General features: G+C 57.3%; 51 protein-coding genes and 2 tRNA genes (1 of these 53 running past the window's edge). 34 read left to right on the top strand and 19 right to left on the bottom strand.

What is annotated here, in order from left to right; genetic code table 11:
• The 5 genes in view from ACR0MP_RS00265 to ACR0MP_RS00245 are tightly spaced (at most 15 nt apart) and all read left to right on the top strand, a layout consistent with a single transcriptional unit that may run on beyond the window.
• Nucleotides 1–684 carry the 3' portion of an ABC transporter ATP-binding protein gene (locus tag ACR0MP_RS00265; protein ID WP_170404616.1) on the top strand. 1,089 nt of this gene lie to the left of the window's left edge, so the window shows 684 of its 1,773 coding nt (coding positions 1,090–1,773); its start codon lies off the left edge, out of view; its stop codon occupies nt 682–684.
• Nucleotides 677–2,590 carry an ABC transporter substrate-binding protein gene (locus ACR0MP_RS00260; protein WP_170404619.1) on the top strand — a complete coding sequence of 638 codons (1,914 nt, stop codon included), beginning with the start codon at nt 677–679 and terminating at the stop codon, nt 2,588–2,590. Before ACR0MP_RS00265 ends, ACR0MP_RS00260 begins: the two co-directional genes overlap by 8 nt.
• Nucleotides 2,591–2,605: 15 nt before the next feature.
• Nucleotides 2,606–3,634, top strand: a complete 1,029-nt coding sequence (locus tag ACR0MP_RS00255) for an ABC transporter permease (RefSeq protein ID WP_170397654.1) — start codon at nt 2,606–2,608, stop codon at nt 3,632–3,634.
• Nucleotides 3,631–4,785: an ABC transporter permease gene (locus ACR0MP_RS00250; RefSeq protein ID WP_170397657.1), complete on the top strand. Its 1,155-nt coding sequence runs from the start codon at nt 3,631–3,633 to the stop codon at nt 4,783–4,785. Before ACR0MP_RS00255 ends, ACR0MP_RS00250 begins: the two co-directional genes overlap by 4 nt.
• Nucleotides 4,782–6,137: a CoA transferase gene (locus ACR0MP_RS00245; RefSeq protein ID WP_480885481.1), complete on the top strand. Its 1,356-nt coding sequence runs from the start codon at nt 4,782–4,784 to the stop codon at nt 6,135–6,137. Before ACR0MP_RS00250 ends, ACR0MP_RS00245 begins: the two co-directional genes overlap by 4 nt.
• Nucleotides 6,138–6,224: 87 nt before the next feature.
• Here ACR0MP_RS00245 and ACR0MP_RS00240 read toward each other — a convergent pair whose 3' ends face one another.
• Nucleotides 6,225–8,621 (bottom strand): mechanosensitive ion channel family protein, encoded by a 2,397-nt coding sequence (locus ACR0MP_RS00240; protein WP_170404625.1) that lies wholly within the window; start codon nt 8,619–8,621, stop codon nt 6,225–6,227.
• A gap of 382 nt (nt 8,622–9,003) precedes the next feature.
• Here ACR0MP_RS00240 and ACR0MP_RS00235 point away from each other — a divergent pair, with 382 nt between their 5' ends.
• From ACR0MP_RS00235 to rpe, 8 genes are all read left to right on the top strand, one after another.
• Nucleotides 9,004–10,218, top strand: a complete 1,215-nt coding sequence (locus ACR0MP_RS00235; RefSeq protein WP_170424455.1) for a hypothetical protein — start codon at nt 9,004–9,006, stop codon at nt 10,216–10,218.
• Complete coding sequence (locus ACR0MP_RS00230; protein WP_480885478.1) at nt 10,215–11,462, top strand: glycosyltransferase; 1,248 nt, start codon at nt 10,215–10,217, stop codon at nt 11,460–11,462. Before ACR0MP_RS00235 ends, ACR0MP_RS00230 begins: the two co-directional genes overlap by 4 nt.
• Nucleotides 11,462–12,535 (top strand): glycosyltransferase, encoded by a 1,074-nt coding sequence (locus tag ACR0MP_RS00225; RefSeq protein WP_170736592.1) that lies wholly within the window; start codon nt 11,462–11,464, stop codon nt 12,533–12,535. The genes ACR0MP_RS00230 and ACR0MP_RS00225 overlap by 1 nt, the downstream gene beginning before the upstream one ends.
• Complete coding sequence (locus ACR0MP_RS00220) at nt 12,535–13,113, top strand: histidine phosphatase family protein (RefSeq protein WP_170736594.1); 579 nt, start codon at nt 12,535–12,537, stop codon at nt 13,111–13,113. Before ACR0MP_RS00225 ends, ACR0MP_RS00220 begins: the two co-directional genes overlap by 1 nt.
• A 2-nt stretch (nt 13,114–13,115) precedes the next feature.
• The gene (locus tag ACR0MP_RS00215) at nt 13,116–14,258 is read left to right on the top strand and encodes a glycosyltransferase family protein (RefSeq protein ID WP_480885476.1); all 1,143 of its coding nucleotides are present in this window, start codon (nt 13,116–13,118) and stop codon (nt 14,256–14,258) included.
• Complete coding sequence (locus ACR0MP_RS00210) at nt 14,255–15,007, top strand: polysaccharide deacetylase family protein (RefSeq protein ID WP_480885474.1); 753 nt, start codon at nt 14,255–14,257, stop codon at nt 15,005–15,007. Before ACR0MP_RS00215 ends, ACR0MP_RS00210 begins: the two co-directional genes overlap by 4 nt.
• Nucleotides 15,008–15,026: 19 nt before the next feature.
• Nucleotides 15,027–15,503: a class I SAM-dependent methyltransferase gene (locus tag ACR0MP_RS00205; protein WP_480705691.1), complete on the top strand. Its 477-nt coding sequence runs from the start codon at nt 15,027–15,029 to the stop codon at nt 15,501–15,503.
• A gap of 125 nt (nt 15,504–15,628) precedes the next feature.
• A complete protein-coding gene (gene rpe, locus ACR0MP_RS00200) occupies nt 15,629–16,318 on the top strand; it encodes a ribulose-phosphate 3-epimerase (protein WP_170404649.1) in 690 nt (229 codons plus the stop codon).
• Nucleotides 16,319–16,471: 153 nt separating this feature from the next.
• On the opposite strand, the gene ACR0MP_RS00195 is transcribed toward rpe, so the two are convergent.
• On the bottom strand, nt 16,472–18,565 hold the full coding sequence (locus ACR0MP_RS00195) for a 3-hydroxyacyl-CoA dehydrogenase NAD-binding domain-containing protein (protein ID WP_170404653.1): 2,094 nt from the start codon (nt 18,563–18,565) through the stop codon (nt 16,472–16,474).
• Nucleotides 18,566–19,095: 530 nt separating this feature from the next.
• On the bottom strand, nt 19,096–19,749 hold the full coding sequence (locus ACR0MP_RS00190) for a GntR family transcriptional regulator (RefSeq protein ID WP_170353340.1): 654 nt from the start codon (nt 19,747–19,749) through the stop codon (nt 19,096–19,098).
• On the opposite strand from ACR0MP_RS00190, the gene ACR0MP_RS00185 reads away from it, so the two are divergent.
• The 12 genes from ACR0MP_RS00185 to ACR0MP_RS00130 all read left to right on the top strand — a co-directional run bounded on the left by ACR0MP_RS00185 (nt 19,748) and on the right by ACR0MP_RS00130 (nt 34,026).
• Complete coding sequence (locus tag ACR0MP_RS00185; protein WP_480602901.1) at nt 19,748–21,049, top strand: Gfo/Idh/MocA family protein; 1,302 nt, start codon at nt 19,748–19,750, stop codon at nt 21,047–21,049. The genes ACR0MP_RS00190 and ACR0MP_RS00185 overlap by 2 nt on opposite strands.
• 88 nt (nt 21,050–21,137) lie before the next feature.
• Entirely contained in the window at nt 21,138–22,148 is a 1,011-nt protein-coding gene (dctP, locus tag ACR0MP_RS00180; protein WP_170353339.1) for a TRAP transporter substrate-binding protein DctP, read from the top strand.
• Between the two features lie 30 nt (nt 22,149–22,178).
• Complete coding sequence (locus tag ACR0MP_RS00175; protein WP_170353338.1) at nt 22,179–22,754, top strand: TRAP transporter small permease subunit; 576 nt, start codon at nt 22,179–22,181, stop codon at nt 22,752–22,754.
• Entirely contained in the window at nt 22,751–24,046 is a 1,296-nt protein-coding gene (locus ACR0MP_RS00170) for a TRAP transporter large permease (protein WP_170328647.1), read from the top strand. Before ACR0MP_RS00175 ends, ACR0MP_RS00170 begins: the two co-directional genes overlap by 4 nt.
• A complete protein-coding gene (locus tag ACR0MP_RS00165) occupies nt 24,046–25,938 on the top strand; it encodes a sugar phosphate isomerase/epimerase and 4-hydroxyphenylpyruvate domain-containing protein (RefSeq protein WP_170353337.1) in 1,893 nt (630 codons plus the stop codon). Before ACR0MP_RS00170 ends, ACR0MP_RS00165 begins: the two co-directional genes overlap by 1 nt.
• The gene (locus ACR0MP_RS00160) at nt 25,935–26,762 is read left to right on the top strand and encodes a citryl-CoA lyase (protein ID WP_170353336.1); all 828 of its coding nucleotides are present in this window, start codon (nt 25,935–25,937) and stop codon (nt 26,760–26,762) included. Before ACR0MP_RS00165 ends, ACR0MP_RS00160 begins: the two co-directional genes overlap by 4 nt.
• On the top strand, nt 26,749–27,939 hold the full coding sequence (locus ACR0MP_RS00155; RefSeq protein ID WP_170353335.1) for a Gfo/Idh/MocA family protein: 1,191 nt from the start codon (nt 26,749–26,751) through the stop codon (nt 27,937–27,939). The genes ACR0MP_RS00160 and ACR0MP_RS00155 overlap by 14 nt, the downstream gene beginning before the upstream one ends.
• Entirely contained in the window at nt 27,929–28,603 is a 675-nt protein-coding gene (locus ACR0MP_RS00150) for a hypothetical protein (protein ID WP_170353334.1), read from the top strand. Before ACR0MP_RS00155 ends, ACR0MP_RS00150 begins: the two co-directional genes overlap by 11 nt.
• Complete coding sequence (locus ACR0MP_RS00145; RefSeq protein WP_170353333.1) at nt 28,596–29,786, top strand: Gfo/Idh/MocA family protein; 1,191 nt, start codon at nt 28,596–28,598, stop codon at nt 29,784–29,786. The genes ACR0MP_RS00150 and ACR0MP_RS00145 overlap by 8 nt, the downstream gene beginning before the upstream one ends.
• Before the next feature lie 154 nt (nt 29,787–29,940).
• On the top strand, nt 29,941–30,855 hold the full coding sequence (locus ACR0MP_RS00140) for a sugar phosphate isomerase/epimerase family protein (RefSeq protein WP_480893657.1): 915 nt from the start codon (nt 29,941–29,943) through the stop codon (nt 30,853–30,855).
• Complete coding sequence (locus tag ACR0MP_RS00135; RefSeq protein ID WP_170353332.1) at nt 30,836–32,245, top strand: aldehyde dehydrogenase family protein; 1,410 nt, start codon at nt 30,836–30,838, stop codon at nt 32,243–32,245. Before ACR0MP_RS00140 ends, ACR0MP_RS00135 begins: the two co-directional genes overlap by 20 nt.
• Nucleotides 32,245–34,026: a thiamine pyrophosphate-binding protein gene (locus tag ACR0MP_RS00130; RefSeq protein ID WP_170353331.1), complete on the top strand. Its 1,782-nt coding sequence runs from the start codon at nt 32,245–32,247 to the stop codon at nt 34,024–34,026. The genes ACR0MP_RS00135 and ACR0MP_RS00130 overlap by 1 nt, the downstream gene beginning before the upstream one ends.
• 103 nt (nt 34,027–34,129) lie before the next feature.
• On the opposite strand, the gene ACR0MP_RS00125 is transcribed toward ACR0MP_RS00130, so the two are convergent.
• A complete protein-coding gene (locus ACR0MP_RS00125) occupies nt 34,130–34,357 on the bottom strand; it encodes a hypothetical protein (protein WP_170353330.1) in 228 nt (75 codons plus the stop codon).
• A 200-nt stretch (nt 34,358–34,557) separates the two neighbouring features.
• On the opposite strand from ACR0MP_RS00125, the gene ACR0MP_RS00120 reads away from it, so the two are divergent.
• From ACR0MP_RS00120 to ACR0MP_RS00105, 4 genes are all read left to right on the top strand, one after another.
• Nucleotides 34,558–35,799 carry a MobA/MobL family protein gene (locus ACR0MP_RS00120; RefSeq protein WP_480602909.1) on the top strand — a complete coding sequence of 414 codons (1,242 nt, stop codon included), beginning with the start codon at nt 34,558–34,560 and terminating at the stop codon, nt 35,797–35,799.
• A 157-nt stretch (nt 35,800–35,956) separates the two neighbouring features.
• Nucleotides 35,957–38,110 (top strand): hypothetical protein, encoded by a 2,154-nt coding sequence (locus ACR0MP_RS00115; RefSeq protein WP_480602911.1) that lies wholly within the window; start codon nt 35,957–35,959, stop codon nt 38,108–38,110.
• Entirely contained in the window at nt 38,103–38,537 is a 435-nt protein-coding gene (locus tag ACR0MP_RS00110) for a hypothetical protein (RefSeq protein ID WP_170353328.1), read from the top strand. The genes ACR0MP_RS00115 and ACR0MP_RS00110 overlap by 8 nt, the downstream gene beginning before the upstream one ends.
• Before the next feature lie 274 nt (nt 38,538–38,811).
• Nucleotides 38,812–40,425 (top strand): recombinase family protein, encoded by a 1,614-nt coding sequence (locus ACR0MP_RS00105; protein ID WP_170527244.1) that lies wholly within the window; start codon nt 38,812–38,814, stop codon nt 40,423–40,425.
• On the opposite strand, the gene ACR0MP_RS00100 is transcribed toward ACR0MP_RS00105, so the two are convergent.
• The 7 genes from ACR0MP_RS00100 to ACR0MP_RS00070 all read right to left on the bottom strand — a co-directional run bounded on the left by ACR0MP_RS00100 (nt 40,382) and on the right by ACR0MP_RS00070 (nt 47,552).
• A tRNA-Met gene (locus ACR0MP_RS00100) sits at nt 40,382–40,458 on the bottom strand. The genes ACR0MP_RS00105 and ACR0MP_RS00100 overlap by 44 nt on opposite strands.
• 82 nt (nt 40,459–40,540) lie before the next feature.
• The gene (locus ACR0MP_RS00095) at nt 40,541–41,512 is read right to left on the bottom strand and encodes an alpha/beta fold hydrolase (RefSeq protein WP_480885465.1); all 972 of its coding nucleotides are present in this window, start codon (nt 41,510–41,512) and stop codon (nt 40,541–40,543) included.
• Between the two features lie 202 nt (nt 41,513–41,714).
• Nucleotides 41,715–42,518 carry a PaaX family transcriptional regulator C-terminal domain-containing protein gene (locus tag ACR0MP_RS00090; protein WP_170736606.1) on the bottom strand — a complete coding sequence of 268 codons (804 nt, stop codon included), beginning with the start codon at nt 42,516–42,518 and terminating at the stop codon, nt 41,715–41,717.
• 52 nt (nt 42,519–42,570) lie between these two features.
• Nucleotides 42,571–44,595: a phenylacetic acid degradation bifunctional protein PaaZ gene (gene paaZ, locus ACR0MP_RS00085; protein ID WP_480885463.1), complete on the bottom strand. Its 2,025-nt coding sequence runs from the start codon at nt 44,593–44,595 to the stop codon at nt 42,571–42,573.
• Nucleotides 44,596–44,622: 27 nt separating this feature from the next.
• Nucleotides 44,623–45,975 carry a TRAP transporter large permease gene (locus ACR0MP_RS00080; RefSeq protein WP_170404665.1) on the bottom strand — a complete coding sequence of 451 codons (1,353 nt, stop codon included), beginning with the start codon at nt 45,973–45,975 and terminating at the stop codon, nt 44,623–44,625.
• Nucleotides 45,975–46,478: a TRAP transporter small permease gene (locus ACR0MP_RS00075; protein WP_170397701.1), complete on the bottom strand. Its 504-nt coding sequence runs from the start codon at nt 46,476–46,478 to the stop codon at nt 45,975–45,977. Before ACR0MP_RS00075 ends, ACR0MP_RS00080 begins: the two co-directional genes overlap by 1 nt.
• 54 nt (nt 46,479–46,532) lie before the next feature.
• Complete coding sequence (locus ACR0MP_RS00070; protein WP_170397704.1) at nt 46,533–47,552, bottom strand: TRAP transporter substrate-binding protein; 1,020 nt, start codon at nt 47,550–47,552, stop codon at nt 46,533–46,535.
• A gap of 200 nt (nt 47,553–47,752) precedes the next feature.
• On the opposite strand from ACR0MP_RS00070, the gene paaG reads away from it, so the two are divergent.
• The 5 genes from paaG to ACR0MP_RS00045 all read left to right on the top strand — a co-directional run bounded on the left by paaG (nt 47,753) and on the right by ACR0MP_RS00045 (nt 51,195).
• Complete coding sequence (gene paaG, locus ACR0MP_RS00065) at nt 47,753–48,538, top strand: 2-(1,2-epoxy-1,2-dihydrophenyl)acetyl-CoA isomerase PaaG (RefSeq protein WP_170404667.1); 786 nt, start codon at nt 47,753–47,755, stop codon at nt 48,536–48,538.
• A 1-nt stretch (nt 48,539) separates the two neighbouring features.
• The gene (gene paaI, locus ACR0MP_RS00060) at nt 48,540–48,968 is read left to right on the top strand and encodes a hydroxyphenylacetyl-CoA thioesterase PaaI (protein ID WP_170397710.1); all 429 of its coding nucleotides are present in this window, start codon (nt 48,540–48,542) and stop codon (nt 48,966–48,968) included.
• Nucleotides 48,969–48,983: 15 nt separating this feature from the next.
• Entirely contained in the window at nt 48,984–50,291 is a 1,308-nt protein-coding gene (gene paaK / locus ACR0MP_RS00055; protein ID WP_170404670.1) for a phenylacetate--CoA ligase PaaK, read from the top strand.
• Between the two features lie 22 nt (nt 50,292–50,313).
• Nucleotides 50,314–50,910, top strand: a complete 597-nt coding sequence (locus ACR0MP_RS00050) for a TetR/AcrR family transcriptional regulator (RefSeq protein WP_170404673.1) — start codon at nt 50,314–50,316, stop codon at nt 50,908–50,910.
• Nucleotides 50,911–50,979: 69 nt separating this feature from the next.
• The gene (locus ACR0MP_RS00045; protein WP_170404676.1) at nt 50,980–51,195 is read left to right on the top strand and encodes a hypothetical protein; all 216 of its coding nucleotides are present in this window, start codon (nt 50,980–50,982) and stop codon (nt 51,193–51,195) included.
• A gap of 3 nt (nt 51,196–51,198) precedes the next feature.
• Here the strand turns inward: ACR0MP_RS00045 and ACR0MP_RS00040 are convergent, their stop codons facing one another.
• The 8 genes from ACR0MP_RS00040 to ACR0MP_RS00005 all read right to left on the bottom strand — a co-directional run bounded on the left by ACR0MP_RS00040 (nt 51,199) and on the right by ACR0MP_RS00005 (nt 57,663).
• Entirely contained in the window at nt 51,199–51,957 is a 759-nt protein-coding gene (locus tag ACR0MP_RS00040; RefSeq protein ID WP_170736610.1) for a Phenylacetic acid catabolic protein, read from the bottom strand.
• 12 nt (nt 51,958–51,969) lie between these two features.
• Nucleotides 51,970–53,043, bottom strand: a complete 1,074-nt coding sequence (locus ACR0MP_RS00035) for a 2Fe-2S iron-sulfur cluster-binding protein (RefSeq protein WP_170404683.1) — start codon at nt 53,041–53,043, stop codon at nt 51,970–51,972.
• A gap of 14 nt (nt 53,044–53,057) precedes the next feature.
• Entirely contained in the window at nt 53,058–53,516 is a 459-nt protein-coding gene (gene paaD, locus ACR0MP_RS00030; protein ID WP_170404686.1) for a 1,2-phenylacetyl-CoA epoxidase subunit PaaD, read from the bottom strand.
• Nucleotides 53,517–53,522: 6 nt separating this feature from the next.
• Entirely contained in the window at nt 53,523–54,290 is a 768-nt protein-coding gene (gene paaC / locus ACR0MP_RS00025; protein WP_170663939.1) for a 1,2-phenylacetyl-CoA epoxidase subunit PaaC, read from the bottom strand.
• Nucleotides 54,290–54,574, bottom strand: a complete 285-nt coding sequence (gene paaB / locus ACR0MP_RS00020) for a 1,2-phenylacetyl-CoA epoxidase subunit PaaB (RefSeq protein ID WP_170404692.1) — start codon at nt 54,572–54,574, stop codon at nt 54,290–54,292. Before paaB ends, paaC begins: the two co-directional genes overlap by 1 nt.
• 23 nt (nt 54,575–54,597) lie before the next feature.
• Nucleotides 54,598–55,590 carry a 1,2-phenylacetyl-CoA epoxidase subunit PaaA gene (paaA, locus tag ACR0MP_RS00015; RefSeq protein ID WP_170404695.1) on the bottom strand — a complete coding sequence of 331 codons (993 nt, stop codon included), beginning with the start codon at nt 55,588–55,590 and terminating at the stop codon, nt 54,598–54,600.
• A 15-nt stretch (nt 55,591–55,605) separates the two neighbouring features.
• Nucleotides 55,606–56,808, bottom strand: a complete 1,203-nt coding sequence (pcaF, locus tag ACR0MP_RS00010) for a 3-oxoadipyl-CoA thiolase (RefSeq protein ID WP_170404698.1) — start codon at nt 56,806–56,808, stop codon at nt 55,606–55,608.
• 778 nt (nt 56,809–57,586) lie between these two features.
• Nucleotides 57,587–57,663: transfer RNA gene (locus tag ACR0MP_RS00005), tRNA-Met, on the bottom strand.
• Between the last annotated feature and the right edge of the window lie 8 nt (nt 57,664–57,671).

Raw genomic sequence — 57,671 nt, 5'->3', positions numbered from 1 at the left:
ACACGGACCGAACGCACCGCGTTTCAGCGCAAGGCGCAAATGGTGTTTCAGGATCCCTATAGCTCTCTTAGCCCCCGTATGCGCATTCAGGATGCCATGACCGAGCCGTTGGAGATACACCGCCTCGGCACCGTGGCAGAGCAGCGCGACAAAGCGGCCGCGATGTTGCAGCGGGTCGGGCTGAATGCCGATATGCTCAAACGCTATCCGCATGCGTTTTCTGGTGGACAACGACAGCGCCTGTCTATCGCCCGCGCGATGATGCTGGACCCGGCGTTGATTGTTTGTGACGAGCCAACCTCGGCACTGGATGTATCCGTTCAAGAGCAAATTTTGACCCTGCTCGAAGAACTGCAGGACAGTCTGAACCTGTCATACCTGTTCATCTCACATGATCTGGCCGTCGTCGCGCGCATTGCCGACGAAGTCGCCGTCATGCGCCGGGGTCTTGTGGTGGAACAAGCCCCACCCGAAACCCTGTTCTACAATCCACGTCATCCCTATACCAAGGCACTGATTGCCGCCCAGCCCGAACCGGATATCAATCGCCCGATTGATCTGAAACTGGTTGCGCTTGGTGCCGGTTCACCCGACAGTTGGGATGACGCCTTTCGATTTTCCGACTCCGTGATACCTTCTTTGATAGAGTTGGAGCCCGGCCATAAGGTACGTTGCCATGTTTAAGACCACTCACCGATTGATTTTGGCCGCGACGCTGGCCTTCGCAGGAATGCTGCCCGCTGCGGCAGAAATTCCGTCTAATCTTCAGGAAAACGCGTTCTGGCAAACCGAGGTTGAAAGCGGCGACCTGCCACCGGTTGCTGAACGTATTCCGCAAGATCCGCTGATCGTGGACTTAGCCGCCAAAGGTCGCGAATTCGGTGTACCCGGCGGTACACTGCGCACGATGGTCACCCGGTCCAAAGACATTCGGCAAATGGTGGTCTATGGCTACGCAAGGCTTGTGGGCTTCGATCAGGATTACAACATCGTCCCGGATTTGCTGGCTTCATTCGAAAATGAAGACAATCGCAAATTTACTTTGAACCTGCGACCCGGCCACAAATGGTCGAACGGATCCGCGTTCACATCCGAAGACTTCCGGTACTGGTGGGAGGATGTGGCCAACAACGAATTGCTCAGCCCCTCAGGCCCACCAGATTTCCTGCGGGTTGAAGGCAAAACACCCACCGTCACCTTCCCCGACGAAACAACGGTTGTATTCGAATGGGATGACCCCAACCCGAATTTCCTGCAATCACTTGCTCAGGCGCGGCCGCCCTTTATCTATCGACCGTCTGAGTTCCTTAAGCAGTATCACGAGAAGTTTGCAGACCCCGAAGAACTGGCATTCAAGGTCGAAGATGCGCGGGTAAAAAGCTGGGCGGCGCTGCATAACAAGTTGGACAATCTATATAAGTACGACAATCATGAACTGCCGACGTTGCAGCCATGGCTCAACGCAAGTTCGGGCAAGAAAATCCGGCACAACTTTGTCCGTAACCCTTATTACCATCGGGTGGATTCAAATGGGGTTCAGCTGCCCTATATCGACGTAGTCGAAATGGAAATCGTCGCACCGGGTTTGGTTGCGGCCAAAGCAAATGCGGGTGAAACTGACTTGCAAGGTCGCGGATTGGCATTCCGCGATGCCTCGATCTTGAAAAAGGGCGAGGCTGAAGGTGGATACAAGACGCTTTTGTGGAAAACAGGCGTCGCGTCGCAGATCGCGATTTATCCCAATTTGAACTACACTGACGATGCGTGGCGCGAGGTTCTGCGCGATGTACGTGTACGCAGGGCACTGTCGCTCGCCATTGATCGCAAGACGATCAATCAGGCGCTCTATTTCAAGCTGGCCCAACCCGGCGCGATGTCGGTTCTGCCCGCATCGCCCTTCTACGACGAAGCGAATGCGCAGGCTTGGGCACAGTATGACGTCGACAAGGCGAATGCTCTGCTTGATGAGGCTGGGCTGACCGAGCGTGACAAAGATGGTATCCGACTGTTGCCCGACGGGCGTCCGATGGAGCTGATCATCGAAACCGCAGGTGAGCGGCAAGAGGTTGAAAACGCCCTGCAGATCGTCACGGATACCTGGCGTGAGATCGGAGTCGAACTGGTCATGCGACCATTGGATCGAGACATTCTGCGCAACCGGGTCTTCTCGGGCAATACAATGGCGTCGGTCTGGTTCGGCTGGGATGACGGCATTCCGCAAAGCCACACATCGCCGGCCTATCTCGCCCCGACCGATCAGGTCTTTCTGGCATGGCCTAAATGGGGCCAATACTATCAGACAAATGGAGGGTCGGGCGAACCACCAGACATGCCCGAGGCCGAACTTCTCATGAAGCTTGCCCACGATTGGGAAATCGCCTCCACGGATGAAGAACGCGGCGCAGTCTGGTCTGAGATGCTGAAAATTCACGCCGACCAGCTTTATGCGATCGGTATCCTGAACGGCGCACCGCAGCCTATTGTCGTGTCGAACCGCCTGCGCAATGTGCCTGAGCAGGCCATGTGGGCATGGGAACCCGGCGCACATTTCGGCATTCACCGTCCCGACGAGTTCTTCTTCGCCGACTAATTCAGGAGCAGCTAAATGGTCATGCTGCGCTACGCGGTGTATCGCTTTTTCACGATGCTGCTGACATTGCTGGTGGTGTCGGTTCTGATTTTCGTGATCATCAACCTGCCCCCCGGCGACTATCTCAGCAACCAGATCGCCGAACTGCAGGCTTCAGGACAGTCCGCCGGTGTCGCCAAGGCCGAGTTTCTGCGCAAGGAATACTCATTGGACCGGTCGTTGCCCGAGCAGTACCTGATCTGGATGGGCTTCTGGCCCGGACCGCATGGGTTCGAGGGCCTGTTACAGGGCAATTATGGCTGGTCCTTCGAATTCGACCGCCCCGTGCGCGAGATCGTGGGCGATACGCTGTGGTTGACGGTTGTGGTCAATCTGGCCGCCATTCTATTCGTCTATGCCGTTGCTCTGCCATTGGGGGTCATCGCTGCGGCCAGATCACGGACGTGGATTGACTATACCTCGGCCTTTGTAGGCTATCTGGGTCTTGCGACCCCGAACTTCCTGTTGGCGCTGATCCTGTTCTACTACGGCCATCGCTATTTCAACCTGCCCATCGGCGGACTGATGGACCCTTCCTTTGAGGGACAACCGATGAGTTGGGACAAGTTGAAATCCATCCTTGTCCACCTGATCGTTCCGACCTTCGTCATCGGAACCTCGGGTGCTTCGGCCATGATGCAGCGCCTGCGCGCCAATATGCTGGATGAACTAGGGAAACCTTATGTCGAAACAGCAATCGCCAAGGGCATGTCCCCATCGCGGATGCTGACGAAATACCCATTGCGCGTGGCCTTCAACCCGTTTGTCGCCGACATTGGAAACCTGCTGCCCTCGATGGTTTCCGGGTCGGTTTTGGTCTCGGTAGTTCTGGGTCTGCAAACAATCGGCCCGACCCTGCTGACTGCCTTGAAAACGCAGGACCAGTTCCTGTCGGCCTTCATTCTTATGTTCGTGGCTCTGCTGACGCTGATCGGCACCATGATTTCCGATATCCTGCTGGTCATGCTTGATCCGCGCATTCGTTACGAGGGGCGCGAAGCATGACCGATAAACCCGATGGTCGCTATGTCGACGACGCGCCATTTGACCCGCAGGCCTCTATTCAGCAGCTTGAGCGCGCAGATCTCGATGCCCCTAATTGGGTGCTGGTCTGGCGCAAGTTCAGGACCCACAAGCTGGGTCTGATTTCTGGCCTCTTCTTACTGCTCTGCTACTTGATGCTGCCTTTTGCGGGCTTTATTGCCCCCTACGGCCCCAATGATCGGAACGGAGAGCACCTGTATGCTCCACCCCAGTCGGTCAACTGGTTTCATGAGGGGAAGTTCATCGGCCCCTACGTTTATCCAATAGTTGCAGAGGCGGACCTTGAAACTTTCCAGTGGAAATTCGTCGCTGACACGGAAGACCCGCGCCCAATCCGGTTCTTCTGCGAAGGGTCAGAATACAAACTCGCAGGCCTGATAAAATCCGATACGCACCTGTTTTGCGCACCCGAAGGGGCCACGCTGTTTCTGTGGGGCTCGGACCGTCTGGGCCGCGATGTATTCAGCCGCATCCTATATGGCGCGCAACTGTCGCTGACAGTGGGCCTGATCGGCATTTCGGTATCCTTCTTCCTCGGCATCCTGTTCGGGTCAATGGCCGGGTATTTCGGAGGGCGCATCGACTGGACCATCAACCGTGTGATCGAAATCTTGCGCTCTCTGCCGGAACTTCCCCTCTGGCTGGCCTTATCCGCCGCGGTGCCATCAAATTGGAGCCCGGTCGCGGTATTCTTCATCATCTCGATCATCCTCGGTATTCTCGATTGGCCAGGCCTTGCCCGATCTGTCCGCGCAAAATTCCTGTCTCTCAGGGAAGAGGAATACGTACGTGCGGCCGAGATGATGGGCGCAAGTTCCGGTCGTGTGATCCGAAAGCACCTGCTACCCAATTTCATGTCGCATCTGATTGCCTCGGCCACGCTATCAATCCCTGCGATGATCTTGGGCGAAACCGCCCTCAGCTTCCTTGGCCTTGGACTGCGGGCCCCGGCGGTCAGTTGGGGCGTGATGCTGAACGATGCGCAGAACCTCGCCTCAATCGAAATCTATCCATGGACCGCGATCCCGATGCTGCCAATCATCGTCGTCGTGCTGGCCTTCAACTTCCTTGGCGACGGGTTGCGCGACAGCCTTGATCCCTATCAGCAATGAGCTTGCTGTCCGCCCTCCCCTCACCTGACACCTACAGGGTCAATGGGGCGGGTGCGCGGCCCAGCGCCTTTGCGGTCTCGGAACTGGCGACGGCCAGTTTTGCGGCAGTCGGGCAGGAGCTGTCGCGCCTTGTGACAGCCTTGAACCTGGCGCCAGCGCCTCCGGAGGTGGCCGTAGATCATCGACTGGCCTCCTTGTGGTATGGCTTTTCCTTCAAACCCGAAGGGTGGGATATGCCCAGCCTTTGGGACGCGATTGCTGGCGACTATCAGGCCTCTGATGGGTGGATCAGGCTGCACACCAACCTGCCCAGTCATCGCGCCGCCGCCCTGAACGTTTTGCAAGTCGCGCCGGACCGTGCGCTGGTATCGCGCGCGGTTCGGGATTGGAGCATCTCTGAACTGGAAGCCGCGATTGTCGCCGAGGGCGGCGTCGCTGCCGCAATGCGCAGCCGCTCTGAGTGGCATGACCATCCGCAAGGACGCATATTGGCCCGCGAGCCGTTGATCGGATGGCAGGGGCCACGCAATATTCAACTACGTGATCGGCCTCAGGCGACTGCCGCGCGACCTCTTGCTGGGCTGCGTGTGCTCGATCTGACCCGCATTCTGGCCGGGCCAGTCTCGACACGAACACTTGCGGGTTTTGGCGCCGAGGTCCTGAGGATCGATCCACCCGGCTGGGATGAACCTGGCGTCATTCCTGACATTTCTCTCGGCAAGCACTGCGCCTATCTGAACCTGAAATCACCCGATGGAAAAGCAAAACTGCAAGAGCTGCTGGCCCAAGCGGACATACTTGTCCACGGGTATCGGCCCGGCGCTTTGGACGCACTCGGTCTGGGTAAAAACACGCGGGATCAGCTCGCCCCCAACAGGGTTGAAGTCACGCTAGACGCCTATGGCTGGCAAGGACCTTGGGCAGCGCGCCGCGGTTTTGACAGCCTTGTACAGATGAGTTCCGGAATCGCACATGCAGGGATGGGTTGGGCGGGGGCCGACAAGCCAACTCCGTTGCCTGTTCAGGCACTGGATCACGCAACTGGCTACTTGATGGCAGCCGCCCTGCTCTCGGCGCTCGCCGAAGCCGCATCCGGTCAGGCCGTCATGGATGCCCGGCTCTCGCTGGCGCGCACCGCCGAATTGCTGGCCACCCTCGCCAAGAGCGAGCCCGGTGACGAAATTACCGAGTCGCTGCCTGTCGATTATGCGGATGCGCTCGAACCTTCCGGGTGGGGGCCCGGCTATCGATTGAAGCCGGCGCTAACCGTTGGATCCGCAAAGATGCACTGGGCTTTGCCTGCGTCCAAACTGGGAACTTCACAGCCCACTTGGCCGTCACTTACCGCTTAAAGCTGCCGCCGCGCGGGACGCGCGGCCCGGCCCAACGCTTTGGTTGACGTCTCGCCAGAGACGCAAACCAAAGGGGCGGGAGCCCTCCTAGCGATCATCGCCACCGCCGGGGCCGATATCGTCCAGATAGTCTTCGTCAATCGCGGCCTGAACGGCCCCTGTGACAGCCTCGCGTTGTTTGGGAGTCAGGTCCTCGGCCTCTTTGTCATCCGCCAGTCGCACGGTGACTTCCCGATGCGCAAACCGGATGCCTTCACGGGCAAACAGCTCACGAATATCCTGATAGACTTTCTTGCGCACCAGCCACTGATCACCCGGTTTGGTCATGAACTTGACCCGGATAATCATCGCCGAATCCTGCATCTCGATCACACCCTGCGATTTCAGCGGCTGAATGAAGTTATCACCAATCACCGGATCGCTCAGCAGCTCCTGACCCAGCTTCTTGATCAGCTTCCGCACCTTTTCGACATCGGTGTCATAGGTCACCCGCAACGGCAGCTTCATGATTACCCAGTCGCGGGAATAGTTTGTCAGAACCTTGATCTCTCCAAATGGGATCGTGTTGAGCGCACCAAGGTGGTGGCGCAGTTGGAAGGACCGGACCGATATCTTTTCGACCGTCCCTTTCACATCACCAATGTCGATGTATTCACCCTTTCGGAAAGCATCATCCATCAGGAAGAACGCACCCGAGAAGATGTCGCGGACCAAGGTTTGCGACCCGAAACCAACGGCCAGACCCACAACACCTGCACCGGCAAACAGCGGGCTGACATTGATCCCCAGTTCCATCAATACAATCAGCGCGATGGTCACAACGACCACAGCCAGAATGGCCCCGCGGAACAGAGGCAACAAAGTTGCAAGACGGCTCTGCCCGCCTTCGCCTCCTTCGTCGCCCAGCTCGGCTTCAGCACCGCCGTCATCCGTCTCTTCCGCGATCTTGCTATCTATCCAGACGCGGAAGAAGTGAAACAGAATGTAACCCATAAACAGGATCACCATCACATCCAGCGCCCGCTCGATAGGCAAGTCATCCGACCAATTGGCCTGCGGGTTCCATATCACTACCAGCGCATAGAGCCCCACCACAAAGGCCAGAATGCCTGCCACACGACGGGCAAGGTCTTCGTACGTCAGAATGGCGTGTTTGCGCTTTTCGGCCTGCGGCGTATCAGCCACCAGCTCATCCTCGATCTGCTCAGCCGCTTCTGCGTCGGCATTCATCACCTCAATTCTGCGATTGCGATCAAAATACCTTTCAAGCAGATAGTTCATCGCGCCGTAGGCCACGACGACGGACATAAAGATGGCATAGCTGCTGGCCACGATCGGGATCGAATCCTGAACCTCGAGCACCAGATCAACGGCCAGTTTGAACCAGCTGAACACCATATAAAGCACCAGAACCGGCGCCCAGGCGAAAGAGATGAACTTCAGTATCCAAGACACCTGATCCGGAGCACGCCCGCCACGAATAGCGTTCGAAATCGCGCGTGCATTGAACAGGATCATCAGTATGTTGCCTAGCGCTCCGATCAGCGTCAGGCTGCCATAGACCATGGCATAGACGTTATAGTTCAGCCCAAAATCCGCTACCCATGTCGAGAACAGAACAACCGAGATATCATAGGTCGCCAGTGCTGACGCCCAGATATACAGGCGCTTGGCGTCCCGATCTGAAAAAGGCGGCAAGCGATACTGGCTGAGGTAAGGCGACAAAACCATCCGCCACAAGTCCGAGACGGTGCGCGACAGGAAGAACGCGGTAAAGATTGCCGTAACGGTAAACTGGATCGATATGTCTTCCGCTTCACCAAAGAACAGATAGCCGACGATCAGCGCCATGAGCATGGCAAAGACCGTACCGCCAATTCCCATCACGAAGCGGTAAACCAGGAAAGGCATCTTTTCACGATAGCCGACCGGGTTTTCCTTGATGCGCGCAACCACCCAACGCTTTGCGAAGCGCTTACCGTAGATTTCAGTCGACAACCAGCGCCCCAGCAGCAGGAACAACACGTTCAGGATCAACACTTCGACATAAGTCTGAATCCGTCCGTCCGGACTGGTCTGTCTGAGGATGTATTGGACCTCAAAGACCGAATAGGGCAGCGCCTCCATCCGCGAGCGTACGGAATCCCGGAACTTTGAGAACCGCTCTTGCGCCTTCATCAGCTGAGAACCCTCAGCCATGTGATCAATGCTATCTGCCTCTGGCGTCGCATCACCGCTATTGCCCGCAGCCGATACAACCTGCCCGGCGCTGTCGATTACGATTACGCTTGCGCCCGCCTCGGAAGCGGAACGAATGGCCGCCGCCAGATCGCTGTCAGCGGCAGAGCTTGAAGAACCGGTTTCCTCGCTTGATCCTATTGGGTATCCAGGAATAAGCGAAGTTTGCGCAACCGCGTCAGTTGCACTGGCCAGCATTGCCGCCCAAATCACCAAAATCAGCCCGGCCAGAACATTCATTTTCATCGTATATCGCATCCAATTCGTAGCTGCGTCCAAGACTATAGAACCTCAGAAGGCTGTTCAAATCATCCGCACACGCGGTGTCAACATCGTGAGAGCCCGTGTTCCTGACGCAATGGATGGGATAAAGTGTTTCCAAGACAACAAAAATTGAATATGACCACCTGAGGCGTCCAGCCTCCGAATTGGCTTGTGCATGAAGAACCATCGGCCTGCATATCGCAAGGTGCGCCTGTTGCCGGCGGTGGCATTATGCTGTTGCCAATTCGCAATGTTTGGCGCATTTGGACGGCGGAATCTGTGCCTTTGGCAAGAAGGTCTGGCAGAATTACGATAATCAGGTGCAGACGCGCGGAGTTGCACCGGAACCGAAACAGGCGAAGGCATGAGCCTAGGGATCAAAAACGAAAATCACGGCCGCGCACCGCGCATCCTGCTATATAGTCACGACACGTTCGGCCTAGGTCACCTGCGCCGGTCACGCGCGCTGGCTGCGGCCATAACACAAGCCGATCAACGCGCTTCGGCCCTCATATTGACCGGTTCACCCATTGCCGGACGGTTTACTTTTCCGCGTCGGGTTGACCATGTCCGTCTACCCGGGGTCACCAAACGCGCCGACGGCTCGTATGCTTCGCAGACCATTGGCATGGGCATCGATGATGTGACTGAGTTGCGCGCAAGCCTGATCCAGACATCTGTCGAACAGTTCGACCCCGATGTACTGATCGTCGACAAAGAGCCTACCGGTTTTCGCGGTGAGCTGCTGCCGACGCTTGAGTATCTTGAAAACTCCTGCTCAACCAAATTGGTTCTGGGCCTGCGCGACGTTCTGGATGAGCCCGAAGTACTGGCCGCCGAATGGGAGCGTAAGGACGCGATCTCGGCGACTGAACGATTCTATGATGAGATCTGGGTATATGGGTTGCGATCGGTCTACGATCCTACACAAGGCCTTCCCCTCAGCCCGGCGACGCAACAGCGCATTCATTGGACAGGGTATCTACGTCGCGATCTTGGGCCGGTTGGTGAGCCACCAGAACAACCGTATATCCTGATCACCCCTGGTGGTGGCGGGGATGGCAAGGCGATGGTCAATTTGGTGCTGTCCGCATATGAAAAAGACCCGGATCTGTCACCCCGCGCTGTGCTGGTCTATGGGCCCTTCCTGTCAGGCGAACTACGCGAAGATTTTGAAACCCGTGTCGCCGCCCTAAATGGCCGTGTGACCGCCGTTGGCTTTGAATCGCAGATCGAAACGCTGTTCGCGGGCGCTGCCGGTGTGGTCTGCATGGGCGGGTACAATACCTTCTGCGAGGTTTTGTCCTTCGACAAACGCGCCGTCATTGTTCCGCGCACGACGCCGCGGCTGGAGCAATGGATTCGTGCCTCGCGCGCCGAGGATCTGGGTCTGGTACGCATGCTGGATGAAAACCGTGACGGTCTGACGGCGGATGCAATGATCCGCGCGATCCGCGCCTTGCCCCATCAGCCGCTGCCTTCGCAGGCCATTCGCGCAGGGTTGTTGGACGGGCTAAGCTACGTCACTCATCGCATAAACGCGCTGCTAGGCGCGGAACAAGAGCGCGCCACCGGATGACGCGCGACCCCCCCAAGCTGGCGGTGCTGGTCAAAGGCTGGCCGCGCCTGTCCGAGACGTTCATCGCGCAAGAATTGGTGGCCTTGCAGGAGGCAGGGCACAGCTTCGATATCTGGTCGTTGCGCCACCCGACCGATACCAAGCGCCATCCTCTGCACGATCGCTTCAAGGGGCAGGTGCATTACCTACCGGAATACCTTTATGAAGAGCCTGAGCGGCTGGCGACTGCGCGAGACATTGCAGCTCGTCTGCCCGGATACGCGCAAGCTTACCAGGTCTGGCGGCAAGACCTTCGCCGAGACCCGACTCACAACCGAATTCGCCGGTTTGGTCAGGCCTGCGTATTGGCCGCTGAGCTGCCCGATCAAACGCAGGCGCTGTATGCGCATTTCATGCACACTCCGTCTTCGGTCGCCCGCTATGCGTCTATCATGCGCGGCCTGCCCTGGAGTTTTTCGGCGCATGCCAAAGATATCTGGACCTCACCAGACTGGGAAAAGCGGGAAAAGCTGCAACTGGCCTCTCACGGCGCCATCTTCGGGGCAACCTGTACTGCCATTGGTGCCGCACATCTGCGCGAACTGGCGGATGATCCTGCGCGGGTAGAACTGATCTATCATGGGCTGGACCTGTCGCGGTTTCCTGCACCTCCCCAGCAGTGTTCGCGTGCAGCGGATGCACCCTTTCACATGCTGTCGGTCGGGCGTCTTGTCGAAAAGAAGGGCTTTGACCGGCTTCTCCAAGCTTTCGCGCTGCTCCCCAGATCGCTGAATTGGCATTGGACCCATATCGGCGGCGGAAACCTGGGCGATGAGTTGAGCGCACAAGCCGATGCCGCAGGGATTTCCGATCGGATCACGTGGATGGGGGCTTGCGATCAACCGGAAGTCATTGCCGAGATGCGCCGCTCTGATCTGTTTGTCCTGCCCAGCAGAATTGCTGCCGACGGCGACCGCGATGGTTTACCCAATGTTTTGATGGAAGCCGCGTCCCAGCGCCTCCCGATCCTGTCAACGCCGGTGTCAGCCATCCCGGAGTTCATTGATTCCGGTGTTCACGGTCAGTTGTCAGCAGATGACCCGACCTCTCTGGCCTCGGCTATTGCGGATCTCGCCCAGAACCCGACCAGAACGGCCGAGATGGCTGAGGCCGCGTATGACCGGTTGATCGCCGACTTCCGGATGGACCCGGGCATACGTCGCTTGTCCGAGCGGCTCAGCGCCTTGTGCGCGGACGGACCCTGATGGCGCGGGTGGCTTTCTATGCACCGATGAAGTCCCCCGACAGTCCCAAGCCCTCGGGTGATCGCGAAATGGCCCGCAACCTGATGCAGGCCCTCGGCGCTCAGGGAGACATTGTCGACTTGGCCTCGCATTTGCGGATTTACGACAAAGCAGGCGACCGCGCGCTTCAGGACGAATTCCGCCGCAAGGCAAATGCCGAGGCTGCACGACTGGCTGAGGAACTGCCCTCTGACACGAACCTGTGGGTGACTTATCACAACTACTACAAGGCCCCCGACCTGCTCGGCCCGGCCGTGAGCCGCGCAAGAGACATCCCGTATGTGCAGCTGGAAAGTACCCGCGCCACCAGCCGGCTTGCAGGCCCATGGGCTGATTTTGCGCAAGCGGCGCACGACGCGTGCGATTCTGCGGAGGTGATTTTTTACCACACTGCCAACGATCTGATCACGTTAGAACGGGAAAGGTTCGGTACGCAGGCGCTCGTCGAGCTGCCTCCGTTTCTTCCCATCACGGAATTACCCCCTGTTTCGACCCGTGATGGGCCGATGCTGACTGTGGGAATGATGCGGCCGGGGGACAAGCTGGCCTCGTACACCATTCTGGCCGATACGCTGGAACATCTGACAGGGGATTGGGCGTTGGACGTGGTAGGCGATGGCCCGGCCCGATTGGAAGTCGAGGCGCTGATGGCGCGGTTCGGACCTCGTGTCCGGTTTCTGGGTCAGCTGGATCGGGACGCGTTGCAGGCCCTGTACCGCGAGGCCTCCTTGTTCGTTTGGCCCGGGGTCAACGAAGCCTATGGAATGGTCTATCTTGAGGCCCAGGCCTGCGGCGTTCCCGTCGCAGCACAAGATCGCCCCGGTGTTCGTGATGTACTGATACCTTCCGATCATCCCGATACCGGATCGGGTGCCAAAGGGTTGGCCGCGCGTATACAGAGGTTTCTGGACCATCCCGACCTGAGCCAGTCTGAGGGCAATCGCGCCCGCGCCTATTTCGCGCACCGCCATCTGATGCCATCCGCCACCGAGCGGTTCTGGACAACTGTGCGCCCCTTGTTGGAGAAAAGTTGATGACCCGCCTCGCCCTTCTGCGCCATGGACACACGGATTGGAATCGCGCGGGTCGCATTCAGGGGCGCAGCGACATTCCGTTGGATGCCGACGCTCGGGCTGAACTTGCGGGGTATTGCCTGCCATCGCCATGGAACGCGGCACCAGTCTGGTCCAGCCCGCTAAGCCGCGCGTCTGAAACAGCGCAGTTGGTATCGGGTAAAGCGCCCAAAACATCTCAGGCCCTGACCGAGATGAATTGGGGCGAATGGGAGGGACAGCGCGGTGCTGAGCTGATCGAGACACCCGATAGCGGTTACCGCCACATCGAAGACTGGGGCTGGGATTATCGGCCTCCGGGCGGCGAAAGCCCAGCCGAATTATGGGCGCGTATCGCGCCGTGGCTGGCGGGCTTGGACGGCGACAATCTCGCGGTCTGCCATATCGGCATCATGAGGGTGATCTTGGCCAAGGCGTGGGGCTGGAATTTTGCCGGCCCCGCGCCGTTCAAGATCAAGCGCAACAGACTGTTTATCGTAGACTTGGACGAAATGCGGCCTGAACCCGAACCCGTTCGATTGATTGCGCGTGAGGTTTGACCATGAAGGTGATGATCGTTGTTACCCATCTGTTAGGGACCGGACACCTTAGCCGGGCCCTTACATTGGCGCGCGCGTTCGCCGAACAGGACCACGAGGTGTTTGTGGTCTCGGGTGGCATGCCTGCGCCTCAGCTTGGCACACGTGGATTATCATTACTGAATTTACCGCCGCTGCGGTCTGATGGCACCGATTTCACCCGCCTGCTTGATCAGAATGGCGCTGTGGCCGACTTGGCCTACTTCGCTGCGCGCACAAACGCCCTGACGCAGGCGGTAAGCAGCTTCGGGCCGCAGATTCTGATCACCGAGCTTTATCCGTTCGGGCGGCGCTCTTTGGCCGCGGAGTTCAAATCTGCATTGAAAGCCGCACGAGACCTACCTCGGCCACCCGTCATCCTTGGTTCGATCCGTGACATTCTTGCGCCGCCATCGAAGCCCGCAAAGGTAACCCAAACGGATGAGGTTATCGCAGAGTTTTATGACGGCGTTCTGGTCCATTCCGACCCCAAGATCACCGAACTTGAAGTCAGTTGGCCTGTCTCGGATCAACTGGCATCGCGCCTGCATTACACCGGTTTCGTGGCCCCAAGTGCTGCGCCAAGTCATCCGGATGGCATAGGCCAGGGCGAGATATTGGTCAGCGCGGGTGGCGGGTCGGTCGGCCAGCCGATCTTTCAAGCGGCCATTAAGGCCGCCCGAAAGATGCCCAACTGGCGCTGGCGCCTGTTGGTGGGCGGGCAGGATGCCAATGCGCGGATCGCCGAGCTTTCGCAAATGGCCGAGGGTTCATCGGTTCTTCTTGAAACCGTCCGCCCTGATTTTCGCCAAATGCTGCCGCTTGCCGCCGCTTCGGTCAGCATGTGCGGTTACAACACCGCCATGGACCTGCTGCAAAGCGGTACCCCGGCGGTTCTGATCCCCTTCGATGATGGCAAAGAGGTTGAGCAATCTTTGCGCGCGCGATCTCTTTCGCAGTTGAACGGGATCGAGGTGCTTAACAGTTCTGACCTGACCGCCGGCTCGCTGGCCAATGCGCTGGAGCATGTCATTTCGAGTGTTGAACGCCCCCCGATGACTGAAGGGTTTGATGGCGCGCGCCGGTCAGTGGATATTGCAGTGAGCTTGTACGAGGCCAGCCGATGAGGCCTGATTGGCGCCCCTTGCAGTCAGAGTTGCGGCGCTGGCAGGATGCAGGATTGACCCTGCCCTTGTGGTGGCGTGATGACGATGCAGTTGCAGTGACACCACAGATAGAAAAGCTATCGGCCATGTCAGACGAGCTCGGCCTGCCAGTCCATCTGGCGGTGATCCCGCGTGATGCGCAAACGGCACTTGCAGAGTATGTGTCAGATCAGTCTGTTTTGATCCCGGTTGTGCATGGCTGGGCGCATCAGAACCACGCGCCTGCAGACGAGAAAAAAGCCGAATTTCGCCTGCACCGGCCCCTTGAAGCGGTAGTTGCAGATGCCGAGGCTGGATTGTCCCGGTTGCGAGAATTGTTTGGTGCGCACCTGCGACCGATGTTTGTTCCGCCATGGAACCGGATCGACTCCAAAGTCGCCATGCAGCTTCACGGGCTGGGCTATCGGGTTCTGTCAACGGCGACCCCCCGAAAGATACTGCTCGCAGCGCCCGGCCTCGCGCAGATAAACACACATCTCGATCCAATCGACTGGCGCGGGACGCGCGGTTTGATCGACCCTGACAGACTGATCGCACAGACAGTTGAGCTGCTGCATGACCGACGCACCGGTCGCGCAGACGATGCCGAAGCATTTGGGGTGTTGACGCATCATCTAGTCCATGATCAGGACATCTGGACGTTTACACAGGATCTGTTGCTCAGGCTGCTTGATGGACCGGGCACACCCTGGACCGCACCACGCAACTGAACTCGCAAGGAGAGCCCGAATGAGCCGACTGGATTCCATGCTGCGCCGCCTGACGGCGCAACGCGATGGGCTAAACTGGGCCGTCGCACAGATCGGCACCATGGAAGGGGACGTTCTGGACCTGGGGCTAGGTAACGGACGTACCTATGATCATCTGCGTGAGATCCTGCCCTCTCGGCGTATATGGGTGATGGATCGCGTCTTGCAGTGTCATCCCGACAGCACGCCACCGGCACAGGATTTCCTGCAGGGTGAGGCCGAGCCGATGTTGCGTAAACTGGCGGACGCAGGCCAAACAATCGCGCTGGCGCACTACGATTTCGGCCGCGGGATCAAGTCCGAAGATGTTGCGGAAGCGGCGCGCCTCAGCCCTCTGATCAAACAGGTCATGCGACCCGGTGGGTTGTTGATTTCAGGGCAACCGTTGACGGGTTTTGCTCAGATTGAAGGCCCCGAGACCATCGCGCCCGATCGATATCTTTTCTATCGCGCCTGAGCAGGCTTTGAACTGGCGGGTTTGTATATTGAATCTATCGATCAGATTCACCGCAGTCAGGCCTATGCATTGACGCGAGTCGAGGGTATACGCCACCGCAACAGCACACCCACATGAGGCCAGTCATGAGCTTTGACCGTTCCATCAAGATCGCTCCCTCGATCCTGTCAGCCGATTTCGCAAATTTCGGACAGGAGATTCAGGCCATCGAAGCGCAAGGGGCGGATTGGGTTCATGTAGACGTGATGGACGGCCACTTTGTCCCAAACCTCACTTTTGGTCCCCCAGCGGTCAAAGCGTTTCGTCCACATGTTAAGACCGTCATGGATGTGCATTTGATGATCACTCCGGTCGATCCTTATATTCAAGCCTATGCCGATGCCGGGGCTGATGTGCTGACCGCGCATGTCGAGGCGGGGCCGCATTCGCACCGCACGCTGCAGGCGATACGCGCTGCTGGAATGAAAGCAGGAATCGCGTTGAATCCCGGGACGCCTGCCGAGGCCGTCGAACATCTGTTGGACCTGACTGATCTGGTGTGCGTCATGACCGTCAACCCCGGCTTCGGGGGTCAAAAATTCATCGACATGACCGCAAAGGTTAGGCGCCTGCGCGAGATGATCGGTGACCGTCCTGTGCATATCGAAATCGATGGCGGCGTTGATCCTAAAACAGCGCCTCTGGTGGCCGCTGCAGGCGCTGACGTGTTGGTCGCCGGATCAGCAGTTTTTAAAGGCGGGTCAGTTTCAAACCTGTCGGTCTATGGCGACAATATTCGCGCTGTGCGGACTGCTGCCGAAGGTGCACTGGGTTAACAACAAACCCTCCCGCCAGTCGTCGACGTTTCTTACGAAACGCCTCCTCCTGTTGGGCCCGGCATTGCGCTTTGCGCGATGCCGGGCCCAAGGCGGCTAGCAATATTGGCGCAGCCAATGTTGCGCAGGCGCGGGAGCCTTTGCCCCGAGACTTCAGGCATCTTTGTTGAGATCATCAAAGCAGCGGTTCTCGGCCACCAGTTGTTCAAGCAGGGGTGCAGGTTGCCAGAAAAAGGCATCTTCTTCAGCCCACTTGCGAATATCGTTGAATACGCCCGGCAAACCCTGCAAATCTGCCCATTTCAGCGGCCCACCCCAGTAGCGCGGAAAACCGTAGCCATAGAGCAGCGTAACGTCCACATCCAGCGGTCTACGCGCGATGCCGTCGCCTACCACCTTCGCCGCCTCATTCACCATCGCGACCATATAGCGACGTATGATCTCCTCATCCGTAAACGCGCGTGGAGTTATGTTCTGGGCCGCACGCTCGGCTTCGATTAATGATGTCAGCTCGGGGTTCGGCTCTCCACCCCGCTTGCCATTTTCATATATGTAATAGCCCTTGCCGGTTTTTTGGCCGAAATGTCCGGCCTCGCACAGCTTGTCGGCATAGAAACTGTCGCGAACGCGTGGATCCTGGCCTGCCGCCCGTTTCCGCTTGCGCGCCGCCCAGCTAATGTCCAATCCGGCCAAGTCTGACACTGCATAGGGGCCCATCGCAAATCCAAACCCGGTCAGCGCAGCATCGATCTGGAATGGGCTCGCCCCATCCAGCACCATGTGATCAGCACAGTTCCGATATGTGCCCAAAATCCGATTACCTATGAACCCGTCGCACACACCTGCCCGAACGGCCACCTTGCCCAACCTCTTGCCCAACGCGAAACCCGTTGCCACAACTTCGGGCGCGGTGTGATCCGCCACCACGATCTCAAGCAGTTTCATCACATGTGCTGGGGAGAAGAAATGCAGACCGATGACATCCCGTGACCTTTCGGTCGATCCGGCAATTTCGTTGATATCAAGGTATGAGGTATTGGTCGCCAATACCGCACCGCTTTTGCAGACCGCATCCAGTTGCGCAAAAACCTTTTTCTTCACTGCCATGTCCTCGAACACGGCTTCGATCACCAGATCGACGCCACTCAGAGCGTCATAGTCCGTGGCCAGGGTCAGCCGGTTCTGCAGAATATCATCATGTTTGTCCTGGCTCAGCTTTCCGCGCCTCACGGCGCCAGCCAGATTTGCCGCGATACGATCTTTAGCGGACCGCGCTGCCTCGTGTGACATCTCAAGCAGCACGACAGGAAGCCCCGCCAGCAGAACTGAGGTGGCAATCCCAGCGCCCATCGTGCCGCCGCCGATGACGCCGACCTGTTGCAGGTCCCGCGGCTCGACCCCATTCAACTCGGGCAATTTTGCAACCGCACGTTCCGCAAAGAATGCGTGGATCAACCCTTTGCGCTGATCCGAGCCCATCAGGTCCATGAACAATTCCCGTTCGCGAGCCAAACCGGATGCAAAATCCTCGGCCTCGCAACTGGCTTGTATTGCCCGCACTGCAATCGCAGGCGACAGTTGGCCCCGGGCCTTCTTCAGCACCGCGTTATAGGCCGCATCAAAATCGATTGGGGCGGGCCGGTCCATATCGCAAACAGGACGCCGAGGTGCATCGGTTGCAAGCAGCTCTCTGACATAGGCCAGGCCGATCTCGCGCGGATCACCATCCTGAACTTTGTCCAGCACACCCATCTCAAGCGCTTCTGGCGCACGAACGTGCCGCGCCGTCGTGATCATGTTCAATGCGGCCTCGACCCCGGCAACACGCGGCAGTCGCTGGGTGCCGCCAGCACCGGGAATGATACCAAGATTAACCTCGGGCAACCCCACCTTCGCAGACGGCACGGCAACGCGATAATGACAGGATAAAGCAACCTCAAGCCCACCACCAAGCGCGGTTCCATGCAACGCAGAAACCACCAGCAAGGGCGACGCCTCAATCCGATCACAGAGTGCGGGCAGCCACGGGTCCTGTGGCGGCTTGCCAAACTCGCGAATGTCTGCGCCTGCAAAATAAGTCCGACCCTCACCATAGATCAAAACCGCGCGCGCGCCCTCTGTTTCGGCACGTTCGATCGCAGACAACAAACCCCGGCGCACATCCACGCCCAGCGCGTTAACGGGTGGGTTCTCAGCCGACAAAACGGCGATATCGCCCACTTTCTCATACCCGATGACTTGGGTCATATGATCCTGCCTCCTCAGACGAAATGCAATGCCAGTAGTAAATCGGGGAATCCCCGGACACGGCGCGATCAAAGACTGGCCCGGTCTGCGTTCGTATTCAACTACATTTTCGACCGATCGTTCGGTTTATTTGATTTTCTCGGATTTAGTACCATAATCACGCGGTTCATGCCCGGAACCAACCTTTTACGTTGCGGTAGAACTTGCTTCGCGACCTCAGACCAACGAAGCGCAAAGATCTGCAGTGCTTGGTCTGAACTCGCACGGAACCCGAGGGCGCGATCCAAATGGAAACGCAGCTAACAGGGCCTTAATACTTGTTTGGGAAGTTCTGGTAGCGGAGGTCCGTCTTGGACACAAACCCCACACATTAACACTCTGTAAAATATGCGTGCCGTGACCTTCAAGGGGTAAGCCGAAAGGTCAATTGTCGTAGCGGTGCCCTGACTGGCGAATTCGATCAAAAGAAATTCGCCTTCACCGGGGTGCTCTGCGTTGAAGGCTGTCGCTATTGCGGCAAGGGGAACGTCTTACATAGCCTCCAAGGTATGCTGGAGGCCATTTCGAATGTGATCTTCCAACAGCCTCTTCGCCGTGTCGGCGTCTCTGGCCAGCGCGGCATCGAACATGCCCTTGTGCTCCTTGACCGCCTCTTCGCCGCGATAAGTCAGCACAAGCATCTGATACCGCAAGTACTTGTCGTAGATGATGGAGTGCAGAGACAGAAGGTTTTTGGAGTTGCAGGCCGCGATCATCGCTTGGTGAAACTCCCAATCATATCGTTTCCAGGTTTCTTTCTCGGACTCGTCGCCCTTGAGAAGCTGCTGTTCCATCAGGTGCAGTTTGTGGTGTGCGGCAACGAGGTTGCCTTCCCAATCCGTGTCGCCATTCGCAATGGACAATTCCAACGCGTGGCATTCCAACAGGACCCGCAGCTCTGAAATCTCGGTCAGGTCTTCTCGTGAAACTGGTGTGACCAGGAAACCCCGTTGCTCGGGAGCTTCGACAAATCCGTCGCTGGCGAGCCTGTTCAGCGTTTCACGAAGTGTCGAAAGGCTTGCCGAGTAGCGTTCCTTCAAGGCGTCCAGCTTCAGTTTGGAGCCGGGTTGCAGCTCCCCGAAGATGATATCCCGCTTGATGCGCTGATAGGTGCTTGCACCTATCGTAGACGGCTGTTTCGCCATGCGTTTCACCCGATATTATCAGTTTCCTCGTTCAATTAGCATTTTTCAGAGACATCAGCAATCCAAACTGATGTATGGTAAAAATAAAAATATCATACATTATTGCGGAATCGCGAAAACCCCAATACGGTCGTGGCCAAGTTGGGCAAAGCAGCCCGATCGCAATCATCGGTTTCGGGATTTTCCGGACCCTCCGGAAGGAAGCAAAGTGTCTAAGAACTTTCGCATTGCCATTGTCGGCATTGGCCTTGTTGGACGCCGCCACGCAGACGCTATACGAGCGTTGCGCCATGTTGATCTCGTCGCGGTGGTCGACCCCAGCGATGAAGGTCGTGCTTACGCCGTTGAGCATGGGGTCGCATGTTTCGAAACCCTCGAGGAAATGTTTGCAAATCAGACGCCGGACGGAGCTGTTCTTGCGACCCCGACCACGCTTCATGTTGAACAAGGCCTCACGTGTGTTCGACATGGTTGTCCCCTTCTTGTCGAAAAACCGATCGCCGTGGAAGCCACCGCTGCACTTGAGCTTGTTCAAGCAGCGGAGAAGGCCAATGTGCCACTGATGGTCGGACATCATCGTCGACACAATCCTCTGATCCGGTCGGCTAAGGAAGCCATTGTCGGCGGGAAGATTGGCGATGTGCGCGCTGTCCATGCGAATTGCTGGTTCTATAAGCCAGACGAGTATTTTGATGCTGCGCCCTGGCGAAAGAAACCAGGTGCAGGGCCCATCTCAGTCAATCTGGTCCACGACGTCGATCTTCTGCGGTATTTGGCCGGAGAAGTCGTGACCGTTCAGGCTCAGTCGGCTGCATCGCAGCGGGGCTACGACAACGAAGATGTTGCCGGTGCTCTGTTGACGTTCGAAAGCGGAGCGATAGGGACCATAAGTGTGTCCGACAGCATCGTTGCTCCATGGAGCTGGGAGATGACGTCTCAGGAATATCCAATCTATCCTTCAACCACTGAGAGTAGCTACATGATAGGTGGCTCTCATGGTTCGTTGTCCGTTCCCGATCTTCGATTGTGGAGTTACCAGAGTGAGCAAAGGGACTGGTGGACGCCAATCTCATCAACCGCGCTGAAGAAGGGTGCCTCTGACCCTCTGGTCAATCAGCTTAGGCACTTTGTTGAAGTAGCTCGGCACGAAGCAGATCCGATTGTGTCTGGATGGGAAGGTTTTAGAACGCTTCAAGTTATTGAAGCTATTCAGAATTCCTGCAGGGCTGGCGAGACTGTTAGGATAAGAAGCCTTCAGGAAACGCAGCAGCAGAGATTGCAGGTAATGAAAAATATCTGATATTTTGTAAAAAATCTTGCAAAATGTCCAAAATAGGTCAAAACTCAGAATCGGAATAATGCATCATGATGTCTCAGGGAGGAGCAAAGTGATTACCAAACTTACCCGCCGGGCTGCTGTATCAGCCCTGGTTGCAACCGGTGTCCTGTTTAGCGCAACAAGCGGTGCGTTGGCGGAAGACAAAGTGCAACTTCGCCTCGCCACATCAGGATCGGAGACCGACCAGCGCTCGGTCGCTATGGCCGAGGTTTTCGCGCCCATGGTCGCTGATTTCGCAAGTTATGAGCCCAGCTATAACGGCACCATTTTCGCTCAGGGTACTGAGCTGGATGCCATCAGCCGGGGTAACCTGGAAATGTCGATTACCTCGGCGCAGGAACTGGCACAGTTCTTCCCCGAGTTTTCGATCTTTACCGCAGGCTATGTCCACCAGGACGCCGCGCATCAGGTGGCTGTCTTCAATGATCCCTTGATGGATGCCTTCAAGCAAAAAGCCGAAGAAGAGCTGGGCGTCAAACTGCTGTCGGTCATGTATCTGGGCCGTCGTCAGGTGAACCTGCGCCAACCCAAGGATGAACTGACCGTCAGCACTCCGGCTGATCTGGAAGGTGTGAACCTGCGGATGCCGGGCACAGATGCGTGGCAGTTCCTTGGCAAAGCGCTGGGTGCCGCCCCGACACCAATGGCGTTCTCAGAGGTTTACACAGCTCTGTCGACCGGTGCCGTTGACGGTCAGGACAACCCATTGCCGACCGTGGTTGATGCCAAGTTTTACGAAGTGACCAATCAGATCATCCTGACATCGCACTTGGTCGACTTGAACTATATCGCCATCGGCAAAGAGGTTTGGGACGGGCTGACACCGGAACAGCAAGCCAAGGTTCAGGAAGCTGCGGACGCAGCAGCTGAATCAGGCCGCCAGAAGCAGCTTCAGAAAGAAGAGGACCTTGTCAGTTTCCTAAAAGAGCAGGGCATGGAGGTCTACGAGCCCGACCTGGCGGCGTTCCGCGATCGGGTACAGTCGATGTATCTGGACAGCGAGTTCGCCGGATCATGGCCGGACGGCGTTCTGGAGCAGATCAACGCCCTGGGCAACTAAGTTCGTCTACACAAGGGAGGGAGAACCACAATGAAAGGCTTCATAAAGGGGTTCTCCCGACTGACCGAAGCGATTGCCGGCGGGATGCTGGCGGCAATCTTCCTGATCTTCCTTCTCCAAATTCTTCTGCGGTACTTCTTTACCCCCGCTGGCTGGACGCTTGAACTCATCGGCATCCTCTGGGTCTGGGTGATCTTTTTTAGCTGCGCCTTCATCGTGCGCGAGAGGGATCACGTGAAGTTCGACATCATCTATCTTTCGGTGCCGATGCGCGTGCGTCAGGTCTTTGCGATGCTGGCGGCCGCGGCGATTGTGGTCGGGATGCTCTACAGTTTCCTGCCGACGTGGGACTACATCGACTGGATGAAAATCCGCAAAACCTCGACTGTGCGCAATCCGTTCTCGGGTGAGAAGATACCGCTGCGCACAGTATTCTCGATTTACGCGGTATTCATGTTGGTCGTCGCAGCGCGCTACGCTTGGCTATTCTTCGACGTCATGCGCAATGGCCCCCCAAAGACAGAGTTGGAACTGGTTGTTGGCTACAACGTGGTTGACGACCATCCACGTGTCGACGTCGAAGAGGACGAGGAAGTTAAGAAATGAGTTTTGAACTTCTTTCCTGCCTGCTCGCTCTCTTTCTTCTGGCAGGCATCGGGACACCTATTGGCTATTCCATCCTATTGGCCTCATTAGTGTACCTGGGCACGGCCGGATTGGACGTCGCACTCGCAGGCGAGAAGATCCTGCAGGGCTTCTACAAAAGCACGATCCTGCTTGCCGTGCCGTTGTTCATCGTCGCCGCGAATATCATGAATGCTGGTTCGATCACGGACCGTCTGCTGAACTTCTGCGTAGCCGCTGTCGGTCGTTTCAAGGGCGGCCTCGGGCACGTCAACGTGGTAGCGTCCCTGATCTTTTCCGGTATGTCCGGCTCGGCTGTCGCGGATGCCGCGGGGATCGGCAAGATCATCATTGAGATGATGACCAAGGATGGCCGCTACAGCCGAGGTTATGCTGCTGCTATTACCGCGGCGTCGGCGACGATTGGCCCGATCATTCCGCCCTCGATCCCAATGGTTTTGTACGCGCTCGTTTCCAAGGCCTCCATCGGATCTCTGTTCTTAGCCGGTATTCTGCCGGGCCTGATCATGGGCGTCGTCCTCATGGCGATGAACTACTATCTGGCCGGAAAGCGGAACTTTGCATTGGAAGAACCTGTTCCTCTGCGCGAATTGCCGGCTAAAACCGCCAACGCGTTTCCGGCACTGCTGATGCCCGCAATCCTGCTGTACGGTATATATGGCGGCGTCACCACTCCGACCGAAGCCGCCGCAGTTGCTGCATTTTACGCTCTGCTACTGGCAGCGTTGTTCTACCGCGCGCTGACCTTCCGTGGCCTTTATCAAGTGTTCGTCGACAGCGCGCGCTCCTCCGCCGCCGTCGGGGTGGTCATTGGTGGCGCGTTCATTCTGAACTTCATCGTCATTCAGGAACAGATTCCACAGTCGATCTCGGCACTGCTGGAGGGTTCGGATGTTAGCCCGATTGTATTCCTGATCCTCGTAAACCTGCTGATCCTCGCGCTGGGATGCGTGTTAGACGCAACAACGATCATCCTGGTGATCGTGCCTCTGTTCATTCCAACCTGCGAAGCGCTCGGGATTGATCTGGTGCATTTCGGAGTGCTGGTCGTCGTGAACTCAATGATCGGTTTGATCACGCCGCCCTATGGCATTCTACTCTTTGTGATCAACGCCGTGACGGACATTCCGCTGCGCGAAATCATCTCCGAAATCTGGGCCTTCCTCGCGGTTCTCATCTTCGCCTTGGTGATAATGATGCTGATGCCGGATCTGGTCCTGTGGTTGCCGCGTATGTTTGGATATCAGGGATAATGTGCCTGTCGGTTTCGACAACGTCGATCCCCGGTGATCTGGCTGAAAAGCTGAGTGCTATCGCTGACGCGGGATTCGGGGGTGTCGAATTACACGAACCGGATTTGACCGCTTTTGACGGACCGCCATCGCAAGTCCGCAAGATTGCATCGGACCTCGGCCTGAAGATATGCCTGTTACAACCCTTCCATAATATTGAAGGCCAGCCCGAAGCCGGACGTGAGCGCGCCTTTGATCGACTGAAGCGCAAACTCGACCTGATGAGCGAGCTGGGAACGGAATTGCTGCTTATCGGGTCTGCCTTCGAGGTCGATGTCGCTGCGACCGAAGAACAGGTAATCGCAGATCTTGGCGAGGCGGCCCAAATCGCTAAAGAAATGGGGATGCGTCTGGCCTATATGGGCTTGCCATGGTCGGATCTTATTCACTCGGATGAACAGGCGTTAGGCGTCGTTGATGCTGTCGACAGCCCTAATCTGGGGTTGGCTTTGAATTCCTTCTTCTCGCTTGCCGACGGATCCAAACCAGCCCGCCTTCGGGACATTCCCGGAGAGCGGCTGTTCCATGTGCAACTGTCCGATGCACCCCGGCTTGAGATGGATATACGTCGGCTCAAGCGGCACTTTGGGCTTCTGCCGGGGCTTGGGTCGCTGAACCTTGCGGGCTTCGTTCGCGTGTTGTCCCGCGCCGGATACAAAGGGTCTTGGTCGGTTGCACGCGTCAACGAAGCAGCTCCTCAACCCGGTGGCCGAACACTGGCCCGAGACAGCTACAGGTCGCTGGTGAACCTCCTGGATGAGGTATCCCGGACCGAGCCGGGAACCGATTTCGGCATCCCGGACCTGCCGGAACGCGTCTATGCGTCAGGCTTCGAATTCGTCGAATTTACAGCCGACGAAACAAGCGGCGCGCAGCTGGCAGATATGTTGTCAGCAATGTGTTTTCGAATGGAGCGAAAACACGTATCCAAGTCCGTCGAGCTGTGGCGGCAGGGCGCGATAAACATCGTTGTGAATACCGAAAAGGAAGGATTTGCCCATTCGGCGTTCCTGGGTCACGGCCCCTCCGTTTGTGACATGGGGTTGCGTGTCAAAGATGCGGATCAGACGGTTCAGCGGGCGACCGCGTTGGGCGCGCCGAATTTCTCACAACCGGTGGGAACAGGGGAACTGGATATCCCGGCCATTCGGGGCGTTGGTGGCAACGTCGTTCATTTCATCGATGAGAAATCCGATCTCCATCGGGTATGGGACATTGAGTTCGAGCCGGTTGCGAAAACCAAAGCCACCCAACCTGCCGGTCTGCGTCGTATCGACCATCTGGCCCAGACGATGCGTCACGATGAGATGCAAAGCTGGCTACTCTACTACATTTCGACTTTCGAGATGGCAAAATCCCCTATCGTGAACGTCGCCGACCCGTCTGGTGTCGTGCAAAGCCAGGCTATCGAAAGTCCCGAAGGCGAAGTGCGCTTAAACCTGAATGGGGCAGTTGGGCGTCGAACACTGGCGGCGTCATTCCTTGAAGATGGCTTTGGGGCTGGTGTTCAGCACATTGCCTTCCAGTCGGATGATATTTTTGAAACTTCAGCCCAGTTGCTCAAGTCTGGCTTTCCCAGCCTGTCCATCCCGGAGAACTACTACGCTGATCTGCAAGCGACATTCGGATTGGATGACGATTTGGTCGCCCAATTGCGCAGGGGGAACATTCTCTACGATCGGGCGGCGGGTGCTGAGTATTTTCAGATATACAGCCGCCCCATCTTTAACGGCTTCTTCTTCGAAATTGTTGAACGCCGTATGGGCTATGCCGGTTATGGCGCGCGCAATGCACCCATTCGCCTTGCTGCGCAAAGCAAAACCCAGCCGGTGAAAGAGGTGCAGACGCAATGACCGCGCAGACGACAGACGATGAGCGCGCCGTTCGCCAATGGTGGCGTACCTCCATCATCGACATGAAACCCGGACAGATCTCTTTTCGTGGCAACGCCATAGAGGACCTGATCGGAAACGTATCTTTCCCGCAGATGATCTGGCTTATGGTGCGGGGCGATCTACCCAGCGACGCGCAAGCGCGCCTGTTCGAAGCCGCTTTGGTCGCAGGCGTGGATCACGGCCCACAGGCTCCCTCAATCGCGGCTGCGCGTATGGCCGCCACCTGCGGGGTAGGTCTCAATAACGCGATGGCGACTGCGGTGAACATGCTGGGCGACGTGCACGGCGGGGCAGGAGAGCAGTGTGCAGAGCTGTACTATGATATCGCAGCTCGCATGGATTGCGGAGCATCGTTGAATGACGCAGTGAAGGACGGTTTGGACAGCTGGCGCGAGACCTATGGCAAGATCGTCTCGGGCTTTGGTCACAGGTTTCACAAACCTGTCGATCCACGCGCACCCCGATTGATGCAACTTGTTCGAGATGCGGCGGCAGAAGGCACAGTTTCTGGCCGGTTTGCCGATATCGGAGAAGAGGTTCAAGCCGAACTCGGTCGTCAACGAGGCGGTCGGCCAATTGCCATGAATATTGACGGCGCGACAGCTGTGATCTTCTGCGAACTTGGCTTTCCTGCGCCCTTGTCGCGAGGGCTGTTCTGCCTGTCCCGCTCGGTCGGAATACTCGCTCACGCTTGGGAACAGATGAACCAGGGTGGCCGCAACAAAGGGCCGATGCCCCCTAATTACTTACCCCTCTACGAAGACAGGAATGATGACACGTGAGACATCGAAATCCTTCCGGGTCGGCCTTATCGGCTGTGGTCGTATCAGCGATATTTATCTAAAAACACTATCCAAATTCTCAAACGTTGAGGTCGTGGCTTGCGCAAGCCTTGACCCTTCGGAAAGCCGCACCAAGGCAGATCAATACGGTATCGCCAAGGCCTGTGCGCCAGATGGGGTGTTTGACGATCCGACGATTGACTGCGTTCTGAATCTGACAATTCCGGCGGCGCATGCCGAAATCAGCCTGCGTGCGTTGGAGGCGGGCAAGCACGTCTATTCCGAGAAGCCGCTGGTTATGGATCGAACGGATGGTAAGACGATTCTGCACATGGCCTCTGAAAAGGGGCTGCTGGTCGGTTGCGCACCCGACACATTTCTGGGCGGTCGTTGGCAAACCGTTCGGCGCTTGATCGATGAGGGTGCCATTGGCAAACCGACAGGGGTTTTTGCCCATGTCGGTACCCACGGGACGGAACGCCACCATCCCAACCCGGATTTCTACTACCAGGCCGGTGGCGGGCCCTTGCTGGACCTTGGGCCATATTACCTGACCGCCATGGTTTGCTGCCTTGGTCCGGTTGACCGGGTCGCCGGAATGGCTCGGCGCACGTTCGACAAAAGGATGATCGAAAACGGCCCTCGCAACGGTGAATGGATGGATGTCGAGGTCGACACGCATTCCCTAAGCCTGCTGCAGTTCTCTTCCGGGGCTATAGGGTCGATGACCATGAGCTTTGACGTCTGGGATAGCGAAACGCCGCGGTTCGAGATCTACGGTGAAAAAGGCACCATCAGCATCCCAGACCCTGACCCGGTACATGGTGCCAACATCTTTCAGGGGGATGTCTGGCTGAAAACGCGGGAGACCTCGCGCTGGTCTCATCAGCCGCGCCCATCCGGTCGCGAAGGCTGGCAGGTGGTCGTCAACAAACACGGGTTCAATGAGGACAGCCGTGGTCTCGGCCTTTTGGATCTGGCCCTGGCGGCGCAAGAAGGACGCCAACCCCGTGCAAGTGGAGCGCTCGCCTACCACGTTTTCGAGGTCATGGACGCGATCGAACGGGCACCAAAATTTGGCGCCTATCAGACGATAGAAAGCCGTTGCGCGGCTCCGGAGCCTTTGCCGGTCGATTTCCTTAACGATGAGAGGAAGGAATTGGTTCATGCCGATTGAGACACTCGACTTTGCTCAGCCATTCTTTCGCGTCCAGCACATAACTGACGAGCGCAGAATTTCTATCGAGGGTCGCGCCATCGTCCTTAACCTTGGGGGGCGAAATCTCTCTGTCGAGGATCAGACCATTGCACCGCTTTCCTCTGTGATCGTGCAAGACAGCACGCTTAGCGGCGTGGAACGTGCAGTCATTGTCCACGATTTCGACGCCCATGCCGATGACAACGAGTTGTTCGCATGGGTGAAAGATACATGGCCATCTGCTTTTGATGTTCGCCAAGAGGAGCGTTTACGCGGTGTCAGCCACTACATGTCGCCAAAGGTCTTTGTGGGTAACGTTGGGCTGACCATGTACCATTCCGGCTCGGTGCCGCTGAATGTCGGATTGCACAAGGATCATCCGTTCTGCCCGGTACCGGGGTTTCGCGAAGTGCATACACAAATCGTAGGCTTTGGGAAAATGCAGCAATGCCGTGAGCGGGATGTTGAATCCCTTTACCTCGAAGAATTCATGGCCCCCGGCACGACGCACAAACCGATGTATGACGCCGAAGGCAACTATCCCTGGCATCAGTACGAGACGATTACCCCCAGCATTTTCATGGCGGTGGAAATGCTGCCGGAAGGCGTACGGGTCCCGGAAATGGAGATTCAGAATGGCTGAGAGACTTTTTTCCGAAGACCTGAACTTTGACGGACCTTTCCCCCGATTGTCTCGCCGTTTGCGGCTGGGTGTTGTTGGCGGCGGACGTATCTCTGTCACGCAGGCAACGGCCGCGCGGATGACCGACCGGTGGGAGGTCGTCGCAGGAGCGCTCAGTTCTGACGCCATGCGAAGCAAGGCGCGCGGGGCCGAGTGGTTCCTGCCGGCCGACCGGTGCTATGCGTCCTTCGACGAGATGGCAAAGGCCGAGGCGGCACGCCCGGATGGCGTAGATGCCGTCATGATCACCACCCCGAACCACGTTCATTTCGAAGCGGCCAAAGCCTTTCTGGAGGCGGGCATTGACGTGCTGTGCGATAAGCCCCTGACCAACGAAGTCGCGGAGGCCGAAGGGATTGAGGAGATTACCGCGCGCACGGGACACATCTTTGCTGTCGGCTATGCGATGTCATGTTTTCCAGTAATCCGTCAGGCCAAACAAATCGTGGCGGAAGGCGGCATCGGTAAAATCAACCAAATCCACGTCGAGTTCATGCAAGACTGGATGACGCCCGATGATGTGGCTGATGCGCCCCACGTCAAATGGCGGCTGGACCCAAAGATTTCTGGTCCGACCAGCTGTGTCGGCGATATCGGCACCCATGCCGCGCATCTCGCCAGTTTTGTCTCGGGCCTGCCCTTGACCGACCTACGGGCTGAGTTTCATGTCTGCGGCGCGCCAAAGCCTTTGGAAGACACAGCATTCATGTTCACCCGCTATCAAAACGAGGTTCCGGGAACCCTGATGGCGACACGCCTTGCCCCCGGGAATCGGGGAGGGTTGCGGTTGCGCATATTCGGGAACGAAGGAGGTCTCGAGTGGGACCTGGAGAATTCGGAACAGCTGAAGTTCAATCGGTTCGGTGAGCCGGATCGTATCATCAGCCGAGGTCACGGGCATGGCATCGGCCCCGGCGCAGAACGTCTAATCCGGACCGCGCGCGGCTTCCCAGAAGGGATTATCGAAGCCTGGGCCAACCTCTATACGGAATTTGCTATGGCCGTAGCCGCGCGTCGGGATGGCGTTACCGTTCCGGATGATTGGCTTACTTATCCCAGTGTCGAACAAGGTGCAGATGGCGTCCGGTTTATTGAAGCCTCCGTGCGCTCTCACCAGTCCGGAGGTGACTGGGTCACTCTCTAAGGCTCTGCCAACAAGAATGAAAAACACGCCCGGGCAGTTGCCCGGGCGCTTTCATTTCCTGCTCAGTATTAAAAGTTGATATTTTAAAAAATATCAGATATTTTTTACTACGTGTGATGAATTTGAGATTCGCAGACACGTGGAGCTGCCGTTCATGGTGAAACCCGAAGAGGCTGGCGCAAGCCCCTCTCTCTATTCCTTGGCGCATCTGACGCTGATTGGCTGTACGCCGCCCGAGTTGGTCTATATCGCAGCGCGGGCCGGTTACGATGCCGTCAGCCCCCGCTTCATTCCGATGCATGTGCCCGGTGAATTCACTCAATCTCCAATCGACAAGGCACAGGTGCATGCCACCAAAACTGCTCTCTCTACCACTGGCTTGAAAGTCCTCGATGTCGAACTTGCGCGCATCACAGAAGATGTCGATCCGCGCAGTTTTGAGCCTTCTCTTGAGATCGGTGGGGAATTGGGTGCCAAGCGCATGATCATGAGCGCGTGGACCAATACCCGCGATGATCGTGACTTCCTGATCGACGTCTATTCGGAAACCTGCGAACTGGCGGCACCCTACGGGCTAACAGTGGACCTGGAGTTCCCAAGCTTTTCCCGCCTTCGTACTCTGGATGAGGCGCTTGACATTGTCCGCGCCTCCGATCAGCCGAATGGCGGTATTCTGGTTGATACGCTTTATCTGCATCTCAGCCGCGTGGATTTGGGAGAGTTGCTACACGTCCCCTCGGACCTGTTTCACTTCCTGCATATCTCTGATTGCCTGCCCGGCATCGCCGATACGCGTGAGGGCATGATCCAACTGGCCCGCGATGCGCGGCTATATCCCGGTGAGGGATGGATCGATTTCACCGGCATCATCGAACGGATGCCGCCCGTCGACTATTCCATCGAACTGCCCAACCAAAGCCGCGTTGCCGAGTTGGGATATGAAGAACACGCGCGTCGCTGTCTCAGCCACGCCAAGCGAACATTTGGCGAGGCGCGGTCACAGCGTCGTATGACCGATGCTACAATTCCAAAACACCAAGAGGATCATCATGGGCAAAGAGCTCACTGAAAACGACCGCAACATGGCGGCAGATATGCTGGCACGCGCCCGCGCTGCCATGGCCGAGATCGAGGATTGGGATCAGGACAGGCTGGACCGCCTGTCTCAGGCCATTGCGTGGTATGCCGGTAATGAGAAAACCTTCACGCGTCTGGCTCAACAAGGCGTGGATGAGAGCGGTATCGGAGATCGCGAAGGCCGCCCAGCGAAGCGCTTCAAGATTCACATGGTGCTGCGAGATGTCTTGCGCACACCCTCGACCGGCATCGTCGAGGTTGATGAGGAAAAAGGTCTGGTGAAATATGCCAAACCTGCTGGCGTCATCGCATCCCTGATCCCAATGACTAACCCAGCGATGACACCACCGGTGACCGGCGTTTCCGCCGCCAACGCCCGGAATGCCGTCATTTTCAGCCCGCACCCGCGAACCGCTCATACGACCTTCGAAATGGTCGAGGTTATGCGTGCAGCTTGTCGTGCTGCCGGTGCCCCCGAGGACTTGTTTCAATCCATTCGCAAACCCTCGATCCCATTGACGCAACATCTGATGGAGATCTGCGACTTGACTTTGGCGACGGGCGGCAAACCCATGGTCAAAGCGGCGTACAGTTCAGGGCGTCCAGCCTATGGTGTCGGCGCAGGCAATTCATCCATTGTCATTGATGAGACTGCCGATCTGGATATCGCCGCGCAGAATACCCGTATTTCAAAGACCTCCGACTTTGGGTCGGGCTGCTCGGCCGACGGCAACATCATCATCCAGCGCTCAGTTTACGACGATATGGTCAAGGCGCTTCAAGCCGAGGGAGGCTACCTGTGTTCGGATGAAGAGAAGGCCATGCTCGAAGCGGCCATGTGGGATGAAAAGGGAAACCGTACGTTTCCGACCATTGCCTGTCCGCCGCAGCAAACGGCCAAGGTCGCCGGTTTTAGCATCCCCGAAGATCGCAAGTTTCTGATGGTTGAAAATCAGGGGCAAATCGGGCCGCAGCACAAGTTCTCCAAGGAAAAACTGACCACGCTGATGGCGCTTTATCACTTCGAAACGTTCGATGATGCGCTGGAAACGGTCAGCCAGATCTACAACACCGGGGGCAAGGGCCATTCCTGCGGCATCTACAGCCACAATGACGATCACATCGACCGGTTGGCGCGTCTGGCTCCGGTCAGCCGTATGATGGTGCGACAGCCTCAATCCAAGGCCAATGCGGGTGCCTGGACAAATGGCATGCCTATGACCAGCAGCCTGGGCTGCGGCATCTGGGGCGGCAACATCACCAACGAAAACGTCACCATGAAACACATGATGAACTACACCTGGGTCAGTCGTCCGATCCCTGAGGATCGCCCCTCGGAGCCGGACCTGTTCGGTGAGTTCTACGGACAGGAGGTCGCGTGATGGACGGAGCGAAACTGGACGGCAAAACCGTTGCCGAACATATCGTTGACTTTCTCGAACGCCGTGAGGTCAAGCACGTTTTCGGCCTGTGCGGGCACACGAACATTGCGGTTCTGGCTGCGCTGGCGGAAAGTCCCATCGATTTCGTCACAGTACGACACGAACAAATCGCCAGCCACGCGGCGGATGCATATGCCCGCGTGACGGGCAAGGCCTCGGTGGTGCTGTCCCATCTCTCCCCGGGGCTGACCAATTGCGCCACCGGGGTCGCCAACGCCGCACTGGACTGTATCCCGATGGTCGTGATCGCGGGTGACATTCCCACGCATTACTACGGTAAACATCCGCATCAGGAAGTGAACCTGCATGCAGACGCAGCCCAATGGGAGATTTACCGACCCTTCGTGAAGCGCGCGTGGCGCGTGGATCGCGCCGACCTGATGGCCGAGATTCTGGAGAAGGCGTTTCACCTCGCGGAAAGCGGTCAGCCTGGCCCCGTGTTGGTCAATGTGCCGATGGACATCTTCTCGGAAGTCATCCCGTCGGACAGCTTTGATCGTATTCTCGGTAACACGAACGCGCTCAAGAAACCATCGATCGACGACAAAACCGCGCGTGAGATTGTCGAGGCACTTGCTAAGGCCGAAAACCCAGTAGCTTATGTCGGAGGTGGTATTCTTCTGGCACAGGCCAGCGAGGAGTTGCGAGAATTTGTTGAACATATGGGCCTTCCAGTCGCGCATTCCCTGATGGGTAAAGGCGCGTTGCGAGACGACCATCCGCTTGTGCTGGGAATGACCGGGTTTTGGGGCACCGAATTGGTCAACCAGTCCTGCTTGAATGCGGACTACATCTTTGCCGTGGGCACTCGGTTCAAAGAGGCTGATTGTTCAAGTTGGTACCCTGGCTACACGTTCAACATTCCCGGATCGAAGGTCATTCATATCGACATTGAGCCGCAGGAGATCGGTCGGAACTATCCCACCGAGATCGGAGTCTTTGCTGACGCCAAGGCCGCTTTGTGCGTCCTCAACCGGGTCGCCCGCGAGATGTATCCGGACGGCTTCAAGCGCCCCACGCTGGAGCAGAAAATCGCTGGCTTCCGGACGGACTTCAAAGCGCGCAACGAGGAAATGGCGACTTCATCGGCCTTTCCAATGATGCCCGAGCGTATTCTGGCAGATACCCGCAAGGCACTGCCCGAGGATGCCATCATCACAACGGACGTTGGGTGGAACAAGAACGGTGTCGGGCAACAGTTCGACATTTTGACGCCGGGTTCAATCCTGACCCCCGGCGGGTTCGCGACGATGGGTTTCGGTCCTCCGGGCGCGATCGGCGCGAAACTGGCGGCACCTGATCGCATTGTCCTCAGTCTGGTGGGCGATGGTGGCTTCGGTCAAAACCCGTCGATGCTCGCGACTGCCGTCGAACTCGATCTGGGCATCATCTGGCTGGTTATGAACAACAACGCCTTCGGAACTATCGCCGGCCTTCAAAAAGCGCACTACGGTCTGACCTATGGAACGACGTTCCCCGGATCAGCCGCCGCACCCGCAAACGGACCGGGCTATGCCGACATAGCGCGAGCCTACGGCGCGGAAGGGCACAGACTCAGCGCTGCTGACGAGTTGTTGCCTGCATTGGAAGCGGCAATCGCCAGCGGCAAACCAACCGTGCTGGATGTGCCAATGATCAACAACCCGACACCAACGACCGGTCATTGGAACATCCTGGACATTTATTCGCCGGACAAGGATGTTTCTCACGTCGCGACCTGACGATACTGAGCGCGGTAAGCCGCGCCAGTTTTTTTCTTTCAATAGGCCCAAGTCAGCCAAACCTTCTGAGAGCGTGCAGTGCCTCAAGAAGATCTAACTGGGTTTACAGCCCTAACAGCTCTCGATCTGAGTCGCGTGAGATACGTTCGTGCAGAAGCTTGAGCAACCGATCAGCTTTGTCTCTCTCAATTTCCTCGAGAAGCTTCAAAACAGCAGCGCCATAGATAATCTTTTTGCGCGTTTCATCGCGACGCCGTTGTTTGCTCGCCCGGGCCTGAAGGTCTCTGAGCCTCACGCGCGCCTGCTCGATTTGTTGATCCAGATCCGCCATTTCGTCCTCCCTTACTTGAAGTGGTCGAACAGGAAATGCGGCCCGGATCCCGGCTTCGCCACTCGGGCGCGAAAATGTGGCTCCGCCAAGCCGCCGTGTGAGCGGCCGTCCGCATGCCCGCTGGGCAATGCGCGCAGTTACGCAAACTTGGGGTTTGCCTGCGCGCCTGCCGCGGGCTTTTTTGTGCGGAGATCGGGTTGGTGCCCGATGTCCTTTACATGATACACCCCGCCAGCAGACTCGAAGTCATCCTGCATTCTCGTGCCGACGGTCGCTCCGCCGTCAAATCCGCCGCTTACACCGCGCGCACCACCTTCCGGGATGCGCGGGTTGGACGACGGTTTTCGCCGGGCAGAAAGGGTGGCCTCCTGTCGCATGAATTGATCAACTGGACAGGAAACGCCGAGGAGCTCTGGAACGCAGCCGAGCATTCTGAGCGCCGAAGGAATGCAAGAGTCATCCGCGAACTGCGCCCATCCTTGCCACGCGAGCTACCGCTTCTCGAGCAGGTTGGGCTTGTCCGCGGCTTTTGCCTCTGGCTTCGCGATGAATACGGCGTTGCCGTTCAAGCCGACATTCACGCGCCGCGTTTCTTGTGCCCTGAGGAAGAGAAACGGCACAGCGCGGGCAAACTCGAACTGACGCGAGAAGACTACGAGCAGAGGCTCTTCAATCCATCGAAGACCAACCTGAATTTCCACGCCCACATCCTGATGACGACGCGGAAGGTTGATAGGATCACTGGCGATTTTGGTGAGAAAACGCGTGTTCTTGACGACAGAACCTCAGGCCCCGGAGAAATCAAGCGTATCCGCGGAGAATGGGAAAAGCGGACCAACGCGGCCCTGCGCAAGATTGGCTCCCACGCGCGGGTTGATCTTCGTTCGTATGCCGAGATGGTCGAGACAGGCGATGCACCGCAAGGCCTGGCAAGACAAGATCATGTCGGGCCACGCAGATCCGCCAGGTCGCGCCGCAGACTGCAAGAAAGCGGAAACGACGACACAGTTGCCGGAGTGCGGCGCCAGGCTGTCCAAGAACACAATTCAACACTCTGGCACTCGTGGTTGCAGCTGCGCGCCCTGGAGCGTCAGAGAGACGACCTCGAAGCGGAGCGTATCGCGCGGGTGAGAGAGGCTGCCCGCAAGAAAACGGCCAGCGATGAGAAACGTCGAATGCTGGAGGCGAGATCCGAGCGCGAAGTGAAAGCAGCGCTGGAAGCTTCGTCGCAAATAGAATGTCTCAGAACTGAGACAGCATACCAGCAAGCGGTGCGATGGGCGACAGAAGGCATAGACGCCGATCCATCAGATATCCTCGATGAGGAATTCTCCTCTGATGTCGACCTTGAGGCGTATCACCCACCTCAGCTCCAGCGGAATGATCGGGTTTCCAACATACCGCGTGTAAGAACGCGCAAGCCGCGTCAGCGTACGCGATGACACCGATGCCAGTTTTTGCAGGGCGCAACACTTGATGCGATCTACAATGTTTGGACTCGAGCCGTTGATCGGTTGACGGGCATGGGGCGTCACCCGGGCCTTGCCTTTCTTTGCTTGGATTTTTCTGTGCCAACAACCGTAGAGCCAATTCCCGCGGATGAAGCACACCGATCCGCGCGACTTTGCCCCGCATTCAGATGATATCCACACCGTTTCGCCAGAGGAATACGTTCAACTCCTCCATCCGCAAGGAGTGATTGGGAATCCTGCCGTTCTGATCAAGAATTCCGAGAAGCCAAGCCAACAATTTTCACGTTGTCCGGATGGGATTGTAGCGTGTCTTCATGCGCTGCTGGATCGGACATCGTTTATCTCGCTGAACCGGTTTAAGGGCACACGCTGCAATTCAGGATTGGTCAGCCTGAATTCGCTTTATGTCGATCTGGACTATCACAATGATCCCGGCTGGCGCGCTGAGGGTGAAGAAGACGTTCAGGCAGCCGTCGCGGGCCATCTTCTGATGCGCGGTGTCTCTGAGCCATCATTCTATTTGCGAACGGGACGAGGACTGGCCGCAATCTGGCTGATCCATTCGATGCCACCTGCTGCACTATCCCGCTGGCAGGCGGCAATCAGGGCATTGATGGATCTGCTTGCTCACTTTGGTTCGGATCGTTCTTGCAATGACCCAGCTCGCGTCTTCCGCATTCCCGGCACTCGAAACGAGAAATCGGGCCGGGTCGTTCAGGTGTCTGGTGGGAATTGCCAACGCCAGGATTTTGATGTCCTTGCCGATCAGATTTTTGCCGCCGTCGGGCGGCCCACCCGTTCCGAACTCGCAGAGCGCCGCAAGCAGCGTCAGGATCGGGAGCCGGGTAGTCAGACAATGCCGCGGGGATTGACCCAAGCTGAGCGATTTGAACAGATCCTGAAAGATCTCGAGGCTTACCGGATTTACCACGGTGGGGTGATCCCGGTGGGGTACCGAAACACATGGCTGCACTTCTATGCCACCTGCCTGACCCATCAGTCAGACACCCAGGGTATCGAAGGTCACATTCAACGAGCGGCAGACATGGCAACGCCCGGGCTATGCCAGAACGAAACGAACGCCATTATCAAGCAGGCTCTTGCGAAGTCAAAGCTGCAAGCTTGCGACAATGCACGCGAGAGCGAGAGATATTGTTACCGCGGCTCGACTGTTGCGGAGCGTCTCGACGTATCAGCGGATATGGCGCGTCAGTTGAGCATGCGTCAGGTGATGCCAGCGGAAGAGCGCCACCGCAGAAAAGCTGAACGGGAACGAGCACGGCGTGCTGTTCAGGGGAGTACCTCGCGAGATCAATACCTGCTCGAAAACAGCGCATCGAGAAACAAGCCCTGGCTGAACTATGGTCTTGGTAGGTCCCAGTATTACGCGCGCAAGAAGGCAGGAACACTCCCAGAGCTGCCCGTTGCTCCGGACCGGACAGGTCCATGTCCACTACAGGGGAACCATTCTGGACACAGAGAACTCTGTGGCCCTCCAAAAGAGGCACAGCATTCGGAAACACCCGTCAACCGACCCATTGGAAACACTTCGAACACTCTGGCGGCAGATCGGAAAGCTGCAACAGACCAGACAACAGCGCACGGACGAGAACCGAAACAGCGGAAAAGGCAGGTCGCCCACCTTCGACTGCGCAGTCCGGATGTCGCGCAGCCGAAAGTGGGAACCAGCCCAAACACGGTGGAAGACGCGGCTCTTTTCAACTTCGATGAAGGATGTCTCATGACACTTCAAACTGAAATCGCGCTGCCCTCCGAGAACTGGAAATCCCGTTTGAAAGTTGGCGATGTCGTCGCGTTTCGCTTCCCCCATGAAACGATGGGAGAGGATGATCCCAAAGTTCGGCCGTCGCTGGTTATTGATGTCGAGGAAATGGCCGGTGAGCGCTTTGCGGTTCTGGCTTACGGCACAACGAACCCCTGTCCACGCAAGCAGGCCTATTGCGTCGATGTGCGTTCGGAAGAGGAGCGGGAACAGGCTTCTTTGAGGGCGCCAACACGCTTCAATGCGGCTCGACGTGTTTCCGTATCTGTCAACAACAGCGGCTTCGACAGAAACTCCGATGGAACGCCCGTATTGGGTGAACTCGCCGACGCAGCGCTGGATCGACTTCATCGCGTTCGCGCACGAATACATGCAGAACGCGATATCCGGCGCTCCCGTAGGTTCGGCAGCAGAGGCTCGGGTCGAAAGATACGCGCCGTCACGGTTGAAACGCGGCGCAAGGGACGGCCGGATACGCGGGAGGTGCGCTATGTATGATAGCATCGCACAGCAGCTATTGCCCATCGAGGCAGCGATCCTCGATGCGCTCAACATGGTGCCCTCAGCGTCGAAGGCACTCGACACGCTAATCGACAATCTGGAGCCCAGTGGCGCGCGCATTGCTTATCGTTTTGGCTCACGCCTCCGTGCGGGTGAAATGTTCGGTGATCGCGATCTCAATGATCTCGAATCCCTGCTCCAACCTGTCTTGGCTGAGATAGAAGCCGGATGGGTGAGCGAGGTGATTGCAGACGAGCATTGCCCGGGCGGTGCTTGGATCAACAAGCGGCTGACAAATCGAGCAGCCGAATTGAACCGGACCGTTGAACCTTTGGTGGCGCTTCAAAGATGTCTTCAACTCATCCAGAACCTGCGTCGAGCCGACCGAATAACACGTCGAGTGATCGCTGAAACGCAGACTTAGCCTGCAGCCTTCGGAGAGCGTTTCTCGCTCTCCGAACCGTTCGGATTAAACTGCGTTTCTAAATTTTCCAAAGGAGACCGATCTCACGCTCGTTGAAACATAAAGCGAGCACCATGACAGTTCAAAAACCGATCCAAACCGATTTTTCGATTTGTGAAGAGATCACCAAGTCCCCAGCAGCAAAGCAAAACCCGACGCCAGATGTTGGTTTGCTTGAGCTCGTCCGGGAATTGGCCCGGGCGGCAGCACAACAAGACGCGAGGAACTCGAGAGAATGCAACGCCGCGCTGCGATCTACGCCCGCTATTCGACCACGCTCCAGTCGGAGCGCTCCATTGAAGATCAGGTGGAGCTCTGCCGACGCTACCTGACAAGTGAAGGCTATAGGGAGGTCCGGACATTCGAAGACAGGGCCAAAACCTCTGAGACTCTGATTGGGCGAGTTGGTTTTGCTAATCTTCTCGAAGCGGCGAGTGCGGGGGAAATTGATGCACTGGTCGTGGAGTGTGTTGATCGGATCAGCCGGGACGCAGGTGATCTTCATAAGGTGCATAAACTGCTTAGCTACGCTGGCGTCGAAATCATTTCAGCCAGCGAGGGGGTACAGTCGGAACTCCAGATTGGCCTTCGCGGCTTCGTCGGTACGGTTTTCCTCAAAGATCTGCGTGAAAAAGTGCATCGCGGAATGTCAGGCAACATAGCCAAAGGTTTGAGTGCCGGCGGTAAGGCTTATGGTTACTCACCTATTGCGGGAAAACCCGGGGAGCTCCAGGTCAAGGCACACGAAGCGGAAGTTATTTGCCAAATCTATAAGGCCTACGCAGAAGGAGCCTCCCCGCGAGATATTGCTCATGATCTCAACGCTCGCGGTGAGTTACCGCCTCGTGGGACGAAGTGGAACGCGTCAACGCTGAATGGAAACGGCAAGCGCGGCTACGGTATTCTCAGAAATTCCCTTTATGCTGGCATACTCGTTTGGGATCGCGTCAAAATGGTACGAAACCCGACAACAGGCAAAAGGGTCAGCCGTGAAAAGCCGGTCAAAGACTGGAAATTTGCGGAAGTTCCGCACCTTCGTATTGTCGAAGAGGAACTTTGGGACGCAGTTCAGCGGCGTTTGGCCACGCAGTCTGCGGCCAAGCGATCGGGAAAATCGACCCGAAACCCTGTGCGCCCGTTCTCGGGGCTGATCAAATGCGGGTGCTGCGGTGGCGGCATGTCGATTCATGACAGAAACGGCAATACCATCCGCATCCGTTGCTCAACGGCCAAAGAGAGTGGCTCCTGCAACAATAACGGGAAGGTTCGCCTCGACAAGATCGAGAGCGCTCTGCTGACCGAACTGCGAAAGGAGTTGTCTGAGCCAACCTACATCGATGAGTTCATCCGCACCTACAATGAAGAACGTCGCAAACTCAACGCAGCGGACAAACCGGACAGGAAGAAGCTCGAACGCGCGGTAGCAGAAGCTAACAAGCTGCTATCGCGCCGTATTGAACTTTTCGAGATGGGAATTCTTGAAGGAGTTGAAGGAGAGGCAAAGTTGACTGAGGCCAAACAACGCGTTTCGGTTGTCACGGACGTATTGGCCAGCTTTGACGAGAAGGAGAAGGCGCTCGAATTCAATCCAGCGACAGCATCCAGGTATGTCACTGCACTGGATGAAATGATCTCTTCCATGCAGGCACATGACGGCAATCCGAACCCAAAAGCGCGTGACGCGGTGCGCGGCTTGATTTCGGAGATCGTTGTGTCTCCAACCGAGAAAGACGGCGTGCCAGTCGAGGTGAAGGGCCGCCTTAGCGCCTTGGTATCAAATCGTTCCAAAAAGCTGGGGGGTTTGGTGGTAGCGGAGGAGGGACTTGAACCCCCGACACGCGGATTATGATTCCGCTGCTCTAACCAACTGAGCTACTCCGCCACGAGTGAGAGGCGATTTAAGCGAGGGGCCGGGGAGGGTCAAGAGGGAAAAGCGTGCCTGCCGAGATTCTTTATTGCGTTATTCAATGCGCGTCCTGCTCTGCCAGCCGGGTGCGGGAATTCTCGGCGATCTGGCGGATGAAACGCGCGCAGACTTCGGGTTCTGTGATGAGTATCATGTGACCCCGGTGTTCCAGGACCTCAAAGGTCAGGCCGAATTTCGTCATTGTAGCACCGTGTAGCTCGGCGGACAGGATCGGGTCCTCTGTGCCGAACAGGATGCCTCCGGGCACGCGCAGGTCGTTATAGCGTGAAGTCAGGGCACCCATGCTGGCCTCTACCCCAACAACATCCTGTGAAGCGGTGATAAAGGCCGAGGGGCGAAGACCAAGGGCACCCCCAGCACGGTTCAGGAAGTCTGAGGGCGCGGGCTCGGGTGCGAAGACGTCTTTCAGGACGAGGGGTGCGGTTTTTCGGGCCATCGGGACGGCGATTGTATTGCCAATAAGGTTGCGCAGCCACTCGGTACGGATTTCAAGTGGTTTGAAAACGGCGGGCGGTTCCGGCATTTGTTGCGTCAAGGGGGCCAGAAGCGCCAACGCCGCCGTATTGTCGGGATAATCCAGTGCCATCGCAAGAGACACGGCGCCACCTAGAGAATGACCGACCAGTGTGGCTTGATCGACGTTCTTTATTTCCAGAAACTCGTGGATCATGCGGGCTTGTTCGGGCAATTCCGCCAACTGGGCAGCATCGCGCGTGGAATAGCCACAGCCCGGACGGTCAACCGCGAGAACGTGATAATCCTGAGCAAGATCATCCACCAATGCATACGTAAAATGCTGCAATTGGCCTGATAGGCCATGGATCATGACAATTGTCGGGTTGGAAGGGTCGCCTTTTTCGACATAGTGAATGCTGCCACCGTGAACGGGCACGATCCGCCCCAGTTGCGGCACCATTTCGGTGCCCTGCCGCGTTAGGCGACGAGTCCAGATGTGCATCCCCAGCAAAAGGGACATCAGCAACAAGACAATCGTTAGCAAAATCGACATCACGGATCTCCGGTAGGTTTGCTCAGGCGATGGTATTGCCCGGGGCCCGATTGCACCATGCGTTTTCTGAACGGCTGAATTGGCAGGCAGATAACCGCAACCTAATTATTGGTGTGTAAATTGGTATGACTTGGTCAGAAAAGCTCCCAGCACCCGGTATGTGCGCCGCACTGATAATATGGTTGAACAGACCGCTCAGCGTTCAACCACTTCCGCTCAACACATCAGCTGACGGTCGTGGCAGCAAATCAAGCAGCCCGAACACGCTATCGCGACAAGCAGGGCCAGCCCAATCAACAGGATAAAAAGCCAAAGGTAAGTCCGGCTGGCGTAGCACGACGCGCCGCCACCGATGCACCAGCAGGGTGCGCAGTGTTGCGCTCTGCAAGGGTGTAGGCGCCCAGCCTTCGGGACGGGACTTCGCGGCGCGTTCGACCGCGCCCAGAAGAGCCTTGCAAGAGGCGCGCAATTCGGGTGGACACAACCGATCCTGCACCCACTTGGGGGCTGCGTGCGGAGAGATGTCCAAGGCCAGCAAACCGTCCGACTGATCTGGAACGGGACCCGCACCCATCGCTACGTTGCGCCCAATGGGGATGTAGTCATCGCTGAGCATCACGTCCTCAAGCACCTGAGTGCCCGACCCGTCTTCGGCGATCAGAAGATGCCAATTTTCAATGGGCGAAGGACCGCGCGCATATATGCGCGGCGTGACGGCAGCGGATTGCGTCCGGCCGAATTCCGAGAGGACATGGCGCGAGACGCGGCCAATCCGGTCACTCTCGATCCAACCATCCTTGCGCAGCCGGTGCAGAGCGACGCGGATCGCTTCGGGTTTGATGCCCATCGGCTCAATTATCCGGGTCAGAACACCGCCCGAGATTTGCGCGCCGGGCTCTTGTGCCATGTCACCAAACAGCGAGACGATAATCGACCAGACCCGCTGGTCTTGCGGGTCCGCCAGTTCGGCCACAGCCGTTTCGAACCACGAGGTCTTTTCGGTCATGGACCCAGTTTAACCCATTAGGCCCAATAAGAAAAACAGGTAGTACAGCGGGTCAGCGGGCGTTCATGGTCAGAAGCTCGTATTCTGCGACCGGTTCGTCATCTTGATTGGTCAGGGACACGTGCCAGCGAACCTCGCCATAATCGTCATTGCGTGGGGTTTTCTGCTTTACCGTCAGGCGCACCTTGATGCTGTCGCCAGCAACAACGGGCTTCATGAACCGCAGCCCGTCCAGCCCGGTATTAGCCAGCACCGGCCCCTCGTTCGGCTCGACAAACAGACCAGCCGCAAAGCTGAGCAACAAATAACCATGCGCCACACGACCGGGGAAGAACGGGTTCCGCGCCGCCGCGTCCTCGTCCATATGCGCATAAAAGGTATCGCCGGTGAAATTGGCGAAGTGTTCGATATCCTCCAGCGTGATGGTTCGCGAGGCTGTGTGCAGCGTCTCTCCGACCTGCAACTCACCAAATTTACGGGTGAACGGATGTGCCGGACCTTGGATTTCGGGCGCTCCTGGCACCCATTTGGTGCTGATACCACTAAGCATGCGCGGGGAGCCCTGAATGGCCGTGCGCTGCATATAGTGTTTCACACCGCGCACGCCGCCCATTTCCTCACCACCGCCCGCACGGCCCGGCCCACCATGCACCATATGGGGCAGCGGAGATCCGTGGCCGGTCGATTCAGCCATCGAGTCGCGGTCGTTGATATAAATCCGCCCGTTATAGGCTGCGGCCCCCATCACTACGTTGTGCGCGACATTTGTGTCGTGAGTGATCAGCGACGTGACCAGAGACCCCTGCCCGCGATTGGCAAGTGCCACCGCATGATCCAGATCGCGGTAGCCCATGAGGGTCGAAACTGGGCCGAAGGCCTCGGTATCGTGCACGCGCTGCGCTTTGTCGGGGTCAGCACAGTAAAACAGCATCGGGGGAACGAATGCGCCGGTTTCAGGGCCGTGCAGGTCGAACGCGTCGGGGTTGCCATAAACCCGTTCAGCCTCTTGCCCGATCAGAGCTGCCTTTTCCAGAACGTCGGCTTTCTGCCCGTTCGACACCAGCGCGCCCATGTGGGTGGTGTCGGAACGGGGGTCGCCGATGGTGATCTTTGCCAATCGGTCAGACAGCGCGGCAATTATGGCGTCGACCTGCAGCTGGGGCGCGATGATGCGTCGGATGGCAGTGCATTTCTGGCCCGCCTTTGTGGTCATCTCGCGCGAGACTTCCTTGACGAACAGGTCAAATTCGGGCGTGCCGGGCGTGGCATCGGGCCCAAGGATGGAAGCGTTCAAGCTGTCCTGCTCGGCCACAAACCGGACCGAGTTCTGCAAGATCGCAGGCGTCTGCCGCAGCTTCAACGCGGTGTTCGCCGAGCCTGTGAAGCTGACCACATCCTGACAATCCAAGTGATCGAGCATGTCGCCCAACCCGCCCGAGACCAGCTGTAGCGCACCGGCAGGCAGGATGCCGCTATCCAGCATGATCCGCACTGCCAGTTCGGTGACGTAGCAACTGTTGGTAGCCGGCTTGACGATTGCAGGCACGCCAGCCAGCAGCGTCGGGGCCAGCTTTTCCAGCATCCCCCAGACCGGGAAGTTGAAGGCGTTGATATGAACCGCGACCCCTTGCAGGGGCGTGCAGATATGCTGCCCCAAAAAGGTGCCATTGCGTGACAACTGCTCGATTTCGCCGTCCAGACAAACCTGCGCATCCGGCATCTCGCGCCGGCCTTTTGAGGCAAAGACAAACATCGTGCCGATGCCACCATCGATATCGATCAGGTGGTCCTTCTGCGTAGCTCCGGTTTCGAAACTCAGGTCGTAAAGGGCTTGTTTATGCGCCGAAAGCTCTTGCGCCAACGCCTTGAGCATCCGAGCACGGTCGTGGAACGTTAACTTGCGCAGCGTGGGGCCACCGGTATTGCGCGCATAGTCAAGCATCGCCTGCACGTCGAGCGCGGCATTGCCAGCGCTTGCAAACGGTGCGCCAGTGATGGCGGACGCGATGGTGCGTGCGCCTTCTCCAGGCGCGACCCAAGTACCAGCGGCGAAGCTGGAAATCTGATGCAGGGACATGGTGTTCTCCTGTTTGATGCGGTGGGACTAGTGTCCCAAAGCGCCCATTTGCTGCGGCAGATACAGCACCACGATGGGCACCAGCACGATCAGCGCGAGGCGGAAGATATCGGCGATCCAGAACGGAGTGACGCCACGAAATATGGTGCCGGTCGAGACGTCACCCACCACGCCTTTCAGAATGAAGACGTTCAGGCCTACGGGTGGAGTGATCAGCGAGATTTCGGTGACAACCACGACGACGATGCCAAACCAGATTGGGTCATAGCCCAGAGACGTGACCAACGGGAAGAAGATCGGAACCGTCAGCAACAGCATCGAGAGAGATTCGAAGACGCAACCCAGAATGATGTAGATACCAAGGATCATCAGGATCACGACAAACGGAGCCACATCATAGGCGGTCACCATCGCGATCAGGGCTTCGGGCAAACCGGCCAGATTGATGAAATTTGAGAATATCTGCGCACCAATCAACACCGCGAACAAGGCAGACGCGGTAAAGCAGGTCTCTTTCAGCACCTCGAATGTCGAGCCAACCGTGAGACCCCCACGAAAGAGTGCAATCAGAAAGGCCCCAGCGGCCCCCATACCTGCGGCCTCGGTGGGTGAGAATGTCAGGTTTAGGGGCTCAAAATCGAAGGCTCCATAAAGCCCGCCAATCACTAGGAAGAACAACAACAGCACCGCCCAAACCGAACCCAGCGCACGGATGCGTTCGGACCATGTGGCACGCTCTCCGGCTGGGCCGGCCTCGGGGTTGCGCCAGACGGTCCAGCGCACGGCGAAGAGGTAGAACAGAATGCCGAGGATGCCGGGGATGATGCCCGCCATGAACAGTTTCCCGATCGAGGTCTCGGTCAGCAACCCGTAGATGACCAGAATGACCGATGGAGGGATCAGAATGCCAAGCGTGCCACCGGCGGCAATCGAGGCGGTCGAGAGTTCATCGGAATAGCCGTAACGCCGCATCTGCGGCATCGCGACCTTTGACATCGTGGCGGCGGTTGCCAGCGATGATCCGCAGATAGCCGAAAATCCGCCACAGGCCGCAACCGTTGCCATGGCAATACCACCGCGCATGTGGCCAAGAAAGGCGTTGGACACCGCATAAAGCTCGCGCGCCATGCCGCCCTTGTTCACGAACAGGCCCATCAGGATGAACAGCGGCACAACCGACAGACCATAGTCCTGCGCAGTGTCGGTGATCTGTCGGCCCACCATGGACATGGCAGCCTTCATCCCGCGCTCATCAAAGATTGAGCCGCCACGCTCATAGGCAAAGCCCAATGTGCCGACCAGACCCATGGCAAAGACGATAGGAAGGCGCACCAGCACCAGGGTCAATACAATCGCAAATCCGATCAGTGCTGCGGTCATTACATAGGCTCCGACAGAGTATTTGGGGCGAAGGCCTTTAGCAGCCCGGTGGCGATCATCACCAGTGCGGTGATGGCAACTGACAGGGTAATGAACCAGCCGATCAGGTAGGTGGGGATTGAAAGATACTCAGTCACATCCCCATAATCCCGCGCCCGCTCAGCCAGGACCCAAACGCGTTGGACTGGCCAGAACAGCATGATGCCGCTAACCACATAGATCACCACGTCCCGCGCGCGCGACAGGTGCAGACGGTGGAAGAACCCGTCTGTCAGATCAACCGCGATATGGCCGTTGGTGGTGGAGACGATCGGGAGGACAGAAAACACCAGAATTGCCATCAGAATGCGCGTCAGCTCGGTGGCGGCCTCAATGGGCGCATTGAAGACCGAACGCAGGATCACGTCGCAAAAGGTCATTACCATCAGGATAAACAGTGCAATGCAGGCCACGATCACGGGAAGGGCGCTGGCACGGCGCACAAGCTGAATAATAGGGGTCATGGGAAACTCGCGCAGGGTAAGTCAGGGCGGCGCAAGAGCCGCCCTGCAGTCGGATCAGTTGGAGGACATTTCCGATTTGATCATGTCATATGCGGCCTGAGCGTCGACACCTGTTGCGTCAACCTCGGCGATGACCTTGCCGCGGATGTCTTCGGCGATGGCCGAGAACTTCTCCATATCCGCATCTGTGGCAGCGTTGATCGCATTGCCCTCCGCCGCCTCGGTTGCCTCACGTCCAGTGGCGTCGATCTCATCCCAGATTTTGCCGATCTCACGGCTCAGCGGTTCACCGAATACGTTTTCTTCCAGCGCCGTCTGCAGCTCGGGTGGCAGATCTGCGAAGGTGTCTTCGTTCATGATGAATGCAAACGAACCACGATAGAGGCCACCGGGCATCTCATAGACGTTCTGCGCAACCTCGGTCAGCTTGAAACCCTTGCGCGATTCCAGTGGCATGACCACGCCGTCAGCGGCTTTCGATGCCAGTGTTTCATAGACTTTCGGAGCGGGCACCTGGATGCCGGTCGCGCCAAGCGCCGCACCAACGTCTCCGCCAACGCCACCCGGGATACGTACTTTCAGGCCCGAAACCTCATCCAGAGTGGTTACTGGCGCGCTGGAATGCAGCTGCGCGGGTCCATGCGTGTGCAAGGCGATGACTTTGACACCACGATGCTCGTCAGCAGCTTTCAAGTACTTGTCGTAGGCGCGCCAGTAGGCAACCGAAGCGTCCTCGGCCGAGCCTTCGTAACCAGGCAGTTCGATCAGCTTGGTGGTGACGAAGCGTCCCGGTTGATAGCCGTGAAAGATAATCGAGGCATCGGCCGCGCCATCCATAATCAGGTCCATCTGCGCAGGCGGTGGAGCGATACCCAGCTTAAGCTCTGCGGTGACCTGCCCGTCAGTGGCCTCCTCTACCATTTCGACGAATTTGGGCCACATCTTTGCGTTGATGCCGTGGGTGGGTGGGGCCCAGCTGGAAATTGTCAGGGTGTAGTCAGCCGCAAAAGCAATGGTGCCGGACACCGCCAAGGTTGCAGACGCCAACAATGTGGTGAGCTTGGTGAATTTCATGACCGGGTCTCCTCCTCAAAATCGCAAGTCGTGAATGTGTTAATGGTACGTTTTGTAACTATCAACGACGAGAAATGCTGTTCCGCCCGCTGGCCAAATGGCATTTCCGATCGCCGAGTCACAAACGGCTATAGAATTTATTGACCAACCGTTCGGTTTATGCAAGAAGTTTGTTGTAACTTATGAAAAGCGAACCGGGCATGTCCGACACGATTATTTCGCAGAATATGGGTCAATGGGTTGAAATTACACTCAATCGCCCTGATCGCCTGAACAGTTTCACGGATGAGATGCACCATGCCCTGCGCGCTGCACTTGAGGCCGCGCGTGACGGAGGTGCACGAGCGGTGCTGTTAACCGGCGCGGGGCGCGGGTTCTGCGCAGGGCAGGATTTGGGCGATCGAAACCCTGCCACGATGAAGGGTCCGCCGGATTTGGGCTATACGGTTCGCACCTTCTACGCGCCTTTGGTCCGCCTGATCAGGTCCTTGGAATTACCTGTTGTCTGCGCCGTCAATGGCGTTGCCGCCGGGGCGGGTGCGAATCTAGCCCTGGCTTGTGATGTGGTACTTGCCGCTGACTCCGCCAAGTTTATCCAATCATTTTCCAAAGTGGGCCTGATACCTGATACCGGCGGCAGTTGGCATCTGCCACGTTTGCTGGGTGAAGCCCGAGCCAAAGGGCTGGCCCTAACTGGGCAACCCCTGCCAGCAAAGCAGGCTGCGGATTGGGGGCTGATCTGGAAAGCAATTCCAGACGCTGAACTAATGACCGAGGCGCGCGCACTAACGGAACAGTTCGCCAATGGTCCAACGCTGGGACTTGGCCTGACGAAACAGACGATACAGGCGGCTGCCACGAATACCCTGACCGATCATCTCGAGATTGAGGCGGACGCAATGAAAACCTGCGGCGAAAGCGTCGACTATGCCGAGGGCGTTACTGCGTTTCTGGAAAAGCGCGCGCCAGTATTTCGGGGAGAATGAGATGACGCCGAAGGAACGCGCCCAGAAAGCCGCTGCTGCCATGTGGGGGCGGGACAATGCCTCGAAATGGGCAGGCATGGAACTGGTCGAGATGGATGAAGGCGCTGCGACGCTGGCGTTGCAGGTGGCTGACCATCACTGCAACGGGCACGGGATCTGCCATGGCGGCGTGACATTCATGTTGGCCGACAGCGCCTTTGCCTTTGCCTGCAATAGTCGCAACCAGTCCACGGTCGCCCAGCACAATGTGATCAGCTACGTCGCGCCCGCGCGATCCGGTGATCTGCTGACGGCCCGCGCAACGGAACTGAGCCTGACAGGGCGCAGCGGTATCTATGACGTATCCATAACCAACCAAGCCGGACAAAAGATCGCAGAATTTCGGGGCTTTTCCCGCGCGGTCAAAGGTCCGGTGTTTGACGAGACCTGAGATGAGGGGGATGGCATGAAGGATCTTACTCCGAACAAGGCGGATCTTGATCCGATCGAGATCGCCTCGATTGATGAAATCCGCAACCTACAGTTGGATCGGCTGAAATGGTCGCTGCGCCATGCTTATGACAACGTGCCTATGTACCGGCAGCGGTTTGATGAGGCCGGTGTGCATCCTGACGACCTTCAGTCCCTCAGTGATCTGGCACGGTTTCCGTTTACCTACAAAAACGATCTGAGGGAAAACTATCCCTTTGGTCTGTTTGCAGTCCCGCGTGAGCAGATCATTCGTGTTCATGCCTCGTCGGGAACCACGGGCAAGCCAACCGTCGTGGGGTATACGCAAGGCGATATCGATAATTGGGCGGATCTGGTGGCGCGGTCGTTGCGTGCCAGCGGTTTGCGCCGGGGCGACATGGTGCACAACGCCTATGGCTATGGCCTGTTCACCGGCGGTCTGGGCGCGCATTATGGAATCGAACGTCTGGGGGCCACGGTCGTCCCGATGAGCGGTGGGCAGACCGGCAAGCAGGTCGACCTGATCACTGACTTCAAACCTGACGGGATTATGGTAACACCATCCTATATGCTGAACATTCTTGAGCAGTATCACAAGATTGGACTCGATCCGCGCGAATGTTCCTTGGCTGTCGGCGTCTTTGGCGCTGAACCTTGGACGGATTCGATGCGCTCCGAGGTTGAACAAGCATTCGATATGCATGCCGTCGATATCTACGGCCTGTCCGAGATCATGGGACCGGGCGTCGCCAATGAGTGCGTCGAAACCAAAGACGGGCCCGTGATCTGGGAAGACCACTTCTACCCCGAAATCATCGACCCGAAGACCGGCGAGGTCATGCCTGATGGTGAGATTGGTGAACTGGTGTTCACCACGCTGACCAAAGAAGGTCTTCCGATGATCCGCTATCGCACCCGTGACCTGACGCGGCTTTTGCCCGGTACGGCTCGGTCGATGCGTCGGATGGAAAAGATCACGGGCCGCTCGGATGACATGATCATTCTGCGGGGTGTCAACGTCTTCCCCAGTCAGATCGAGGAGCAGGTTCTGGCAACCGGCGGTCTGGCGCCCTACTACCAGATCGAACTTTACAAAGCTGGCCGGATGGACGCGATGCGCGTGCATGTCGAAGCAACGCCGGATGCAGCCGATGAGCTGAGCAAAACCGCCGCTGCTCGGATGCTATCTCGCCGGATTAAAGAGGTGGTTGGCATCTCGACCGAGATCGATATAGGCGAGCCGGGCGAGGTAGAACGCTCACAAGGCAAGGCCCGGCGCGTGATTGACAATCGGGACAGCTAAGCGACAGACGGAGGGTCAGGATTTGGCGCGCACGATAGCAAAAGACCACGACCATAAACGAACTCGCATCCTAAAATGCGCCGCCCGCGTCTTCGCGCAGGAAGGATTTGATCGGGCGTCAATGTCTCAGCTGGCGCGGGAGTGCGGGATATCCAAGGCCAATATCTATCACTACTACGACAGCAAGGACGCCATTCTGTTCGATATTCTCGACAGTTACCTGCTGCAATTGCGTGACCAGGTTTGCGGCTTGGACCTTGACGGGATGGAACCCGCGGATCGCTTGAAACGGGTGGTGCGGGAAATCCTACTGGCCTATCAAGGCGTGGATGATGAGCATCGCGTGCAAACCAGCGGCATGTCCGCATTGCCCGAAGAGCAGCAGTATCTGCTGCGTGGCTATCAGCGGGATCTGGTGGTGTTCGTCAGTGACATCATCGCCAGCATCTCGCCTGCAACTTTCAAGGATGATGCGGCCAAGCTTCGGGCCACGACCATGTCCGTTTTCGGAATGTTGAACTGGTTCTACATGTGGAATGCCGGGGCGGATGCCGACGCGCGCAGCGATTACGCCGCGTTGGTAAGCAATCTGACATTATCAGGTGTTGATGGCCTTTGAACCCTTGTTGGCACAGAGTTGATTTGGCTCTGCGGTCAGGATGAGGTTCAATATGGGCGGAGGTCACCCATGCAACGCCCTGATCGTTTCGATAAATTCTATTTCGCCAATGTAGGTCTGGGCGAAGCCTGTGGCTGCGCCGAGCGGGTGATTGACGTTTTTGAGTTCAATCGGAAATGTGGTGCTAAAGCCCAGCAGTCATTGAAGAAAGATCGGCGAAAGCGTCGCACGCTTCGCGGATTGGCCGTGAAGTATGGGTTGCTGAGCCGTAAACGCCAACTTTGAAAGCTAGGGTACTTTAAGTCCCAGCTTTTCGATCTGTTCGGTCGCTTTTACTGTCCACTGATCTTTCATCTCAATCCCGGTTAATTGCCGCAGCCCCAGCTTGCGGAGCGTTTCGGTTTTCTCGGCTGTGCCCGCCCCAAAACTTGCCGCGACCCGGGGCCACCAATATTCGACCGACGCTTGCATTTCTGCAGCCTTTCCCTGTTCTATCAGCTTGCCCGCACCCTCAAGCGCAAGCTCCCCATGGCGCGCCTCGATTGGGGAAATCTCGCGGAAGGCCTCGGCCAGAGGCTGATAGGATAACTGCGAAAACTGGGCGAGTTGGACGTCAACCGCCTGGCTCATCAGCAGGTTCATAACCACGGCATCTTCCCATCCTTCGATCGGATAGTTGAATACAGCAAGGCGCATGTCGTGTTCGGACCGCGTAGCCCCGATATCCGCATCACGATCCAGACGTGTGGTCCAGGGATGGTGATTTGCATAGCGGTCAGTGTTGGCTCCGAACTCGCCCATGATTTTCAGGACACGATCTGCGTTGTCGGTCTTTTCCAGCACAATCTTGGCCGCCGCGATGCGTTCCTTTATGCCCGGGCCCAGATTTATGATGTCGGCAAAGCCCGCTGCGCCGGCCAGTTCGCTGTCCACGAAGGTCGCCATCAATTTCATGAGCTCTGCACGATAGCGCGGAGGCACGTTGGTTGGATTACTCAGGACACCACCCGCTGCCAAATAGCTCTCGATTGTCATGTCTTCAGCCATCATTCCCTCCGTCTACTGATCGTAGTCCACGACTACAGTGTCGGTCAGCGGATAGGCCTGACAGCTCAGGACGTATCCTTTCTCGACTTCGTAGTCTTCCAATGCGTGATTGGCGACCATCTCGACCTCGCCCTCAAGCACCCGGCAGCGGCAGGTTGAACAGACCCCGGCCTTACAGGCGTAAGGCGCGTCCATCGCATTCTCCAACGCGGCATCGAGAATCGATTGATCCTTCGGCATGGTGATCGTTTGCGTTGCCCCGTCCATGGTGATTGATGTTTTGGTCTGGTTGTCCTGAGATGCCGTGTCCGCCCCGCTCACTTTGCGCTTGACCCGACCGGGTTGAGCGCTGGCGAAGAGTTCAAACTTGATCTGCCCGTCGTTCAGCCCATGCGCCCGCAAGGCTGAGGCAATGCCCAGCATCATCGGCTCGGGGCCGCAGATAAAAGCCGTGTCGACGTTCTGAATATCGATCCAGTGTTCAAAAAGTTCGGCACATTTGTCTTGCGTGACCAGACCTGTAAAAAGCTCGATTTCTTGCGCGTCTGTTTCCAGAATATGGATCACGTTCAGACGCCCCATATAGAGGTTCTTGAGGTCCTCAAGCTCCTCTCGGAACATGATCGTGTTCACGCCCTTGTTGGCATATACCAATGTGAACCGCGAATGTGGTTCTCGGGCAAGCATCGTCTTCAGGATCGAGAGAACCGGCGTGATGCCCGACCCACCCGCAAAGCCCAGATAATGCTTTTCGGCGGAGGGATCGATTGCGGTGTAAAAGCTGCCCATCGGCGGCATCGCCTGCACCGTATCGCCCACCTTTAGATCGGAGTTGGCCCAGGTCGAGAATGCGCCGCCATCCACGCGCTTGATCCCCACCTGCAGAATGCCCTCATCCTTGCCCGCGCAGATCGAATAGGACCGGCGCAGTTCTTCCCCGTCGAAATCGCGGCGGAAGGTCAGGTACTGGCCTTGGGTAAAGTCGAATTCATCGGCTGAACCGTTTACAGGTTTCAACGTCACGACCACCGCATCGCGGATGGTTTTGTGAACATCGGTAACTTCCAGATCATGAAAGCGTGCCATCCGGTGATCCTCCCTCAGATGCACTTGAAATAGTCAAAAGGTTCCAGGCAGTCGGTGCAGCGCCAATGGGCCTTGCAAGGGGTCGAGCCAAACTGGCTGACCTTTTCAACCGCCTTGCTACCGCAATGTGGGCAGCGTTCAGGTCCACCTGCAGGCTGCGGCGGGGCGATGCCGTAATCCTCGAGCCGAGCACGGCCCTTGTCGCTGAGCCAATCGGTGGTCCAAGCCGGTGCGATACTTGTCTCGATCCGCAGATCGTCGATTCCATGATCACGCAGCGCAGTTTCGATATCCATGCTGATGACCGAGGTCGCCGGGCAGCCTGAATAGGTCGGCGTGACGGTAACCGTCAGAGTGTCTTCATCCCATCGCACATCGCGTACAATGCCCAGATCGACGACCGAGATCACCGGAATCTCAGGGTCTGGTACAGCGTCCAGCCATTCCCACACCTGATCCGTTGAAGCCCGCATTGATCCTTACCACTTCGCGCCGGGATATGCGCGCTGCAACCACTGCATCTGTGTCAGAAGATGGCCCAGATGCTCGGTATGCATGCGACCGTCGCGCCCGCCCTTATGGGCAAAGCGGCTTTCGGGAATGGTTAGTGTCGCCTCGGACAGCACACGCTCGATCAGAGCGTCATATTCTGCGCGCAGATCTGCCGGGTTCGGGGCAATCCTCGCCGTAACCATTTCTTCATCAACATCGTCACTGGCAAACATCTCGCCGACATATGGCCAGAGATAGTCCAGCGCCTCTTGCATGCGGGCATGACTTTCCTCGGTCCCGTCACCAAGGCCCACAACCGTATCGCCCGAACGTTCGAGGTGATAGCTAACTTCTTTGCTGGCCTTGGCGGCGATCGCCGCGACACGTTCGTCAGAGGATTTCATCAGATGCCCCAGCATGATCGAATGCCAAGCATCAAACAGGAACTGACGCATCAGCGTGCGGCCGAAGTCGCCGTTCGGCACTTCGACCAGCAGCACATTGCGGAAATCCCAGGCGTCGCGCAGAAAGGCCAGATCATCGGCGGATTTGCCGCCGTCGATCTCACCCGCAAGACCCAGCCACATCTGAGTCTGACCGATCAGGTCCAGCGCGGTATTGGCCAGCGCGATGTCTTCCTCCAGCACAGGCGCATGGCCGCACCATTCGCTGACGCGATGGCCGAGGATCAGGGTATTGTCCCCCATCCGAAGCAGAAACTGCAGCAAAGCGTCATTGGAAACCGGAACACTCATTACATCGCCCCCACTTCTTCGGGAATATCGAAGAAGGTTGGATGGCGGTACACTTTGCTTTCGCTGGGCTCGTACAGCGGACCTTTGTCGCTGGGCGATGAGGCCGAGATGTTGTTGGCCTCAACCACCCAGATCGAAACGCCTTCGTTGCGGCGCGTGTAGACATCGCGCGCGTTCTTGATCGCCATTTCCGCGTCCGGGGCGTGTAACGACCCAACATGGCGGTGGCTCATGCCATGTTGTCCGCGGATGAAGATTTCCCACAGGGGCCATTCGTTGTTCATTTGGTATCCTCCTCAGGGCAGTCTTATTCTGCAGCCAGATTTGCGGCGCGTTTCTTGCGGGCATGAGCCAGCAGCCCGTCGCGAACCCATTTACCGTCGTCCCACGCCTTGTTACGCGCGGCCAGCCGGTCGACATTGCAGGGGCCGTTGCCCTTGATCACATCGAAAAACTCGGACCAGTCCGGGTCGGTGTAATCATAATGGCCCCGTTCTTCGTTCCATTTCAGGTCCGGGTCAGGGATACTCAGACCCAGATATTCGGCCTGAGGCACGGTCTGATCCACGAATTTCTGGCGCAGCTCGTCATTGGTGTTGATCTTGATCTTCCACGCCATGGATTGCGCCGAATGCACGCTTTCCTTGTCCGACGGCCCGAACATCATCAGCGACGGGTACCACAGTCGATTTATTGCATCCTGCGCCATCTTACGCTGCTCTGGCGTACCCTCTGCCATCTTGCGGATCGCATCATAGCCCTGGCGCTGGTGAAAGCTCTCTTCTTTGCAGATGCGGATCATTGCGCGCGAGTATGGTCCGAAGGACGTCCGCTGCAGCGGAACCTGGTTCATGATCGCGGCACCATCGACCAACCATCCGACCGCGCCGATATCAGCCCAGTTCAGGGTCGGATAGTTAAAGATCGACGAGTATTTCATGCGCCCGTCCAGCAGCATCTCGGTGATCTCATCCCGGCTGACACCCAGCGTTTCTGCCGCGCAATAGAGATACAGCCCATGCCCGGCCTCATCCTGCACCTTGGCCAGCAGGATCGCCTTGCGCTCCAGCGTTGGCGCTCGGGTGATCCAGTTTCCTTCGGGCAGCTGGCCTACGATTTCAGAATGTGCGTGCTGGCCAATTTGACGGATCAGTGTCGCGCGATAGTCGTCGGGCATCCAATCCTTGGGCTCGATCTTGATATCGGCGTCGATCTTGTCCTGAAACGCACGTTCCTGCTCGGTCATCTCCTCGCGGGATTTCACGCCTGTTCCGGCTGTTTTAATCATCTGAGCGTACATGTGAGGTCTCCTCCCTTACACACGTTCAAGAATAAGTGCGGCACCCTGCCCTACCCCGACACACATGGTGCAGAGCGCGTAGCGGCCTCCGGTGCGGCGCAGTTGATAGGCAGCAGTCATCACTAGCCGCGCACCGCTCATTCCAAGCGGGTGGCCAATGGCGATTGCCCCGCCATTTGGGTTCACATGCGGCGCATCATCGGGCACCCCGAGTTCGCGCAGCGTGGCTAGGCCCTGCGAGGCAAACGCCTCGTTCAATTCTATCACATCCATCTGATCGATGCTGAGCCCAGCCCGTGCAAGCACCTTACGGCTGGCTGGAACCGGGCCGATGCCCATCACGCGCGGCTCCACTCCAGCAACGGACATGCCAACCACACGGGCAATCGGGGTCAGGTCGTTCTTTGCCGCAGCAGATTCATTTGCCATCAGGATCGCCGCCGCGCCGTCGTTAACACCCGAGGCGTTTCCAGCGGTCACAGTCTTGTCCACCCCGTTGATGCCCTTTAGGCCAGACAGTTTCTCTGCTGTAGTCCCCGGACGTGGATGCTCGTCCGTATCGACCACCACCGGGTCACCTTTGCGCTGGGGGATTGTGACCGGGGTGATCTCCTCCTGAAACACCCCGGTCTGGTGCGCCGCGGCCCAGCGGGCCTGGCTGCGTTCGGCAAACGCGTCCTGATCGGAGCGACTGATACCATAAGCTTCCGCTACGTTATCCGCTGTTTCGGGCATCGAGTCGATACCAAATTCCTTTTCCATTTTCGGGTTCACAAAGCGCCAGCCGATCGTGGTGTCGTAAACGGCATTGGCACGAGTAAAGGCGGATGTTGCCTTGGGCATCACAAATGGCGCACGCGACATGCTTTCGACCCCACCCGCTATCGCCATGTCATAATCCCCAGCCTTGATGGCGCGCGCAGCCATGCCCACCGCATCCATGCCAGACGCGCAGAGCCGATTGATTGTCGTTCCCGGTACATCCACCGGCAGCCCTGCCAGCAACGCTGCCATCCGCGCCACATTGCGGTTGCTTTCACCAGCTTGGTTCGCATCGCCATAAATCACGTCGTCCAGACTGGACCAATCCACCTGTGGGTTACGCGCGACAAGCGAAGCGATTGGCAGGGCGGCAAGATCATCTGTGCGCACCTGGCTTAGTCCACCACCATATCGTCCGATCGGGGTGCGCTGGGCGTCGCAGATAAAGGCGTCCATAGGTCGATTACTCCGAATTTGAATTCACATCATTAAGTGACCGATAGGTCGGTTAATAAGCCTCTCATCGATTCGCAGCAAGCTTTATGTTACTTCATATACGTTTTCTTGTTTTTTCCGTAACGCTTTGGCTCGCTGCGAGTAACTTGGTCGTGTGAAACGTAGTCTTTGCCGGCTTACCACCTGCCCCAATACCGTCTCAGACCTTTGATAAGGGTTCCTTCAACGCGAAATTTGACAAAGCGAAAACGTACTTAGTCCACTTCGAATAGGCAGTTTGAAATGTTGCCATTCTGAGATTGGAGTTCCGGTAAACGTTTGTATCTGCGGCAGACATCGCACCAGATTGTCTGGTTTTGACCTGTAGCGTTTAATGAATGACACTTAACAACTTTCGTCCCAAAAGCCGCCTTCAGTCATCGACAATCATCAAGTTAACTTTGAAAAGAAGCGTTGAATGATCTATACACAAAAGCCGAGGTGATGGCGATCATCCGCTGCCTTCTGTCGGAGACCCAGTAGGTCCCCAAAGAACGGAAGTATGCGATTAAACTTGTTGGGGAACTTGCGGATTTGCTTACTTTGGGGGCGTCCCAGAATGAACAAAACCGCCCTAGGGCGGTGCGTAAACATCTGATGTTGCACGGTGTTTTGTTTTCAGCATTAGGAATTGAACCTACGGCCTTCATGTTATGAGCCTGACGAGGTTTGATCGTTAATCGAACAGTCCGGTGGACTGTTTGTAGTCTGCGCGGGCTGCTCTGGGATTTTCTAAAGTTGGTTGCGGGAGCAGGATTTGAACCTGCGACCTTCAGGTTATGAGCCTGACGAGCTACCGGGCTGCTCCATCCCGCGACACTTTA

The organism is Ruegeria sp. K3, assembly GCF_056531845.1.
The sequence above is the reverse complement of the archived record's forward strand: the minus strand, read 5'-3'. Positions and strand labels throughout refer to the sequence as shown.

Bases quoted from the DNA above. Each gene is read 5' to 3' on its own strand.
- ACR0MP_RS00225 (WP_170736592.1), top strand. From the start codon at position 11,462: ATGGCGCGGGTGGCTTTCTATGCACCGATGAAGTCCCCCGACAGTCCC.
- ACR0MP_RS00240 (WP_170404625.1), bottom strand. From the start codon at position 8,621: ATGAAAATGAATGTTCTGGCCGGGCTGATTTTGGTGATTTGGGCGGCA.
- ACR0MP_RS00105 (WP_170527244.1), top strand. From the start codon at position 38,812: ATGCAACGCCGCGCTGCGATCTACGCCCGCTATTCGACCACGCTCCAG.
- ACR0MP_RS00075 (WP_170397701.1), bottom strand. From the start codon at position 46,478: ATGACCCCTATTATTCAGCTTGTGCGCCGTGCCAGCGCCCTTCCCGTG.
- paaB (WP_170404692.1), bottom strand. From the start codon at position 54,574: ATGAACAACGAATGGCCCCTGTGGGAAATCTTCATCCGCGGACAACAT.
- ACR0MP_RS00135 (WP_170353332.1), top strand. From the start codon at position 30,836: ATGGGCAAAGAGCTCACTGAAAACGACCGCAACATGGCGGCAGATATG.
- ACR0MP_RS00090 (WP_170736606.1), bottom strand. From the start codon at position 42,518: ATGACCGAAAAGACCTCGTGGTTCGAAACGGCTGTGGCCGAACTGGCG.
- ACR0MP_RS00235 (WP_170424455.1), top strand. From the start codon at position 9,004: ATGAGCCTAGGGATCAAAAACGAAAATCACGGCCGCGCACCGCGCATC.
- ACR0MP_RS00255 (WP_170397654.1), top strand. From the start codon at position 2,606: ATGGTCATGCTGCGCTACGCGGTGTATCGCTTTTTCACGATGCTGCTG.
- ACR0MP_RS00175 (WP_170353338.1), top strand. From the start codon at position 22,179: ATGAAAGGCTTCATAAAGGGGTTCTCCCGACTGACCGAAGCGATTGCC.
- paaD (WP_170404686.1), bottom strand. From the start codon at position 53,516: ATGCGGGCTTCAACGGATCAGGTGTGGGAATGGCTGGACGCTGTACCA.
- ACR0MP_RS00155 (WP_170353335.1), top strand. From the start codon at position 26,749: ATGATGACACGTGAGACATCGAAATCCTTCCGGGTCGGCCTTATCGGC.
- paaA (WP_170404695.1), bottom strand. From the start codon at position 55,590: ATGTACGCTCAGATGATTAAAACAGCCGGAACAGGCGTGAAATCCCGC.
- ACR0MP_RS00150 (WP_170353334.1), top strand. From the start codon at position 27,929: ATGCCGATTGAGACACTCGACTTTGCTCAGCCATTCTTTCGCGTCCAG.
- ACR0MP_RS00260 (WP_170404619.1), top strand. From the start codon at position 677: ATGTTTAAGACCACTCACCGATTGATTTTGGCCGCGACGCTGGCCTTC.
- ACR0MP_RS00080 (WP_170404665.1), bottom strand. From the start codon at position 45,975: ATGACCGCAGCACTGATCGGATTTGCGATTGTATTGACCCTGGTGCTG.
- paaZ (WP_480885463.1), bottom strand. From the start codon at position 44,595: ATGTCCCTGCATCAGATTTCCAGCTTCGCCGCTGGTACTTGGGTCGCG.
- ACR0MP_RS00160 (WP_170353336.1), top strand. From the start codon at position 25,935: ATGACCGCGCAGACGACAGACGATGAGCGCGCCGTTCGCCAATGGTGG.
- ACR0MP_RS00165 (WP_170353337.1), top strand. From the start codon at position 24,046: ATGTGCCTGTCGGTTTCGACAACGTCGATCCCCGGTGATCTGGCTGAA.
- ACR0MP_RS00215 (WP_480885476.1), top strand. From the start codon at position 13,116: ATGAAGGTGATGATCGTTGTTACCCATCTGTTAGGGACCGGACACCTT.
- ACR0MP_RS00145 (WP_170353333.1), top strand. From the start codon at position 28,596: ATGGCTGAGAGACTTTTTTCCGAAGACCTGAACTTTGACGGACCTTTC.
- paaK (WP_170404670.1), top strand. From the start codon at position 48,984: ATGAAGGATCTTACTCCGAACAAGGCGGATCTTGATCCGATCGAGATC.
- paaI (WP_170397710.1), top strand. From the start codon at position 48,540: ATGACGCCGAAGGAACGCGCCCAGAAAGCCGCTGCTGCCATGTGGGGG.
- ACR0MP_RS00230 (WP_480885478.1), top strand. From the start codon at position 10,215: ATGACGCGCGACCCCCCCAAGCTGGCGGTGCTGGTCAAAGGCTGGCCG.
- ACR0MP_RS00190 (WP_170353340.1), bottom strand. From the start codon at position 19,749: ATGGCGAAACAGCCGTCTACGATAGGTGCAAGCACCTATCAGCGCATC.
- ACR0MP_RS00250 (WP_170397657.1), top strand. From the start codon at position 3,631: ATGACCGATAAACCCGATGGTCGCTATGTCGACGACGCGCCATTTGAC.
- ACR0MP_RS00130 (WP_170353331.1), top strand. From the start codon at position 32,245: ATGGACGGAGCGAAACTGGACGGCAAAACCGTTGCCGAACATATCGTT.
- ACR0MP_RS00125 (WP_170353330.1), bottom strand. From the start codon at position 34,357: ATGGCGGATCTGGATCAACAAATCGAGCAGGCGCGCGTGAGGCTCAGA.
- ACR0MP_RS00140 (WP_480893657.1), top strand. From the start codon at position 29,941: ATGGTGAAACCCGAAGAGGCTGGCGCAAGCCCCTCTCTCTATTCCTTG.
- ACR0MP_RS00040 (WP_170736610.1), bottom strand. From the start codon at position 51,957: ATGGCTGAAGACATGACAATCGAGAGCTATTTGGCAGCGGGTGGTGTC.
- ACR0MP_RS00220 (WP_170736594.1), top strand. From the start codon at position 12,535: ATGACCCGCCTCGCCCTTCTGCGCCATGGACACACGGATTGGAATCGC.
- ACR0MP_RS00035 (WP_170404683.1), bottom strand. From the start codon at position 53,043: ATGGCACGCTTTCATGATCTGGAAGTTACCGATGTTCACAAAACCATC.
- paaG (WP_170404667.1), top strand. From the start codon at position 47,753: ATGTCCGACACGATTATTTCGCAGAATATGGGTCAATGGGTTGAAATT.
- rpe (WP_170404649.1), top strand. From the start codon at position 15,629: ATGAGCTTTGACCGTTCCATCAAGATCGCTCCCTCGATCCTGTCAGCC.
- ACR0MP_RS00110 (WP_170353328.1), top strand. From the start codon at position 38,103: ATGTATGATAGCATCGCACAGCAGCTATTGCCCATCGAGGCAGCGATC.
- ACR0MP_RS00170 (WP_170328647.1), top strand. From the start codon at position 22,751: ATGAGTTTTGAACTTCTTTCCTGCCTGCTCGCTCTCTTTCTTCTGGCA.
- ACR0MP_RS00185 (WP_480602901.1), top strand. From the start codon at position 19,748: ATGCGTTTCACCCGATATTATCAGTTTCCTCGTTCAATTAGCATTTTT.
- ACR0MP_RS00195 (WP_170404653.1), bottom strand. From the start codon at position 18,565: ATGACCCAAGTCATCGGGTATGAGAAAGTGGGCGATATCGCCGTTTTG.
- ACR0MP_RS00070 (WP_170397704.1), bottom strand. From the start codon at position 47,552: ATGAAATTCACCAAGCTCACCACATTGTTGGCGTCTGCAACCTTGGCG.
- pcaF (WP_170404698.1), bottom strand. From the start codon at position 56,808: ATGGACGCCTTTATCTGCGACGCCCAGCGCACCCCGATCGGACGATAT.
- ACR0MP_RS00210 (WP_480885474.1), top strand. From the start codon at position 14,255: ATGAGGCCTGATTGGCGCCCCTTGCAGTCAGAGTTGCGGCGCTGGCAG.
- paaC (WP_170663939.1), bottom strand. From the start codon at position 54,290: ATGAGTGTTCCGGTTTCCAATGACGCTTTGCTGCAGTTTCTGCTTCGG.
- ACR0MP_RS00045 (WP_170404676.1), top strand. From the start codon at position 50,980: ATGCAACGCCCTGATCGTTTCGATAAATTCTATTTCGCCAATGTAGGT.
- ACR0MP_RS00245 (WP_480885481.1), top strand. From the start codon at position 4,782: ATGAGCTTGCTGTCCGCCCTCCCCTCACCTGACACCTACAGGGTCAAT.
- ACR0MP_RS00095 (WP_480885465.1), bottom strand. From the start codon at position 41,512: ATGTCGATTTTGCTAACGATTGTCTTGTTGCTGATGTCCCTTTTGCTG.
- ACR0MP_RS00205 (WP_480705691.1), top strand. From the start codon at position 15,027: ATGAGCCGACTGGATTCCATGCTGCGCCGCCTGACGGCGCAACGCGAT.
- ACR0MP_RS00115 (WP_480602911.1), top strand. From the start codon at position 35,957: ATGAAGCACACCGATCCGCGCGACTTTGCCCCGCATTCAGATGATATC.